This window comes from Streptomyces sp. TRD_SC_5 (assembly GCF_056836825.1).
In genome coordinates, this window is the sequence record NZ_JBWZZS010000001.1 from 565,721 (window position 1) to 620,896 (window position 55,176).

Genomic DNA, 55,176 nt, shown 5'->3' on the forward strand with positions numbered 1-55,176 from the left:
TGCGAACCGGGGCCCCGCCCAGGACCCCGCTCCTCGACGCCGGAGGGGCTGGATGGGCCGCTGAGCGGGGCCCGCCGTCGGCGCCGCCTCGCTCCCCACCGCCGTAGGCGCCGTCCCGCCTACCCCAGCCCCTTCACCAGCAGCTCGAATTCCAAGTCGTCGCGCTGCGGCACGCCGAAGCGCTCGTCGCCGTACGGGAACGGAGTCATCCGCCCCGTACGACGGTAGCCGCGCCGCTCGTACCAGGCGATGAGATCCTCCCGCACCGAGATCACCGTCATGTGCATCTCACGCGCGCCCCACACCTCCCGCACCACACGCTCCGCCTCAGCGATGATCACCTTCCCGAGCCCCGCTCCCTGCATCTCCGGACGGACCGCGAACATTCCGAAGTACGCGGCCTCCCCCCGGTGTTCGAGCTGGCAGCAGGCGACCAGTACGCCGTCCCGCTCCACCGTGAGCAGCCGGCTGTCCGGCGACTTGATCACGTCGAGAACGCCCTCGGGATCGGTCCGCTGCCCTTCGAGGATGTCCGCCTCCGTGGTCCAGCCCGCACGGCTCGCGTCCCCCCGGTACGCCGACTCGATGAGCGCGACAAGCGCGTCCGCATCGGCCTGCGTCGCCTCGCGGAAGGTGAGCTCAGCGGCGGCCGGGCGTGGGGTGGTCTCCATGAGGGCGCTCTCCGGATCTGTACGTCGTGGGATCGGGCGCCCCGAGCCTAACGCGCGCTAAGGTCCGGATGCATGGTGCATGTACTGAGCAGCAGGACCCTTCTGCGCCCCACGGATCCCGAGCGTTCCCGCGCGTTCTACGGCGAGGCCCTGGGGCTCGCCGTGTACCGGGAGTTCGGCACGGGCCCGGAACGCGGGACGGTGTACTTCCTGGGCGGCGGCTTCCTTGAGGTCTCCGGCCGCTCCGACACCCCGCCCTCCCCCGGCCTCCAGCTGTGGCTCCAGGTCGCGGACGCGGCCGCGGCGTACGACGAACTGTCGGCCCACGGCGTCGAGGTGCTGCGTCCGCCCGTCAAGGAGCCGTGGGGGCTGATCGAGATGTGGATCGCCGATCCCGACGGCGTGCGCATCGCGGTCGTCGAGGTGCCCACGGACCATCCGCTGCGCTACCGCCCCTGACCCGGCCGTGCCCCCGTGCACCCCCGTGCACCCCCGTGCGCTCGCGTACGACGCCGCAGGAGCGGGCATCGACCGGGACGACACCGTCGATCGGGGAGGTACGCCGTGCACGGACAGACGATGTCCGGCTGGCTGCTCGTGGCGCTGTGCGCCGCGACCGGCGCGTACTGCCTGCTGCGGCTGCGCAGCGGCAGGGGGGAGCACCGCGAGGGGGCGGCGGGCGAGGCTCTGATGGGATTCGGGATGGCGGCGATGGCCGTGCCCGCAGCGGTGCTCGCGCCGCCGGCGTGGGGATGGATGCTGTACGCCGCCGTATTCGGCGGGGCCGCACTGCGGGCGCTGTGGCAAGCGCGTGAAAGCGCGGTTCACACCCACCACGCGCACCACGCGGTGGGATCTGTGGCCATGGTCTACATGGCCTTGGTCATGGCGCCGGGCGGCGCTGCTTCCGCATCGCACACGGGACATGCGGCCGGGTACGCGGCGGGCGGGATTCCGCTGCTGACCGGCGGGCTGCTGGTGTACTACGCCGCGTACGTACTGCGGTCGGGGACGAGGCTGATGCCGGTGGCCGCAGGGGCGGCGGGGGCCGCCGGTGGGGCGGTCGCCTGGGGCGCACGGCCCGAGCTGGCGCTCGCCTGCCGGGTCACCATGAGCATCGGCATGATCGCGATGCTGCTCACTTTGTGACACGACACTGCGAAACCGTGTCCTGCGTCACTTGAGCGCCTCGGCCATACCCGGGAGTAGGGTCGCGCTCATAGGCTGGCCGCATGACGGTCTCCTTCGCACTTCTGCTGCTCGGTGTCGTCGCCGCCGTCGCGGCCCCGCGACTGATGTCGCGCGCCGACTGGCGGGAGCGCGAACCCGTGGTGGCGCTGTGGGTGTGGCAGTGCGTGGTGGCCGGCGTGCTGCTGTGCTTCGGTCTTTCGATGACGTTCAGCGCGGCCGCCGCCTGGCAGGCCGTACGGGGCCACGTTTTCGCGTCCGCCCCGCACGGCGTGATGGAGGCGTACGCCCTTGCCGCGTACGGGCCTTGGTCCGCGGTCATCGCGGTGCTGCTGGCGTGCGGCGGTGCGTGGACGGCGGCGATGCTGACCCGCGAGATCCGCAGGACGTACGTACGTCGCGGGCAGCGGCGCGCGGAACTGCTCGTACGCGCGCCGCTGCTGCCCGGAGAGGAGCCCGGCAGCGACCGGCTCGTCGTACTCGAGGGCGAGCGCCTCGACGCGTGGTGGCTTCCGGGCGCCACGCCCCGACTGGTCATCACCACGGCCGCGTTGCGACGGCTGAAGGGGCACCAGCTCGACGCGGTGCTCGCCCATGAGCAGGGACACGTACGGGCCAGGCACGACTGGCTGCTGCACTGCGCGTCCGCTCTCGCGATCGGCTTCCCGCAGATTCCGGTGTTCGCGGCGTTCCGTGACGAGATGCACCGGCTGGTGGAGCTGGCCGCCGACGATGTGGCCTCACGGCGCTTCGGCCGGCTGACGATCGCTCTCGCGCTGGTCGAACTCAACGAGGACCGCGGCGTGTTCGGCCCCTGCCCCACACCGCACGCCGAACTGCCCCGGCGCGTCGACCGGTTGCTGGCGGCGGCGCCACGGCTCACCGCGGGCCGCCGGCTGCGGCTGACGGCCGCGGCCTCGCTCGTTCCCGCCGTGCCGCTGCTCGTCGCGTTCGTGCCGGGGCTCAGGGCGCTGGGGTAGTTCCGTGCGGTAACCAAGGGGGGATGGCCCCGGGCGCCTGCCGTGGGCGAGGATCTTTCCATGCGCTCTTCCCAGCTCGCTCCCCCGTCCCGCCCCGCACTTCCCGCGCCCGTACTCGCGGCAATCGTCTTCACGGCTCTGTCCGCGGTCCTTCTGCTGCTCGTCGTGGCCGAGTGGCGCCCCCTGATGTCGTTCGACCGTTCGGTCGGGGACGCGCTGCACGACTCGGCGGTCGGCCACCCCACCATTACCCACACCAACCGGATCCTGTCCGACTGGGTGTGGGACCCGTGGACGATGCGTGCGCTGGTGGCCGTTGTCTTCGTATGGCTGCTCCGTCAGGGGGAACGGCTGCTGGCGCTGTGGATCGCCGCCACCAGTGCGCTCTCGACCCTCGTACAGCAGATCCTCAAGGGAGCGGTCGGCCGTGAACGTCCCGAGTGGCCGGATCCGGTCGACTCCGCGCACTTCTCGGCCTGGCCGTCCGGCCATGCGATGACGGCGATGGTCACCTGCGGACTGCTGGTGTGGCTGCTCCGGCTGCGCTGCGCGGACCCCCGGCTGCGGGCCGCCGTACTGGTCGTCGGGACCGTGTCCTGGATCGGCGTCGGCGTCACGCGCCTGTATCTCGGGGTGCACTGGGTGTCCGACGTGGTGGGCGGCTGGCTGCTGGGAGCGGCCGTAGTGGCGCTTTCGGCGGTGGCGTACGGTCGCCTGGTCGCTTCCCGGGAAGGATCATCCGCATGACGGTCAAGGGCGCGCTCTTCGACTTCTCCGGCACACTGCTCAGGATCGAACCGACCGAGGTGTGGCTGCGCGCCGTTCTCGACGACCAGGGACTGTCCGTACCGCCGGACGACTTCGCACGGTACGCAAGGGAGTTGGAGGAGGCGGGCGCGCTGCCCGGCACCCGCCGCTCCGCGGCGGGTGCCGCGGGAGCTGGCCGAGCTGTGGGCGACTCGCGACGTGAGCGCGGAGCGGCACCGCGCCGCGTACACGGGTCTCGCCCGTCAGGTCGCACTCCCCGACGCGCGCCTGTACGACGCTCTGTACGACCGCCATATGACGCCGGCCGCCTGGCGCCCGTACGCCGATGCCGCCGAGGTGCTCGGTGAACTGCGGCGGCGGGGCGTCGGCGTCGCCGTGGTCAGCAACATCGGGTGGGACCTGCGGCCGGTCTTGCGGGCTCACGGCCTCGACACGTGGGTGGACGCATACGTCCTGTCGTACGAGCACGGCATCCAGAAGCCGGATCCGAGGCTCTTCCGGGCCGCCTGTGAGGCGCTCGGGCACGATCCGCGCGACATCCTGATGGTCGGCGACGACCGGCGTGCGGACGGCGGCGCGGCGGAACTGGGGTGCGCGGTGCACTTTGTGGAGCATCTGCCGGCCGACGAGCGGCCCGCCGGGCTGCGCCCGGTGCTGGGGCTCCTGGGCTGAGAAAACGGCAGCCGACCGGCATGCGAAAACGTCCGTATCCGGCGGTCCCCCGCGCCGCCGGATACGGACGGCAAGCACCACAGGGCAGGCCCGCCAAGGCGCCTGACGTGGGACCACTGAGTATATTGGCTACGGGCCAGTCAACGCAGGAGTTACAGCATGTCCCCGCGCAGCGCATCGGTCAACGAAGAATTGCGTCGCCGTTCCCGGGAACGGCTGTTGCAGGCCACCGTGGACCTCGTCGGGGAGCGCGGCTACGAGGCGACGACACTCGGCGACATCGCTGACCGGGCCGGATCGGCTCGCGGGCTGGTCTCGTACTACTTCCCCGGCAAAAGGCAGTTGCTGCAGTCGGCCGTTCACCGGTTGATGCACCGGACGCTCGAATCGGCCCTGGAGCGCGAGCCGCGCACCGACGACGGCAGGGAACTGCTGGCCCGCGCGATCGACGCCGTACTGGGTCTCGCCTGCGAGCACCCGGTGCTCATGCGCACCCATATGGCGGGCATCCTCCAGGCGGAGGGCTTCGTGCAGTGTCCCGAACAGCAGCGGCTGGCTGAGCTGCTGCGGGGCGCCGTCGTGCGCTACGGATCGCCGGATGTGGACGCCGACTATCCGCTGCTGCGCGCGCTGCTGATGGGCGCGGTGTTCGCCCTAGTGCTGCCGGGAGCGCCGATGCCGCTCCCCAGCCTGCGGGCCGAGTTGTTCCAGCGCTACGGGCTGGCCTGGGAGCTCGGCGTACCGCCGGACGGAGAACCGCCCGGCGGCACACGCGCGCGTGCCGTGGATCAGCGGCGGTAGTCGGGCTGGGTCTGCACGTTGAGCTCGTGCATCCTGACCTTCTTGGCGCCGTCGGTGCGCTTGTCGTTGAGCTTCAGTACGTCGAAGCCCTTCGCCATGTCGTTCGAGTAGATGTAGCCGTTGTAGTAGTACGCCGACCAGGAGCCGGCGGTGACCGAGGTGGTCGCGCTGACGGGACCGCGCTCGAAGAAGGCGATCTCCTTCGGCTTCGCCGAGTCGGTGAAGTCCCAGACGGAGACGCCGCCCTGGTACCAGGCCTGGACCATGATGTCCTTGCCCTTGACCGGGATCAGCGAGCCGTTGTGGGCGACACAGTTCTCGGTGGCGGCCTGGTGGCGGTCGATCTTGAAGTAGCTCCGGAAGACCAGCTTGCGCTTGTCGCCCTTGCCCTTGATGTCGTAGATGCCGTCGGCGCCGCGGTTCGGGCCGGTGGCCTCGTTGCAGGTGGCGCCGACGCCGCCGCCGAGCTCGTCGGTGAAGACGACCTTGTCGGCCTTCTGGTTGAAGGTCGCCGAGTGCCAGAACGCGAAGTTGACGTTGTCCTGGACGCGGTCGATGACCCGCGGCTTCTCCGGGTCCTCGATGTCGAAGATGATGCCGTCACCCATGCAGGCACCGGCGGCCAGGTCCTTCGAGGGCAGCACGGTGATGTCGTGGCAGCCGGTCGTCTTGGAGACGCCCGGGTTGGTGGGCGCGCCCGGGTTTCCGCCGTCCGGGAAGAGCACCGGGAAGTCGACGATCGCGGACTTCTCCGGGGCGCCGCGCGGCACCTTGATGATGGAGATGCCGTCGTGCGGCGGCTTGCAGTCCGGGAACGTGTCGCTCGGCGAGTACGACGAGACGTAGACGTAGATGTTGCGGCGCTCGGGCACCAGGGTGTGCGTGTGCGAGCCGCACGCGGTCTCGACAGCGGCGACGTACTGCGGGTTGCTCTTGTCGCTGATGTCGAAGATCTTCATGCCCTCCCACGAGGACTTCTCCGTCGCGGGCTGCGAGGTGCTCGTGCACGAGTTGTCGTTGCGCGAGGAGTCCGTGGAGAGGAAGAGCAGGTCTCCGGAGACGGAAATGTCGTTCTGCGCACCGGGACACAGCACCTGGGAGACCGTCTTCGGGGCCTTCGGGTTGCTGATGTCGAAGATCCGGAAGCCGTCGTAGTTGCCGGAGAAGGCGTACTTGCCCTGGAAGGCCAGGTCCGAGTTGGTGCCCGTGATGGCGTCCTTGGGGACGTTCACGAGGTGCTCGATGTTCTTGCTGTGGACGATCTCGTCCACGCCGGGTATCTCGCCGCTCTCAATGGCGGCCCTGGCTTCGGCCTGCTGCGATGTGGTCAGGCTCTTCTTCTTCGCGGGCGCGTCCCCTGGATCAGGGGTCGCCGCCGCGGGGCCGGCCGTCAGCAGCGTGGCGATGAGCCCTGCCGCGGCGGTTGCCACGCCCAGGCGTCTGCGCCGCACGCGGGTGATGTGCAACGAGGTCACTGCGTCCTCCCTTGTATCCGTTCACAGTTGAACGGTTCATACACCCCGGCAGTATCGTCGTTTGCATGCACATCTCAACAGATGGCAACGAAGACGTAATGAAAGTTTCTGATCACCGGTGTGCGGAAGCATGCTAAGAACAGACACCAATCACCCCATGTGCCCCAGGAGGTCGCCGTGTTGATCCGCCTCAAGCCCACGTGCGCCCGCAGACCCGACATCGCGCGCACGGCCGCCGCGCTCGCGGTGGCCACGGCGGCCGTACTGGGTCTCGGCGCGTGCGACGCGGGCGGCGGGGACGCGCCGAAGTCGAAGGCGGCCGCGGGGCCTTCGGTGGTCGCGCCGGGCCGGCCCGGTGAGCCCGCCAAGACCATGTCGGCCGAGGAGGCGGCGAAGGCGCTGCCCGACGGCTCTCCCAACGGGGCGGACTTCGGCTACGCGCGCATGATGATCGAGCATCACGCCCAGGCGCTGGAGATGACGGAACTCGCCCCGAAGCGGGCCCGGTCGACGCAGGTCAAGCGCCTCGCCGAGCGGATCACCGCGGCCCAGCGCCCCGAGATCGACGCGATGCGGGGCTGGCTGGACACCAACGGCGGCAAGAAGCACAAGGGCGGCCACGACCACGCCGCGATGCCCGGGATGGCCACCGAACAGCAGCTCGCGAAGTTGCGCGAGGCCGAGGGCAAGGGCTTCGACGAGCTCTTCCTGAAGCTGATGATCATTCACCACGAGGGCGCGGTCGACATGGCGACCGAGGTGCTCGCGCAGGGGAACAACGTCCAGGTCGAGGAGATGGCGACCGACGTACTCGCGCAGCAGAGCGCCGAGATCGGCAGGATGCGCGACATGTGACGGCTGCGGCGGGGCGTCTAACGGCGGTTGTGGCGGGGGGACAGATGGCCCTCGTCGCGCGCGCTCGCGATCAGCCTCAGCGATCTGCGCCGGCTGCGGCCCGTCGCGCTCATCACCGCGAGCACCGGGTCCTGCCCCGCCTGCTGGGCGGCCCGGTACGCCTGTGCCGCGATCCGCCGCCCCGACCTGCCGCCGGGCCAGGACGGGCGGGCGCGCCCGACGGGCGGCGGCTTCGGCCCGGACTCCCGCTCGGTCTTCGGCTCCGGCATCGGCTCGGGCTTCGCGTCGACGGTCGTACGCGGAGGCGCGGCGACCACCCGGCAACCACCCCCCAGCGGCCCTTCGACCCATTCGGCGGCCGCCGTGAAACCGTCGAGCGGCAGATCCGCGCGCACCTCCTCGACGGTGATCCGCTCCGCGGACATCGCGGCCAGTACGTCGATCCTGGCGCCGTCGGCGAAGGTGAGCCGGACATTGAACCAGGAGGGGCGTACCGGCACCGCCCCATTCGGTTCATAATGGTTGTTAACGTTAAAAAAGGTACTTTCCAGCACGGTGGAAACGTAACCCCGCCCCGCGCGGGGCCCGCCACGGCGCGCACGCGTGTATGCCGTAAGGCACTCCCTCAGCGCATCTCCCCCGGGCCGCCGATCGGTGCCATGCTGGAGGCCCTTGCGGGAAGGAGCCCCCGCCGTGCTTCGAGTCGCAGTCATCGGTTCAGGCCCGAGCGGGGTCTACGCCGCGCAGGCCCTGGTGCAGCAGGAGGCGGTGCCCGACGTGCACGTGCACGTACTGGACCGGCTGCCCTGTCCGTACGGACTGGTGCGCTACGGCGTCGCACCGGACCACGAGAAGATCAAATCCCTCCAGGGCAGTCTGCGCGCCGTTCTCGAGCACGAGCGGATCACCTTCGTCGGCCATGCCGAGGTGGGCGCGGCCGGGCTCACCCCAGAACGGCTGCTGGAGCTCTACCACGCGGTGGTGTACTGCGTCGGGGCCGCGACCGACCGCAGGCTCGGCATTTCCGGCGAGGACCTGCCCGGAAGCTGCTCGGCCACCGACTTCGTCTCCTGGTACAGCGCGCATCCGGACGCGTCCGCCAACGGCTTCGCGCTCGGCGCGCGTTCTGCCGTCGTCATCGGCGTGGGCAATGTGGCGGTGGACGTGGCCCGCATCCTGGCGCGCGGCGCGCATGAGCTGCTGGCCACCGATGTGCCGCAGCCGGCGCTCGACGTGCTGGCGGACAGCCGGGTGCGCGACGTGCACATGGTGGGCCGGCGCGGCCCTTCACAGGCGAAGTTCACGACCAAGGAGCTGCGGGAGCTGGGCACACTGACGGACGCGGGGGTGGTCGTACGGCCCGAGGAGCTCGGCCTGGATCCGGCGTACGCCGGTCCCGAGTCGGCCGCCGCCGTGGCCCTGCCCGCCGTGAACCGGCGCAATGTGGAAGTGCTGCGGGCCTGGGCGGCCGGTGGCGGCGGGGAGCGGGCGCGCCGCATCCACCTGCGGTTCTTCCTGCGGCCGGTGGAAGTGCTGGAGGAGAACGGGCGGGCGGCCGGGGTGCGCTTCGAGCGCACGGTGCCCGACGGCAGCGGCGGCGTACGCGGCACGGGAACGTACGAGGACATCGAAGCCCAGCTGGTGCTGCGGTCGGTCGGCTACCGGGGGGCGCCGTTGCCCGGGCTGCCGTTCGACCCGGGGAACGGGACGGTGCCGCACGCCGCAGGACGTGTGCTGCGGGACGGAGCGCCGTCGCCGGGCGAGTACGTGGCGGGCTGGATCAAGCGGGGTCCGACCGGCGTCATCGGCACCAACCGGCCGTGCGCCAAGGAGACGGTGGCCTCGCTCCTCGCGGACGCGCCGGCGCTCGCCGAGCGCCCGCTCGTGGACGACCCGCTCGCCGCGCTGCGGGAGTCGGGCGTCCGCCCGGTGGTGTGGAACGACTGGCGCGCGATCGAGGCGGCGGAGGCGGCACTGGGCGTCTCGCTGGGCCGTCGGTCGGTGAAGCTCCACGACTGGGCGGGACTGCTGGGCGCGGCGCACAGCAGCGACTGACGGGCGGCGGGCGAGCCGGGGAGTTCTCCCGCGGCTCGTCAGCCGTCGGTGCCGAGCCGGTCCGCCTCCAGGGCCGCCGCTTCCAGTACGCGCTCGATGAGGCCGGGGAAGAGCGCGTCCAGGTCCTCGCGGCGCAGCCCGTTGAGCTTGGCCGTACCCCGGTAGGCCTGGCGGATGACACCGCTCTCGCGCAGCACCCGGAAGTGGTGGGTGGTCGTGGACTTGGTGATGGGAAGAGTGAAGTACGAGCAGGCCAGCTCGGAGTCGGCCACCGCCATCTCTCGGACGATCAGCAGGCGCATCGGGTCGGAGAGCGCGTGAAGCACCCCTTCGAGTCGGATTTCGTCGCGCGTGGGATGCGCGAGTTCACGCGTGCTCGTGGCGGTGGTCACGGCGGGGCTCCAGTTCGTATGGGAGACCTCATTGTACGACGCTCTTCGTAGTTTCGGGGAGCCGGTTTCGCGGTCCCGGGCGGGCTCAGCCGTCGGGGTCCCTCAGGAGGGACTCCATGAGTTCGATCTCCGCCTGCTGCCCGTCGGCCATGGCCCGGGCCAGCCGTTCGACGGCGACCGGGGCACCCTTGCCCAGTACGCCGCGAGCCATGTGCACGCCCCCGCGGTGGTGCTCGGTCATCAGCCTCAGGAACAGCACGTCGGCCCGCTTCCCCTCGGCCTCGCCCAGCGCCGCCATGTCGCCGCGGCCGGCCATCCCCGGCATCAGGACGCCCTGCCGGCGCTCCCGCGCACTGGGCGGCGGCATGTTCATCCAGGCCATGGGGGGACGGCCGGAGGTGGCCGTGCGGCCCCAGAGGGAGAGCCAGCCGAGCATCATGCCGCGCTGGCCGGCCTGGGTGTTGGCGATGTCGTACGCCAGGGTCCGTACCGACGGCGAAGTACCGCTCCTGAGGACCAGGAACGACATCTCGACGGCCTGTTGATGATGTATCGACATGTCACGGGAGAAGCCGACCGCGGCCGAGCCGTCGGCTGGGGCGGCGGCGGCAGTAGTGCCGGCGGCGGACCTGCCGGAGCCGAGCAGCGCGGCGGCGAGCAGGGCGAGCACGACAGCGGCCGCGACGGCAAGGAGCACCCTGGTGCGCCGGGACGGCGTGGCGCTCACGGTTCGGCCCTGCCCCCGGTGACCGGGGCTCCCGGCTCCGGCGCCTGAGGTCCTTGCACGTACGCGTCGAAGAAGGCGTCCACGCGGGGGTCGGCCGGGGATTCGACGGAGAGCTGATGGCCCCAGGCCGTCAGCTTGACGGGGCTGTCCTGGCCGGCCACCGGGCTCATCATCCGGTACGGAACGCCCTCTACCTTCGACCGCAGCGCCGCCACGTCCTTCGCCGGTGCGCTCCCCGAGTACGTCACCCAGACCGCGCCGTGCTCGAGAGCGTGCACCGCGTGCTCGTTCTTCAGCGGCTCGGTGTAGACGTCGCCGTTGGCGTTCTGCCAGGTGGGGTCGTGGCGTCCGCCCACCGGGGGCGTCGGTCCTGCGGAATAGTCGACGCCGCCCGTGACGTGCCCACGGTCCAGGTCCTCGTAGAGCTTCTCGCCCCGTACGTTGACCTTGTCCGGGTCGATGCCCGAGGTCCGGGTGCCGTCGTCCGGGGAGCCGCCGGAAGCCGTGGAGACCAGGGCGGCGCCGGCTCCGCCGACCACGACGACGGCCGCCAACAGGGTGGCGGCGATCTTCAGGCGGCTCCTGAGCCGCGCCTTGCGGGCGTCCTCGCTGCGCAGCTCGGCGAGTCTGGCGCGCCGGGACTCGTCCTCACGTGCGGCCCGCGAGGCCGTGGACCGCCGTTGATCCTCAGACATGGGATACCCCCCGGATACCGGATACGGCGTACCGCGTCGGCCGACAGGCCCAGGCTAGAGCGGCCCGTGTCCCGGGTTCCCGGGTCCGTGGTCCCGGACCGTTCCCGGGACACGGTCGGGGCGGGTGTCACACGCAACCGGGACAGCGGGCGATCTAGGGTGCGAGCGCTGTGCCTGTCCGCCAACGGTGGGGAATACGAGTGGAATTCGGCATACTTGGCCCGCTGCGCGTCTGTTCCGCCGGCCGGGAGATCGTCATCGAGGGGCGCAAGCAGCGAACCCTGCTGGCCGCGCTGCTGCTGGCCCGGGGAGACGTCCTGCCGGACGACCGGCTCACCTCACTGATGTGGGGTCAACGGCCCCCTGCCACGGTGAGCGCACAGATCCACACCTATGTCTCGCGGCTTCGCAAGCGGCTCGGGCCCTCGGCCGCGGTGGTCCGCGAACCGGCCGGTTACCGCCTGCGGATCGGCGACGGGCGCTTGGACGCCGACGAGTTCGAACGGCTGTCGCGCGCCGGCCACAGCGAGCTGCGCGAGGGGCGGCCCGACAAGGCCGCGGGCCTGCTGGCCTCGGCCCTCGCCCTGTGGCGCGGGCCCACGCTCGGCGGCGTGACCGAGTATCTGCACGCCGCCGAGACGCCGCAGCTGGACGAGGCGCGCATGGCCGCCCTGGAGAGCCGCATCGAGGCCGAACTGGCCCTGGGCGAACACCTTCAGCTGGTCGCGGAGCTCACCGGCCTGGTGGCGCGCTACCCGTTGCGCGAACGGCTGCGCGCCCAGTGGATGACCGCGCTGTACCGCTGCGAACGGCAGGCGGAGGCCCTCGCCGTGTACCAGGAGGGCCGTCGGATGCTCGCCGACGAGCTGGGACTCGACCCCGGTCCGGTACTGGCCGCTACGCACCGGGCCGTCCTCAGCGGCGGCCTCGCGCTCACGCCGTCGTCCCGCGCAGCCGGTCCGTCCAGGCCACCAGCTGCTCGAACTGCCGGTCCAGGGCGTGCTCGTCGGAGCCCACCGGGTCCTTGAAGAAGAAGCCCAGCTCCGGTACGGGCCCGCTGACGCCGGCGTGGTGCGCGAGCGCCATGAACCGGGCGAGGTCCAGCACGAGCGGCGCGGCCAGTGCGGAGTCGCAGCCCTGCCAGACGAACTGCATCGTCATGCGCGCCCCGAGGAAGCCCTCGAAGGTGATGTGGTCCCAAGCGGTCTTCCACTCCCCCAGCTCGGGAACGTCGTGGATGTGCACGCCTCCCTGGACCGGGTGACCGAGGTGCTCCTGGAGGATCCGGTCCTTGGAGCGGATCTTCGCGTCGGCCCGGTGCGGGTCGGCGAGCGTCGCGCCGTCACCGCCGCCCAGCAGGTTCGTACCGGACCAGCTGTGCACCTTCAGTGCCCGCCTCGCGAACATCGGCGCGAGTACGGACTTGACCAGGGTCTCGCCGGTCTTGCCGTCGCTGCCCGCGTACGGGAGGCCGCTCGCGCGGGCCAGCTCGTCCAGGGCGGGCAGCCGGGCGCCGGCCGAGGGGGTGAAATCCACGAACGGGCAGCCCGCGCGGAACGCGGCACACGCGTACAGCGAACTGTCCGGCAGTACGGACTCCCCGTCCGCGCGGCGCAGTTCGCGGCTGAGCAGCTCCCAGGAATCGTGCGCGGGAAGCGGCCGCGTGGGTGCCTCGGTGGAAGCGACGTTCACGACCACCACGCCGGCCACGCCCGTCCGCCGCCTGAACCCGGCGATGTCGGCGGCGAGGGCGTCGACCACCGCGTCCAGGGAGGAGCCGGGCGGCCAACCGCCGGCGCCGGTCCGTACACCGGGTCTGATCTCGGCATCGGCGGCGCGCAGGTCTTCGCGGACCAGCTCCGGCAGGCCGCGCGGCACGACCCCGTCGGCCGCGAGCTGTTCGGCGCGCTTGACGAGACCGATGGGCGCCGGATCGTGCCCGCCGAAGACCAGCTCGTCGAAGGCGGGCAGCGGCAGCCCCGCGAAGGGGGCGAGTTCGCTGACGACGCCGACCGGCGCGACGGCGCCGGCCCGTAGACCCGCCGCGCCCACGACGACGCTCGCCGCCACCGAACCGCGGCCGCCCACCAGCCATATTCCCGTACGCATGGATACTGCCTCTCTCCTCGGCGGTCCTGGGGGCGTCAGCTCTGCTGGGGCGGCTCTTCGGGGTACGGGAAGGACTGGAAGTCGATGTCGAGCCTGCGCGGGCCGCGCGGCAGCCAGTGGGCCGCCAGCTTCCGCACGGTCTTGTCCGGCAGGGGCGGGTTGACGTGTACCAGATCGGGGTCCGCCCGCATCTGGACGGCGCAGCCGAACGCGTTGAGCGGGGCGAAGCGCGCCCAGCGCCGGGCGTCGATGTCCAGGAACATCATCGCCCGCATGACGACGTGCCAGACCGGGTAACCGCCGGGCGGGCGGCCCGTCATGATGTGCAGTGCCTTGGTGCGCGGGTCGTACAGCATGCCCTGCGCGAACCAGGCGAAGGCGTCCACGAGCCGGGGATCGCTCCGCCGGTAGACGGCGTCGAACACCTCCAGCTGGACACGCGACATGACCTCGAGAGGCTGCCGGCCCGGGGCGACGAACCCGGTGAAGTTCCGGCGGTAGCCGTCCGGCGACTTCACCATCTCGCGCCATGTGTTGAGCCACGTCCTGTCCCAGCCCTTGCCGAAGGCGGAGACGAGCGCGAGATAGGCGTCGGTGAATTCCTTGGAGGGGTGGTAGAGGGTCGCCTGGTCGAGCAGATACCACAGTTCGTTGGCCCGGCGGTCCCCCTGCATGCCCGGAATGGCGGGGAGCTGGGGGTCCCGGGCCCCGCCTCCGTGGAGGCCGGCCGCGGCGGCCGGGTGCGCGCCCGCCGTCGCCAGCAGGGTCGCGGCCGTCGCGCCCAGCGACGCCCGCAGGACTGTTCGCCGCCCCGGCCCGGCCATCAGCTCATCCCCTCGGGGAGCGGGAAGGACTGGAAGTCCCGGTCGAGCCGGTCGATGTCCTTGACCAGCCAGGTGGCGGCGAGCTTGCGCACGGTCCGGCGCGGCAGCGGCGGGTTGATCCTGTCCTGGGCGGGCTTCGCGGCACTCTGCATCGCCCAGGCGAAGCCGAGTGCCGGCGCGACGCGTTCCCAGCGCCGGGTGTCGATTCCCAGCATCATCATGGCGCGCATGTAGACGTACCAGGTGTGATAGCCGGGCGGCGGCTGGTTGTTGACGGTGTTCATGGTGTGCACGAGGTACGGCGGGCGGCTGCGCGGGTCGTACAGCACGCCCTCGCCGAACCAGCCGAACGCCTCGACGAGCCGGTGGTGGCGGCGCCCGTAGTAACGGTCGAAGACGCCCAGCTGGGTTCGCGACAGCACTTCGAGCGGCTGCTTCACGGGTGTCACGAACTCCGTGAAGTCGCGGGGGTAGTCGGGCGACTTGACGAGCGCGAACCACTTCTGGCGCAGGTCGCGCTCGAGGTTTCCGAGGTAGGCGTTGAGGGCCTTGTACGCGTCCTTGACCTCCTGGGCCGAGTTGAACAGGGTCGCGTCGTCCAGCCGGTACCAGAACTCGTTCGCTCTCCGGTCGCCGCTCATCCCCGGTACGTCGGGGAACTCGGTGCCGTGGTGCCCGGCTGCCGTCGCCGCCGGGGCGCCCGCTGTCGCCACCGCTGTCGCGGCCGCCGCTCCCAGCGAGACCCTCAGGAGCTGTCGTCGGTTGACCTGTGAAGACACGTGGGGCCGTCCTTCCTCCTGCTTCCGCTTCCTTCGTGTCGGAGGCTAGGACCGGCCCCTATACGTATTCCGGTAGGTCGCCTATACGTTCGCGCGTACGCCTTCCAGGGCCGCCAGGGCCGCTTCGACGTCATAGCGGTGGACCCAGGAAACGTCCTCGACGAGCTGCGCGAGTCCTCCGCCGCCGGCCGGAGCGCCCCCGGACCGCGTGGCCTTCAGGCGCAGCGATCCGCCACCACGGGAGCCGAGCTGTACACGGGTGACGTGCGGCCGGCGGAAGTCCTCGTACCGCCGCAGACCCTGCGGGGTTCCGTCGAGGAAGTGAGCCAGGGCCACAGCGTCCTCGATGGCCTGCCCGGCGCCCTGCCCGTGGTGCGGCAGCATCGGATGTGCGGCGTCGCCGAGCAGGGCGAAGCGGCCCCGGCCCCAGCTCCGCAGCGGTTCGCGGTCGTACAGGGACCAGCGGCCGGTCTCACCCGCCGCGTTCACGATCGCCCGCACCTGGTCGCTCCAGCCGGCGAACGCCCGGGCCAGTTCCCTGCGTTCGCCGGACGCGCTCCAGGACTCCTGGCGCCCGTGCCGTTCGGGGACGACCGCTACGAAGGTGAAGCGCAGGCCGCCGTCGACCGGGTAGCACAGCATGCGCGCGTCCTGGCCGACCCAGATGTACATCGTGTCGGTGGCCAGCCCCGGCAGCCGCTCGGCGGGCACCGTGCCGCGCAACGCACTCGACCCGGAGAAGACGGGCCGCTCGTCGCCCGCCACAGCGCGCCGGACGACGGAGTGGACACCGTCGGCCGCCACGAGGAGCCCGGCTTCGGCGGTGCGTCCGTCGGCGAACCGCAGCCTCACCCTGTCGGGCCTCTCGTCGAAGGAGACCAGCTTCGCACCGAGGTTGATCCGGTCCCGGGGTATTCGCGCGGCGAGTACCGCCTGCAGACGGGCGCGCTCCACGGTGAGATGCGGTGCGCCGTACTCGTCCTCCCAGGCGTCGCCCATCGGCTGCCGGGTGAGGACACGGCCGTCCTGTCCGCCGCGTACTTCCAGCGCCTCGGGCCGGACCGCCGTGCGGGCCAGCTGTGGCCCGAGGCCCCAGCGGCGCAGTATCCGGGCTCCGTTGGGGCCCAGGTGCATGCCCACTCCGGTTTCACGGAGCTCGGGGGCCTGTTCGTACACCTCGACGGCCACGCCCTTGCGCAGCAGTGCGGTGGCGGCGGCCAGCCCGCCTGTTCCGGCGCCGACGACGGCGACGGCGACGCGGGTGGTCCGTGGCGCGTTGAGCATGATTCCCCTTCGGCGTAAGGATCGTGTCACTGCGGCCGCGGCTCACGGATCAGCGCGATCCGGCGGAAACCAGCCCCGTCTCGTAGGCGACGATGACGAGTTGGGCCCTGTCACGGCTGTCGAGCTTGGTCAGCAGATGGCTCACATGGGTCTTGACCGTCGGCAGGCCCAGATACAGCCGGTCGGCGATCTCGTTGTTGGACAGCCCCCGGGCGACGAGCGTCAGGACCTGGCGCTCGCGGTCCGTGATTGCGGCCAGTTCACGGGCGGACGGCTGCGCGGGTCCGGGGCCGCGGGCGAACTCCGCGATGAGCCGGCGGGTCACCGACGGGGCCAGCAGGCCGTCTCCGGAGGCCACGACCCGGATAGCGGAGAGGAGATCACCGGGCAGCGTGTCCTTGAGCAGGAAGCCGCTGGCTCCCGCGCGCAGCGCCGCGTACACATAGGAGTCAAGGTCGAACATGGTCAGCATGAGGACCCGGACCCCGGACATGGCCGGGGAGGAGCAGATCTGCCGGGTGGCCTCGATGCCGTCCAGGTCCGGCATCCGGACGTCCATGAGTACGACGTCGGGCTGGTGGAGCCCGGCCGCGCGTACCGCCTCCAGACCGGTGCCCGCCTCGCCCACCACGGTGAGGCCCGGCTCGGCCTCGATCAGTACGCGGAAGCTGCCGCGCAGCAGTGCCTGGTCATCGGCGACCAGTACGCGCACGTCCTCGCTCATGCGGTGGCCCCCCGGTCGTCGAGGGCGGGGACGAAGGGCAGCCTGGCGGCCACCGTGAAGCCGCCCCCGGGGCGCGGGCCGGCGGCGAAGTCGCCGTCGTACACCGCGATGCGCTCCCGCATGCCGATCAGTCCGTGCCCGCCGGCGGGCCCCGGTGGCGCGGCCCTGTCCCGGGCGCCGGTTCCGTCGTCGGTCACGTCGATCCTCACCTCGTGGGCGTCTCTTCTGATCACGACCCGGCAGTCCGCCGGTGCCGCGTGCTTGACGGCGTTCGTCAGCGCCTCCTGAACGATGCGGTAGACCGTCAGGCCGACTGCCTCGGGCAGCTCGTCCAGACCGTGGACATCCAGATCCACCCGCAGGCCCGCCGCGGTCGCGTTCCGCGCGAGGGTGTCGAGGCCGCCGGGGCCGGGCACCGGGCTGAGATCACCGCCCGGCGGGCCCTCGGGCTCCGACGAGCGCAGTACGCCGAGCAGTTGGCGCATCTCGCGCAGCGCGCCGCGGCTGGTGGTCTCGATCACGCGCAGGGCCTCACTCGCCTCCTCGGGCCGGGTGCTGACGACATGGTTGGCGACCGCGGCCTTGACGGCGATCACACCGACGCTGTGGGCGACGATGTCGTGCAGCTCCCGTGCGATCCGCAGCCGCTCTTCCGCGACCGCCCGTTCGGCGAGCTGCTCGGCGGCGCGCGCCGCGTAGGCACGGCGCTCCCGTACAGCGGTGCCCAGCGCCCAGCTTCCGCCGATCAGTGCCCAGCCGGACAGAATCAGCCCCGGCCCCTCCAGCCACCAGTACGAGTACGTCGTACGGGGCTCCGTCGCGATCATCCCGGCGAAGCCGGGCAGCGCGGCCGCGACGGCCGGCACCCAGCGCCGGCCCGGACCGGCCAGCGCGACCGGGTAGAGGGCGAAGGCGACGGCCAGGAACGGGTCCTTCGCCGCGTCGAGCACGACCGACGCCACCGACGTCACGAGGACGACCGCGAGCACCGGCAGGGGCCACAGCCGTCGTACGGCGAGCGGCGTCCCGGTCGCGAGGACGAGTGCGTCGGCCAGGGCGTCGGGGAGGTCCGCGCGCAAGGGCCCCGGCTCGGCCTGGGTGTGCCGCAGCGCCAGGAGCAGCGCCATGTACGCCACGGCGGCCAGGCAGTCCAGGGCGATCAGCTGGGGCGCGGTCAGGCGCCGTCCGAAGAGCGGTCGTGCTTCCGGATGATCCATTCTCCGACCCTAACCGCGCGGGTTGTCCCGGTACTTCCATCTCCGGGATGACAGTCCCGGGTACGAGTCCTCGCAGGTGAACGCCGTGCGGTGCGGTGATCACTCGACCCGCGAGAACCTGCGGGTGGCGGCCGTGAGCGCCAGCACGGCCAGCGCCGCGACCAGTCCCACCTCCAGGAGCACCGGTGGCGTCCATCCCCACCACTCGGGGCTCGCCGACCGGCTCCCCATGGCCGCGCCGTCCCCGGGCATGGTGCGGCGCAGCGCGTCCACCGCGTACGTGAGCGGATTGACGTTCACCGCCGTGCCCAGCCAGCCGGGCAGCCCGTTGGCCGGGAACATCGCTCCGGAGAGGAAGAAGAGCGGCATCATGCAGAGACTGACCGCGACCTGGAACGTCTCGGGCCTGGTGATGCAGACAGCGGCCGCCACCCCCAGCGCGGTGAAGGCGAACGACACCAGGGCCAGCTCCAGGAGGACCACCAGCAGCCCCAGGTCGTACGGGACCTCCGCGACGGGCGCGAGGATCAGCACCAGCAGTCCGTACACGGCGCCGGAGGTCGCGCCGCCGAGGCAGGTGCCGAACAGGATCGCGCTGCGCCGCACCGGGGCGACGAGCATCTGACGCAGGAAGCCCGAGCGCCGGTCCCAGACGATGGACGCGCCCACGGCGATGGCGGGTGCCTGCACCGACATGAGCAGTACGCCGGGGTAGAGGAACGTCCGGAAGTTGCGCAGGCTGTCGCCCGACATGGTGGAGTTCAGGCCCGTACCGAGCACCAGCAGGAACATCAGGGGCGTCAGCATGCCCATACCGATGCGCAGTTTGTTGCGGCTGAACCGGATCGTCTCGCGGCGCCACAGCACCACGACGGTGCGTACGTCGCGGGCGGCGCGGCCGCCGGACGTCCCGGGCGGCCGGCCGCTCGGGGCCTTGGCGGCCGCCGCGTCGCCGGCTTCGGCCGTTTCCACGCTGCCCACCTCGGTGCGCGCCATGTGCTACCTCCTCGGTCCGAAGCCGGCCGGGCCGGCCGGGTCGCCGTCGGCTTCCCGGATGGTGCGGCCGGTGTAGTGCAGGAACACGTCGTCGAGGGTGGGCGGGGTCACGGTCACCGAGTGGACGGGGACGGTGAGTTCGGCGCAGAGGCGGGGTACGAATCCGGCGCCGTCCTTGGCGCGCAGCCGCACTCCGTCCGGGCCGGCCTCCGCCTCCAGGCCGAACCGGTCCCGTACGGCCCGGGCAGCCGCCCCGTCGTCGCCGGTGCGCAGCCGCACCAAGTCGGCCCCGACCACCGCCTTGAGCTCCGCGGGGGTGCCCTCCACGACCAGTTCGCCGTCGTCCATGATGGCCATCCGGTCGCAGTGCTCGGCCTCCTCCAGGTGGTGGGTGGTGAGGAAGAGCGTGATCTCCTGCTCGGCGCGCAGCCGGTGCAGGTGCTCCCAGATGGCCACCCTGGTCTGGGGGTCGAGACCGGTGGTGGGCTCGTCGAGGAAGAGCACGCGCGGTGTGTGCAGCAGGCCGCGGGCGATTTCCAGCCGTCGCCGCATGCCGCCCGAGAATGTGCGTACGGGCGAGTCCCGGCGGTGCGTCAGCTCCACCAGTCCGAGCAGTTCGGCGATGGAGGCGCGGGCCCGCTGCCGTGGTATGCCGAACAGCTCCGCCTGGAAGCGGAGATTCTCCTCTGCGGTGAGTTCGCCGTCCAGCGTGGACTCCTGGAAGACCAGGCCGATGCTGCGCCGCACCTCGTCCGGCTCGCGCCGGATGTCGTGCCCGGCGACCTCGGCGTGTCCGGCCGAGGGACGCAGCAGGGTGCAGAGCATGCCGATGGTGGTGCTCTTGCCCGCGCCGTTGGGGCCGAGGAAGCCGTAGGTCTGGCCCGCGCCGACGGCGAGGTCCAGGTCGACCACGGCCTCATGGGTCCCGTACGTCTTGCGCAGCCCTTCCGCGAGGACGGCGTGCCCGGCGCTCACCGCTTGTCCCCGAGGGGCGCGGAACCGGCCGTCGCTCCCGGACCTGCCGGGTGGCGGACGCTCATCACCGTGTGGAACAGGGTCGTGTCGCCGGGCTCACCGACCGACCGGCCTTCGGCCTCCACCCAGGCGTGGGCCCGGAACGGCTGGGTGCGCACGCCTGTGCACCAGTCCGGCCAGCCGCCGTGCAGCCGGGCCAGGAGCACGGTGGCGACCGAGCGCTCCAGGCATCCCTGCCCGGCGCACCAGGCGCTCACCGACACCACGGACGTACGGGCGTCCAGCGTCAGCGCCGCCGTGGCCGGCCGGGCGCCGCGCGAGACGGCGCGCAGCACACGGCGCAGCCGCCGCGGGGGCAGCTTCGTCAGCAACCGGGCCGTACCGACCGCGCAGCGGGCCGTGATGTGCCGGTGCCAGCTGAGCCGGGCGGTCCGCTCCGAGACCACGGGCATCGTCATGAGCGCACCACCAGAGAGGCCTTGACCAGGGAGGCCAGCAGCGCCTTCACGTCGGCGCGGGCGCGCTCGCCGGCCTCGGGGCGGCCTCGGGTCAGGGTCACCGCGGCCTCGTCGGGCGACCGGCCGTCCAGCAGCAGCCGCAGGGTGGCAGCGCCGGTCCGGTTGAGCTGCCAGTAGCGGCCGTTGCGCTGGTCGAGCAGTACCAGGCCGTCCTCGACGTCGGTCGCGACCACTTCCGGTCCGATGGTGTACGTCATCGCGTTCCTCCCGCGGGGGAAACGGCATGCGGAGCGACGGCGCTGGGGGAACGCAGCCAGGTCTCGCAGGCCAGGGTGTTCTCGAACGGGCCGAGTTGACGGGTGTCGGGCATGGGCCGGTACAGCGCGGCGCGCAGGGCCGCCGCGTCCACCAGGCCGAGTTCGGCCAGCCGCAGATCCGTGCACAGCTCGGAGAGCCGCTCCCGGTTGCGGTACAGGCCCTCGTACGCCTCCTGGCCGAAGGACCCCTTGTCGTGGCGGTCGAGTACGGAATCGGGGACGGCGCCGCGCAGCGCTGTGGTCAGGACCGGCTTGTAGCGCCCTCGCGCCACGCGGTCGAGAACCCGCACGGACAGCGCTGCCTCGATGACGCGGTCGTCCATGAACGGTGTCTCGAACTCGACGCCGAGCGGACGGAGCGCGCGATTGAGCTGGCGGGCGGCTTGCCCGCTCAGCACGGTGACTTCCAGCGTCTGGTGCTGGAGCCGGTCGGGGTGCAGCGGCCGTGGCCGGCTCCCGGCGGCCTCGCGCATCAGCCGTCGTACGGTCGCAACCGCGTCACCGGTGGCCCAGGTGGGCATTCTCGGGTCGCCGCGTCCCCAGCCCAGCGGCGGCGTGAAGCGGGGTTGCGGCGGGGCGTCGATCCGCGCGGCGGCTTCGGCCAGCATCCGGCCGAAGCCGCCGCGGTCGGCGACGGACCGCACGGTCGCGCCCAGCGGCCAGCGGTTGACCGACCGGAAACGGCGCACGGTCCGCAGCCCCCGAACGGGGTTGCTGCGGATCAGGGACCAGGGGAACTGCGGGGCGACGCCGAAGAGTTCGTCCCCGCCGACGCCGAGAAGGTGCCGGGAGGATCCGTCCGCCGCGACGGTCCGCGCGAGGCTTTCGGTGTGCGCCCGGTTGCGGGTCCACACCAGAGGGCCCTCGGCGTCGTCCCGGGCACCGTCCCGGTGCGGGGTGGCCTCGTACCATTCGGGGCTTTCCAGCGGGTCCGCGAAACGGTGGTGGGCGGACGGCATCAGGGTGGCGGCCCGGCGCGCCCAGGAGGTGTCCTCGTTGGCCCGGTCCTTCGGCTGCCAGTGATGGGTGATCAGCCGGGGGCCGGCGGTGGTCGCGTTGGCGTAGGCGTTGGCGTTCGCGTCGGCGAGAAAGCACAGACTCGTGGAGTCCAGGCCGCCGGAGAGGTCGGCGCTGATGACGTCCTGCCCGGCCGCCCGTACCGCCACGGAGTCGGTGAGTGCCTCACGTATCGCGTCCGCGGCCTTGGTCAGCGGCGTGGCGGCCTCCGGCGGGAGCCACCACCGCACGGTGCGCGCCTGGCCATCGGCTCGCACGTCCAGCCAGCAGCCCACGTCCAGGGTCTCGATGCCGGCCCATATCGATGCCCTGGCCAGCGGCCAGGGGACGGGGAGCAGCAACTGCAGCGCGAGGACGTCCTCGTCGAGTCGTGGATGGTCCATCAGCGGCGTGAGGCCGCCGGGGCTGTCGGCGGCGACAGAGACTGTGCCGATGCGGGTGTGGAAGACCTGGCGGGCGGTGGACACCGAGCCCTGGGTGCGGGTCCGGCCGTCGAACGACGCGGCGAGGTGGAAGCTGCCGGGGAGGCGGCGGGCGACGGCGTCCAGAGCATGCGGCGAGCCCGCGTTCGCCAGTGCGCGGGTGAGCGGACCCTGCTCCGCGCGGGTCCTGCCGAGCAGCGCGAGGCTGCGCGGTCCGCTGCGTACGAGTACGCATTCGTCGTCGGCCCACTGCCCGATCAGCCAGGGCCGGCCGGAGGCGTGCGGGACCGTCCGCGCACCGGGGCGGGTCGCCGCCCGCGCGACGGGGCCCGCCGACGGGCAGTCGGGAAGAACCAGAAACTCCATGTCCCCTTCTTTGCTAGCGGGTCACGTGGACAGCGCGCCAAGTGGCCTGTGCCGAGCGGACTGCACGCCGAAGACGACGCGCACCAAGCAGAGGTGCGGCGGCCGAAACCGCCGCGCGTCCGGTCCTCAGCAGACCCAGGAGCCCCAGCCGACCCAGTCGGCGCAGTCGTTGCCGACGCCCAGCGTCACGTCGGCGAAGTCACCGGCCTCGACGAGCTGCGGCGGCCCGTACCCTTCCTCGAACACGGGCAGGAGCATGCTCCCCCTTCCTCGCTCCGGCGATCAGGAAGTGGCGGCGAAGGGCGTCGGCGTGCGCCGCCGCTGCCACTCCGCCGCCGCATGCGTGGCGGGTCTCACCGCCCCGCGTCAGGGCCTCAGCAGATCCAGGCGTCCCCGTTGAACCAGTCGACCTGGTCGCAGGGGCCCCCGCCGAGCGTGAGCTCGGAGAAGTCGCCGACCTCGACGAGCACGGGCGGCTCGTAGATCTCCTCGAACGTGGCCATGTTCCACCATCCTTTTCTCAGGCGGTCGGGAGCCCGGCTTTCCTCGGCAGCGATGCCGTCGCACTCCGTACTCCCTGGTCACGCACAACGTAGGCCGCCTGACGTCCCGGGCTCTTGGGCACACTGTCCCGTCCCGGTCCCGCGTACGGGCCTTCTCGCCCTCAGGCGTCCCTGCGCCGCAGCGCGAGGTATCCGGCGAGCAGGGAAACCGCGACCCAGGCGGCGAGCACGGCCATGCCGCTCCACGCGGTGAGGATCGTGCCGTCCTGCGGCTCCCTGCGCATGATGATCCCGCCGGCCGCGTCGGGCAGGAACTGGGCGGCCTTCCGCACCCCGGGGAGGTTGTTGAGGATCTCCGAGACCATGAAGAACAGGGGCACCAGGATGCCCAGGGTGAGTGCCGGGCTGCGCAGTACGGTCGCGAGGCCCATGGAGAACGCGCAGATCAGGGTCATGTAGAGGATCGAGCCGACCATCGCGCGCATCACCCCGTCGTCGGAGACCGACGCGTTGTGCGGGCCGCCGATGGCTGCCTGGGCGGTGAAGAAGGTGACGACCACGACCACCGTCGAGACGACGAGGGCGATCGCGGTTCCGGTGAGCACCTTGGCCGCGTAGAAGACGCCACGCCGGGGCACGGCGCTGAGCGAACTGCGGATCGTGCCTGTCGAGTACTCGGCGCACACCGTGAGCACACCGAAGACGACCAGGGAGATCATGCCGAGCCGCAGCCCGTTGAAGCCGGAGCCGACCGGGTCGAAGTTCGCCTTGCTCTCCGCGCTCATGTCGTCGTACGCGCCCCGCAGGACGTATCCGAAGAGCAGCGCGATGATCACGCTCACGAGGAAGCACAGGACCAGGCTCCACAGGGTGGAGCGCAGCGTCCGGATCTTGGTCCATTCGAAGGCCACGGCCGCGCTGGTGTCCGCCATCGTCAACGCACCTCCTCGTCCGCGCGGTAGTCGGCCTCGTTCGCGGTCAGTTGCATGAAGGCCTCTTCCAGGGAGGCTGTACGAGGACTGATCTCATGCACCGTCACCCGGTTTCTGGCGGCGAGCTCGCCCACCGTCCGCAGGCTCGCGCCGACTGCCTCAAGCACCCCGTCGGGCCCGTTGCCGGTCTCGATGCCGGCCTTCGTCAGTGCGTCACGCATCCGCTCCGGTTCGGGCGTGCGGATCAGGATGTACGAACGGGAGTTGCGCGCGATGAACTCGTCCACGGAGGTGTCCGCGAGGAGCCGCCCCCTGCCGATGACGATCAGGTGGTCGGCGGTCAGCGCCATCTCGCTCATCAGATGGCTGGAGACGAAGACCGTACGTCCCTCGCCGGCGAGCCTCTTCATCAGCCCGCGGATCCACAGGATGCCTTCCGGGTCGAGGCCGTTGACCGGCTCGTCCAGCAGCAGTACGCCCGGGTCCCCGAGGAGCGCCGCGGCGACACCGAGGCGCTGGGCCATGCCGAGCGAGAACTCCTGGGTGCGCTTGTGTGCCGCGCTGCTCAGCCCGACGGCCTCCAGGGCCTCGTCGACGCGCCGGGCGGGGATACGGTTGCTGCGGGCGAGGCCCGTCAAATGGGCGTGGGCCGTACGGCCGCCGTGCAGCGCCTTGGCCTCCAGCAGCGCACCGACCTTCCGCAGCGGCTGCGACAGCTGCCGGTAGTGCCGGCCGTCGATGAGAACCTGGCCGGACGTCGGACGGTCGAGGCCGAGCATGGCCCGCATCGTCGTGGACTTCCCGGCGCCGTTGGGTCCGAGGAAGCCGGTCACCCGGCCCGGCTCCACGCGGAAGGAGAGCCTGTCGACCGCCAGGGTCGCCCCGTAGCGTTTGGTCAGTTGCTGTACCTCAATCATGTCCCTCACCCTTGTTCAGGCCGGTGCCTCCTCACATCGGGCTGGAGAATGTCATCCCCGGGACCGAGGCCACGGCGGCGGAACGGGCCGGCGGCGGTGGAGGGGGTCACCCTCCACCGCCGCCGGGTGGTGCGGGCCGTCGCCGGCCCTGCATGCGTTTCAGCGAGGGTCTCAGCAGACCCAGGCACCGCCGCCGTACCAGTCCACGCACTGGTTGTCCCAGCCGAGGGTCAGGTCGGAGAACTCGCCGATCTCGACGAGCTCGGGGGTCTCGTACTCCTCGTACGCAGCCATGCGATCACCATCCTTCGTATGCAAGATGGGCAAGGACGGGCCGCCGGATCGAAGCCGGCGACCCGCCCCGCGCTGTCGTTCACAACGTAGGACTCCCGTCGTCCCGGGCTCTTGGGGCCATGAGCCCTTCCGGGTCCCGGACTTGGCGGCCGGTCCGCCGCGCCACGCGTCGTCACGCGCCCAGGCCGGCGTCGCGGGCGCGTACGACGGCCGACGCCCGGTCGGTGATCTGGAGCTTGGAGAACACGTGAGACACGTGGTTGCGCACGGTCTTCTCGGCGAGCACCAGTTCGCGCGCGATCTGCCGGTTGGTGTTGCCCCGGGCGATCAGGTCGAGTATCTGCCGCTCCCGTTCGGTGAGCTGCGGGAAGGCCGCCCGGCTCGGCAGCTCGTGAACGGCGGAGAAGTACGTGCTCAGCCGCCCGGCCACGGTCGGGCTGAACACGGCTCCGCCACCCGCCACGGTACGTACGGCCCTGAGCAGCTCGTCCCGCGGAGATCCCTTGACCAGGTAGCCGTGGGCTCCCGCGCGCAGTGCCGCCACGACCGCGTCGTCGTCCTCGCTCACCGACATCATCAGCACCCGGGGGGCTTCCTTGTCCGGCCGGGCGGCGGCGATGGCGGCGGCAACCACGATGCCCGAGCCGCCGGCAGGCAGCTGAAAGTCCATCAGGACGACGTCTGTGTCGACCTGTTCGTCCACCAGAGCCCGGATCGCGCCCTCCTGCGTGTCGGCCTCGCCGACCACCTCCATGTCCTGCGCGTCCTCCACGGCCAGGCGCACCCCGGCCCGGAACAGCGGATGGTCGTCCACGAGGAACAGCCGGGTGCGCGCACGTCCGTCCTTCATGCGGCCGCCATTCATACGGCCGCCTTGGGCAGCACTGCCCGGACGAGCGTCCCCGCCCCGACGTCCGTACGCGGCAGCACTTCGCAGTGTCCGCCGATCTCCGCGGCGCGCCGGGCCATCGAGGTCAGCCCGACCCCCTGGTCCCGGGCGCCGCTGCCGGGTGGCCCGACACCGTCGTCGATCACTTCCAGGACCAGCCAGCCGCTGTCGGCCGTCAGACGTACGGTCGCCGTGTGCGCGTTGGCGTGCCGCATGACGTTGGTCAGCCCTTCCGAGGCGATGCGGTACGCCGCGAGCTCGGTGGCGAAGGAGACCTCGGGATCGGGCAGCGAGTCGGGCAGCTCCGTCCGGAACGTGAGTGAGGTGTCGGCGTCGATGCGGCTCACCAGCCGCCGCAGCGCCTCCGGCAGGCCCGCTCCGTCCAGGTCCGGGGGGCGCAGATCATCGATGATGCGGCGGATGTCGTCGACCGTGCGGGAGGTCTCGGCGGCCGCGTCGAGGATCAGCCTCCGGGCGGACGGCTGGGCGACCCGCGTGGCGGCGACGTCGAGCCGGAGCCTGATGCCGGCGAGCGCGGGGCCGAGGCTGTCGTGCAGGTCGACCCGGAGCCTGCTGCGCTCGTCCTCACGGGCGGCCACCACCCGGTCATGCAGCTGGGGGACCCACACCTGGGCCTGCCGGGGGCGCCACCGGTACCGGAGATGGTCGACGCCCTGCCAAAGGAGGCCCAGCAGCGGCAGGACGGTGAGCAGAGCGAAAGCGACGTTGAACTGGCCGGGTCTCGGCATGACGGTGAACGACGCGAGAAGGGCCAGGAAAATTCCGACGGACACGCCCCTCATGCAGGCCCGCAACAAGTGGAGAGGAAGTGAGGGTGCGTCGTCCGTTTTATCGTCGAATTCCGTTCCCCTGCAACCGCATAGCCCCGTTGATTTCTCATGCGCCTGAAACTAACGCCCGGAACCGACCCGAAGGGAGATAGTAATCGGACTATCGTGGAGGCGGGCGCGGTGGCCGGGCCGTCGCATTCCCCTTGCGGACGGCGGCAGTTCGGGCGGCGGGCCCGGTGCGGAGTGGTCCAGGTCGCGCGGACGACGTTCCCGGCCGGCCCATGGGCGGCGGATACGACACGGCCGAAAAGCGTCCGTTCACCGAAATCCGGTCGGACGCATAACCGGCTTCCTCGGGGGCTTCCGTCGACCGGTTCATCCAGTCGGTTTGTTAATACCGACCAGTACCCTCAAGAGAATCTCCGCGCGGACGTCCCCGAGAATCCTCTTTCCCGGCTGGAGCGCTTGCTCACCGCTTCCCGGGGCGGGCACGGCGGTCACCGCGCCCGCCCCGGGGGGATTCTCAGATCGCCCAGCCGTACTGGTCGGGCGTGTGCACCTCACCGCCGAGTTCGCGTGCGGCGTGGCGGGCGAACGAAGGGTCGCGCAGCAGTTCCCGGCCGAGCAGTACGGCGTCCGCCTGACCGTCGGCGAGGATCTTGTCGGCCTGCACCGGGTCGGTGATCAGGCCGACCGCGGCGACCGGCAGTCCGGTCTCGGTACGGACCCGCTCGGCGAACGGCACCTGGTAGCCGGGGCCGACGGGGATCCGCGCGCGGGGCGCGAGTCCGCCCGTCGAGACGTCGAGCAGGTCCACCCCGTGCGCCCGCAGCTCACGGGCGAAGCGGACGGTGTCGTCGGCGGTCCAGCCGCTGCGCTCGTCCTCGGCGTTCTCGGTCAGCCAGTCGGTGGCCGAGATCCGGAAGAACAGCGGCAGCTCCTCGGGCCACACCGCGCGCACGGCGTCCACGACCTCCAGGGCGAACCGCGTGCGGTTCTCGAAGGAACCGCCGTACTCGTCGGTGCGGTGGTTGCTGTGCGGGGAGAGGAATTCTCCGATCAGGTAGCCGTGCGCCCCGTGTATCTCGGCGACCTTGAAACCGGCCGCGAGGGCCCGCCGCGCGGCGGCCGCGAACTGTCCGACGATCTCGCGGATCTGACCGGTGGTGAGCTCGGTGGGTACGGGATGCCCTTCTCCGTACGGCGACGGGCTCGGCGCGACGGCCTGCCAGGCCTCGGGGTCGTCCGCGACGATCGGGGCACCGCCGCGCCAGGGGCGGTCGGTGGACGCCTTGCGTCCGGCGTGCGCCAGCTGGATGCCCGGGACGGTGCCCTGGCTCTCGAGGAACGCCGTGATGCGGCGGAACGCCTCGACCTGCGCGTCGTTCCAGATGCCCAGGTCGGCCGGGCTGATCCGGCCCTCCGGGGTGACCGCCGTGGCCTCCACCAGAATCAGGCCGGTACCGCCGGCGGCGCGGGCGGCGTAGTGGGCGAAGTGCCAGTCGTTCGCGACTCCGGCGTTCGGGCCGAACACCTCCGCGCTGTACTGGCACATGGGTGCCATCCAGATGCGGTTGGGAATGGTCAGCGATCGCAGGGTGTAGGGCTCGAAGAGGGCGCTCACGAGAAGGACTCCGTTTCAGCTGGTGCAGCTGGATCGACTTCGCTTAGTACGAGACACACCGTACTACGACGACCGTGAAATTACGAAGCCTTTCGTACAACGGGTCCGGTCAGCCACCGAAGGGCGTGCCCGGCAGGCCCCGGCCCGCGTCCGGGAGCGCCAGCAGTGAGCCGGCCAACGGGTGCGGGAGGGTGAGCCCGGTCCGGGCGGTCGTGACGTACAGATCACGCAGGCCGGCGCCACCGAAGGCGCAGGCCGTAGGGCGGCGTACGGGAAGTTCGACGATCTTGTCGAGCCGCCCGTCCGGCGCGTAACGGCGGATCGCCGCACCGTCCCAGAGCGCCACCCAGACACAGCCGTCGGCGTCGACGGTCAGGCCGTCCGGGTAGCCTGCCCCCTCCTCGATGCGCACCCACGCGCGCCGGTTGGTGACGCGCTCCCCCTCGCCGGCCACGTCGAAGACGTCGATACGCCGGGTGGGCGAGTCGGCGTAGTACATGAGGCGCCCGTCCGGGCTCCAGCCCGTGCCGTTGCTGACAGCGGCGTCCACCGCCCGCGCCGCCGTGCCGTCCGGGGCGATCCGCGTGAGACTTCCGCCGCCCGGCGCCTCGTCGTACCGCATCGTCCCCGCCCACAGCGCCCCGTCCGGGGCGACCGCCGCGTCATTGCCGCGCCGGCCGGCCACGGGGTCGCGCACCAGCCAGGAGAAGGCGAGGCCGGCGTCGTACAGGCCGATTCCGTCGCGGAGGTTGACCACCAGGCCGCCGCCCGCCCGCGGCTTGGCCGCGCCGACATGCTGTTCGGTGGTCATGACCGTACGACGGCCGCTCACCGGGTCGTAGGTGTGGACGCGCGCGGACAGGATGTCCACCCAGATCAACCGCCCTGCGGCCGCGTCCCAGGTGGGCCCCTCGCCGAGCCACGCCCGTTCCCGTACCGCGACCTCCACGCCCCCTGCGTTCACGACCGGACCCGGTGACCGAGGCGGACCGACAGGTCACCCGCGCCCTTGGCCGCCAGCTCGGCCAGCTCCGCCTCCCGAGCCTCGCTCCACCGGATCATGGGTACGGAGATGGACAGCGCGGCGACCACCCGGCCCGCGCTGTCGCGAACCGGCGCGGCCACGCAGCTCACGTCCGGGTTCGACTCCCGGTGCTCGAAGGCGAGACCGCGCTCCCGGATCTCGGTCAGCGCGGTGCGCAGATCGTCCGGATCAGTGATGCTGTTGGGCGTCATGGCGGCGAGGTCCCGCCCTTCGACGCGCGCGTCGAGCTCCCCCTCCGGCAGCGAGGCGAGCAGCATCTTGCCGACGGAGGTGCAATGGGCGGGCAGCCTGCGGCCGGCGGCGGACACCATCCGGACGGCGTGCGTGGAGTCCACCTTGGCGATGTAAATGACGTCGGCGTCCTCCAGGATGGCGACATGGACGGTCTCGTCGCAGGTCTCGGCCACTTCCCGGGCCACCTGCTGCCCCTCCGCGGCGAGATCGAGCTGTTCCGCGTACCGGCTGCCGAGCTGGTACGTGCGCACACCGAGCCGGTAGCGGCCGGGCTGATCGGGAACGGGCACCACGTAGGAGCGGGCGGCGAGCGTGGTGAGCAGCTCGTGCACCGTGGTGCGCGGCAGCTGGAGCTTGCGGGTGACGTCGGGCGCCGAGAGCGTGCCGTCCCCTTCCAGGAACAGCTCCAGTATGTCCAGCGACCTCGTCACCGCCGGGACCAGTCGTCCCATGATCGGCCACCCACCCCATCCGTTCGAAACTCCGACCATTGGCCGGTATGACGAACACAGGCTAACCACAGGTTCGTTCGCACGGCAATGGTCAACGCTTCACGGTGCGCAAGCCATTGACACCCCCTGGAGCTCCTGATTACGGTCACGCCAGCATTTCGAACGTGTGACGAAATCTCGAACACACCCCAAGGGACAACTGCCTTGCGTATTACGGGAATCAGCACCCATGTCGTCGGGACACCCTGGCGCAATCTCACCTATGTCGTCGTCCATACGGACGAAGGCCTCACCGGTGTCGGTGAGACCCGGATGCTCGGCCACACCGACGCGCTGCTCGGCTACCTCCGCGAGGCCGAGGCCAACCACATCGCGGGATCGGACCCGTTCGCCGTCGAGGACCTGGTCCGCCGGATGAAGTACGGCGACTACGGACGGGCCGGCGAGATCGTCATGTCGGGCATCGCCGTCGTGGAGATGGCCTGCTGGGACATCAAGGGCAAGGCGCTCGGGGTGCCGGTCTGGCAGCTGCTCGGCGGAAAGGTCACCGACAAGGTCAAGGCGTATGCCAACGGCTGGTACACCACCGAGCGCACCCCCGAGGCGTACCACAAGGCCGCTCAGGCGGTCGTCGACCGGGGCTACCGCGCGCTGAAGATCGACCCGTTCGGCACCGGTCACTACGAGCTCGACCACGCCGGGACGCTCTACGCGGTGTCGCTGATCGAGGCCGTACGGGACGCGATCGGCCCGGAGACCGAGCTGATGCTGGAGATGCACGGACGCTTCTCCCCCGCCACGGCGGTGCGCCTCGCCCGCGAGCTGGCGCCCTTCGGGCCCGCCTGGCTGGAGGAACCGGTCCCGCCGGAGAACCTCAAGGCGCTGGAGAAGGTCGCCACGAAGGTGGACATGCCGATCGCCACCGGGGAGCGCATCCATGACCGGATCGAGTTCCGCGAGCTGTTCGAGTCGCAGGCCGCCGACATCATCCAGCCGGACCTCGGCCATGTCGGCGGCATCCTGGAGGCCAGGAAGCTCGCCGCGACCGCCGAGACGCACTACGTGCAGATCGCCCCGCACAACGTGGGCGGCTCGGTGCTGACCGCCGCCAGCCTCCAACTGGCCGCCTGCACCCCGAACTTCAAGATCCTTGAGCACTTCAACGACTTCGCCGACGCGGAGATCAAGAAGGTGGTGCGCGGAGCGCCCGAGGTGGTCGACGGCTACTTCGAGGTGTCCCACGCCCCTGGTCTCGGCGTAGAGCTCGATGTCGCGGCGGCGGCCGAATTCCCCCAGCAGCAGGCCAGGTTCGACCTGTGGGCCGAGGGCTGGGAGCAGAGGAAGCCGAAGTGAGCAGCCGTTCTGTCGTGATCGAGCGGCCCGGCGAACACCGGTTGGTGACGGGTCCACGTCCCGAACCCGGACCCGGCGAGGTCCTGGTACGGGTGGCCGCGGCCGGGATCTGCATGAGCGACCGTGAGGTGTACGACGGCCATCGCGACGCGGCGTACGTGCGCTATCCGGTGGTTCCCGGGCACGAGTGGTCCGGGACCGTCGAGGCGGTGGGCGAGGGTGTCGACGCGGGGCTGGTCGGGCGCAAGACCGTGGCCGAGGGATTCCGGGCGTGCGGCACCTGTGAGCGGTGCCGCTGCGGCGATACGTCGCTGTGCACGGCCGGGTACGACGAGACGGGCTTCACCCGGCCGGGCGCCTTCGCCGACCATGTGGCCCTTCCCGCCCGGCTGCTGCATCCGCTCGCCGACGACGCCGACCTGCGGGCCGCGGCGCTGCTGGAGCCGGCCGCGGTGGTGGCTGCCGCCGTGCGGGCGGGACGGGCGGAGGCGGGCGAGCGGGTGGCGGTGGTGGGCGCGGGGACGCTGGGGCTGCTGGCCGTGCAGCTGCTGGCGGCGTCGAACCCCGGTGAGCTGGCGGTTTTCGACCCGCGTGCGGAACGGGCGGCTCAGGCGCTGGAGTTCGGGGCGACCGATGCGCGTACGCCGGAGGAGGGGGGTGACCTCGCGGGACGGTACGACCTGGTCGTCGAGACCGCCGGAGCGCCTTCCACTGCCGCTTCGTCGTGTCTGCTGGCCCGGCGGGGCGGCCGGGTGGTCCTGACCGGAATGTTCGCGCCGGGAGCGACGGGCATCGACCCGGTGCACCTGTCGCTGAGCCAGCTCAGCGTGCGGTCCGTCTTCGGGGCGCCGTCGTCGGCGTGGTCGTTCGCCGTACGGGCGTTCGGCGCGGGACTGATCGACCCGGGGCCGCTGATCACGCACGAGTTTCCACTGGAGGAATTCGGCGATGCGGTGGCGCTTGTGGGGGGCGGCGACCCGAAGGTGGGCAAGGTCCTGCTGCGGCCGTAGGGGTGGCCGGGGGCGTTTCTTTCCCCTACCCGCCCCTTCCCACAACCGGGGCTCCGCCCCAGGCCCCGGTCCTCAAATGCCGGACGGGCTGAAGGGTTCCCGGACGGCGAAGGACTGCGACGTCGGAAGGGGGTGGCCGTACCCGAAGTTGGCGGAGTACGCCGAAGGACTTTCCGCACCGAGCGGTCCCCGAAAGCCGCCGCGCACCGGAGAGGCTCCGGCAAGTACCGACAAGTCGCCGTACCCACCGAACGGCTGCGGTTACCACCGCCAGGTGTCGTACGCCGAATCCTCAGCGCCACGCGGCAGTTGCCGCACCCGAAATGGCCTGGGGGCTTGCGCCCAGTTGCGGGGAGGGGCGGGCAGGGGAAATGCCCACCGTCCCCACCCCACCGTCCCTTACTCACCGAATCGAACCTCGTCCGAAATACCGAACCAAGGAGCCTCGTGACCGCCCCGTCAGCCCCAGCCCCCCGGCACCCCGGCGCCGACGCCCTCGCCCGCATCGGCCATCCCACACCCGACGACAACCCCGCCGACACCTCTCCCCACGCTTTCCCCGACGGCGGCACCTGGCGCACCGAGGTCCCGTCCGTCGAAGGCCCCGAGGCGCTCGCCGTCGTACTCAAGGAGAGTGCGCGCCTCGACCTCCCCATCCACCGCATCAGCCAGGGCAGCGGCGTCTGGATGCTCACCGACGCCGACATCACCGAAATGGTGGAGTCCTGCGCCGAACGCGACATCGAGCTCTGCCTGTTCACCGGACCGCGCGGCACCTGGGACATCGGCGCCGCCACCCGCAGCGACTCGGGCGGAGCCGGCCTGCGGGCCCGGGGGCACGACGCACTCGCCGGATGCGTCGAGGACGCCCTGCGCGCGACCGCGCTGGGGGTGAAGTGCCTGCTCGTCGCCGACGAGGGCGTGCTGTGGACACTGCACCGGCTGCGCGCCGACGGACTGCTGCCCGCCGACACCACACTCAAGGTGTCCGCGCTGATCGGCCCCGTCAATCCCGCTTCGTACGCCGTGTACGAGCGGCTCGGCGCCGACTCCGTCAACATCCCCTCCGACCTCACGCTCACCCACTTCACCGAGATCCGCCGGGTCAGCCGCGCCCCCATGGACCTTTACGTGGAGGCGCCAGACGACCTCGGCGGCTACATCCGGATGTACGAGGTCGCGGAGCTGATCCGACGCGGCGCGCCGCTGTATCTCAAGTTCGGACTGTCCAAGTCGCCCGGCATCTATCCGTACGGCGCCCAACTCCGCGACACCGCACTGGCCGGTGCCCGCGAGCGCGTACGCCGCGGGCGCCTCGTACTCGATCTGCTCGCCCGGCACGGCGCGGCCGGCGGCATGTCCCCGCTCGGCTCCCGCCTCCCCGGCCCCCTCCACCGCTTCCCCACCACCGCCACGACCGCCACCACCACCACCCCCACGAAGGACTGATCCGTCATGACGCGACGCATATCCCGGGCCGCAACCGCCCTCACCACCACCGCGCTCGCCCTCTCCCTCGCCGCCTGCGGCCAGAACGCCGAGGGCGGCAGCAACGAGAAGAAGTCCGCGGGGGACGGCACCGTCGGCATCGCGATGCCGACGAAGTCCTCGGAACGGTGGATCGCCGACGGCAACAACATGGTCGAGCAGTTCAAGAAGCTCGGCTACAAGACCGATCTGCAGTACGGCGAGGACGACGTAGACCAGCAGGTCTCGCAGATCGAGAACATGATCACCAAGGGCGTGGACGTGCTGGTGGTGGCCGCCATCGACGGCCGCGCGCTGGGCGATGTACTGCGCCAGGCAGCCGACCAGGGCGTCAGGGTGATCAGTTACGACCGCCTCATCCTCGGCACCCCGAACGTCGACTACTACGCGTCCTTCGACAACGAGAAGGTCGGCGTCCTCCAGGCGACGTACATCATCGACAAGCTCGGCCTGAAGGACGGCAAGAAGAAAGAGACCTTCAATGTCGAACTGTTCGCCGGCTCCCCCGACGACAACAACACCGGCTACTTCTTCCAGGGCGCCTGGAAGACCCTGAAGCCGTACATCGACAGCAAGCAGGTCGTCGTCCGCAGCGGCCAGACCAAGCTCGACCAGGTCACAACGCTGCGCTGGGACGGCGGGACCGCGCAGAAGCGCATGGACGACCTGCTGACCAAGGCGTACGGCTCCGAGAAGGTGGACGCCGTCCTTTCCCCCTACGACGGCATCTCCATCGGCATCCTGTCCGCGCTCAAGTCGGACGGTTACGGTACGGCGGCCAAGCCGTACCCCGTGGTCACCGGCCAGGACGCCGAGGTCGCCTCGGTGAAGTCGATCATCGCCGGGCAGCAGACGCAGACCGTCTACAAGGACACCAGGGCGCTCGCCAAGCAGGCCGTGCAGATGGCCGACGCCGTAATGAACGACAAGAAGCCCGAGGTCAACGACACCAAGACGTACAACAACGAGAAGAAGGTCGTGCCGTCCTTCCTTCTCGACCCGGTCAGTGTCGACAAGACCAACTACCGTCCCGTACTGGTCGATTCCGGCTACATCAAGGCGAGCGACCTCTGATGGCGGGGCCGCCGGTCCTGGAGATGCGCTCGATCGTCAAGACCTTCCCCGGTGTCAAGGCGCTCTCCGACGTGACGCTGACCGTCGCGCGCGGCGAGGTCCATGCCGTCTGCGGGGAGAACGGCGCCGGCAAGTCGACGCTGATGAAGGTCCTCAGCGGCGTACACCCGCACGGCAGTTACGAAGGGGACATCCTCTTCGACGGCGAGCACTGCGCCTTCAAGGACATCCGCGCCAGCGAGGCGCACGGCATCGTGATCATCCACCAGGAGCTCGCCCTGGTGCCGTACCTCTCCCTCGCCGAGAACATCTTCCTCGGCAACGAACACGCCCGGCGCGGGGTCATCAGCTGGAACGAGACCCTCAAGCACGCGGCGGCGCTGCTCAAGCGCGTCGGCCTGCGCGAGCATCCGCAGACCCGTGTCGCGGACATCGGGGTCGGCAAGCAGCAGCTCGTGGAGATCGCCAAGGCGCTGGCCAAGGAGGTGAAGCTGCTGATCCTCGACGAGCCGACCGCCGCGCTCAACGACGAGGACTCGGCCCAGCTTCTCCAGCTGATCCTGGAGTTGAAGGAACAGGGCATCACCTCGATCATCATCTCGCACAAGCTCAACGAGATCGCCGAGGTCGCCGACTCGGTCACCATCATCCGCGACGGCCGGACCATCGAGACCCTGGACGTCAAGGCGGCAAAGACCACCGAGGAACGGATCATCCGCGGCATGGTCGGCCGCGATCTCGACCACCGCTTTCCCGAACGGACGGCGTACACCGGCGAGCCCGGTGCCCACCCTGCCCTCGAAGTCCGCGACTGGACCGTGCACCACCCCATCGACCAGCAGCGCAAGGTGGTCGACGGCGTTTCCCTCCAGGTCCGGCGGGGCGAGATCGTCGGCATCGCGGGGTTGATGGGAGCCGGGCGTACGGAGCTCGCGATGAGCGTCTTCGGGCGGTCGTACGGCAGGAACATCAGCGGCACCGTCCTCAAGGACGGCAAGCAGATCCGCACCAGGACCGTCCCCGAGGCGATCGGTCACGGCATCGCGTACGTCACCGAGGACCGCAAGCAGTACGGCCTCAACCTCATCGACACCATCGGCCGCAACATCACCCTCAGCGCCCTGCCCAAGGTCGCCAGACGCGGCATCGTCGACGGGCACGAGGAGACCAGGGTCGCCGAGTCGTACCGCCGCAGCATGAACATCAAGGCGCCGACGGTCTTCGAGCAGGTAGGACGGCTCTCCGGCGGCAACCAGCAGAAGGTCGTCCTCAGCAAGTGGATCTTCGCGGGGCCCGATGTGCTGATCCTCGACGAGCCGACGCGCGGGATCGACGTCGGCGCCAAGTTCGAGATCTACAGCGTGATCGACCGCCTCGCCGCCGAAGGCAAGGCCGTCGTCTTCATCTCCTCCGAACTCCCCGAACTGCTCGGCATGTGCGACCGCGTCTACACGATGTCCGCCGGCCGGCTGACCGGCGAGATCGCGCGCGCGGACGCGACACAGGAAGTACTGATGCGCCACATGACCATGGACAAGAGGTAAGTGAGATGGGCAGCCCGGTCACCACCGAGAAGCCGGGGCGGCAAGCCGCTCCGCCCGGACCGCGCGGTTCCGCGGTCAGCACGCTGCTGCTGGAAACCATGCGCCGCAACATGCGCCAGTACGGCATGCTCATCGCGCTCGCGCTGATCGTCGTGCTCTTCGCGATCTGGACCGACGGCGTACTCCTCCAGCCGAACAACGTCACCAACCTGGTCCTCCAGAACAGCTACATCCTGGTCCTCGGCATCGGCATGATGATCGTCATCATCTCGGGCCACATCGACCTGTCGGTCGGCTCACTGGCCGCGTTCGTGTCCGCCGCGTGCGCGGTGATGATGGTCGAGCACGACATCCCGTGGGTGCTCGCCACCGTGATCGCGCTCGTCATCGGAGCCGTCGCCGGAGCGTGGCAGGGCTTCTGGATCGCGTACGTCGGCATCCCGTCGTTCATCGTCACGCTCGCGGGCATGCTGCTCTTCCGCGGCGGTACGCAGATCTTCCTCGGCTCGCGCTCCATCGGCCCGTTCCCCGAGGGCTTCCAGAAGATCTCCACGGGATACCTGCCGTCCCTCGGCCCGGACACCAACTACCACAACCTGACTCTGCTGCTGGGTCTGGTCCTGCTCGTCTGCGCGCTGGCGCAGGAGGTGCGCGACCGGCGCAGGCAGCTCAGTTACGAACTCGACGTGCTGCCGCGGTCGTTGTTCCTGACCAAGTGCGTGGCGATGGCGGCTGCCGTGCTCGCCTTCACCCTGACGCTGGCCAGCTACCGGGGCGTACCCGTGGTGCTCCTGCTGCTCGCGGTGCTGCTGATCGGCTTCGGCTTCGTGATGCGCAACGCGGTCGTCGGCCGGCATGTCTACGCGCTGGGCGGCAACCAGGCGGCGGCGAAGCTGTCGGGCGTCAAGGACAAGCGCGTCACGTTCCTGGTCTTCGTGAACATGGGCGTGCTCGCCGCCCTGGCCGGTGTCGTGTACGCGGCCCGGCTGAACGCGGGCGTACCGCAGGCCGGGGTCAACTTCGAACTGGAGGCGATCGCCGCCGCGTTCATCGGCGGCGCGTCGATGAGCGGCGGCGTCGGCACGGTCTTCGGCGCGATCATCGGCGGCCTGGTGCTGGGCGTACTCAACAACGGTATGTCGCTCGTCGGCATCGGCACCGACTACCAGCAGGTCATCAAGGGTCTGGTGCTGCTGGCGGCGGTCGGGTTCGACGTATGGAACAAGCGCAAGGTCGGTTCATAACTCCGTTCACAACTTCCTGAAGGAGTCACAGAGATGAGCACGAGCAGACGCACGGTACTGGCGGGCGCGGCGGCGGGAGCGGGTGCGGCGGCCGTCGGCCTGGCCGGCGCGGGGACGGCGTACGCCTCCACCGGCCGCTCCCCTTCGCGGGAGCTCTTCGGCCGGCTGGCCGACGGCACGAAGGTGTACCGCTGGACCGTCGCCAACGGCGGGACCCGGCTGAAGGTCCTCTCGTACGGCGGGATCGTCCAGTCCCTGGAGGTGCCGGACCGGCACGGAGCGATGGCGAACGTCTCGCTGGGCTTCGACAGCCTCGACGACTACGTCGCCGGGTCGCCGTACTTCGGCGCGCTGATCGGGCGTTACGGCAACCGCATCGCCAAGGGCCGGTTCACGCTCGACGGGCGTACGTACCAGCTTCCCGTGAACGACGGTCCGAACAGCCTGCACGGCGGCGACAAGGGCTTCGACAAGCAGGTGTGGGACGTGGAGCCCTTCAGCCGGGGTTCCGACCGGGGGCTCGTGCTCCGGCGGATCAGTCCGGACGGCGAGATGGGCTACCCCGGCACGCTCAAGGTGAAGGTCACGTACACGCTCACGGCGCGCGGCGACTGGCGGATCGACTACGAGGCCACGACGGACCGGGCGACGGTCGCCAACCTCACCAGTCACACGTACTTCAACCTGGCGGGCGAGGGCAGCGGCTCGATCGACGGTCACACCCTGGAGATGGCCGCCGCCCGCTACACGCCCGTCGACGCCACCCTCATACCGACCGGCGAGCTCGCGCGCGTCGCGGGAACGCCCTTCGACTTCCGGCGGGCGAAGACGATCGGTGAGCAGGCCCGTGTCCCGCATCAGCAGGTGCTGTACGGGCAGGGGCTCGACCACAACTGGGCGCTGGACAAGGGCATCACGTCCGCTCCCGGGTACGCGCTGACCCTCGCCGACCCGGGTTCGGGACGGGTGATGAAGATGTACACGACCGAGCCCGGCATGCAGTTCTACTGTGGCAACTTCCTCGACGGCACGCTCGCCGGAACCTCTGGGCGGCTCTACCGCCAGGGCGACGGACTGTGCCTGGAGTCGCAGCACTTCCCGGACTCCCCCAACCAGCCGTCGTTCCCGTCGACGGTGCTGCGTCCGGGAACGACGTACCGCTCGACCACGGTGCACGCCTTCTCGCACCGCTGACAGGCATCGCTGAAGCCCCCTGCCGGACATGGGTCCGGCAGGGGGCTTCGGTCTGTGGCCGGGCTCAGTCCGTCTTGATGCGCATGAAGGTGACGGAGTGCGCGGGGAAGGTGTACGTGAAGGTGCTGTCGATCCCGTCCAGGGTGGAGCGGCGGGGCGTGATCGGCCGGTCGGCCGGGGTGTTGACCGCGTCCGGGGCGCCCTGGAGCGTCGTCAGGCGTGCCTTGGGCGACGCGATGCCGGTGTGCCGGCCGAGGTCGATTCGCGTACGGGCGGGCGCGTCCTGGGCGTTGACCACCTTGACGATGAGTTCGCCGCTCGCCTTGTCGCGGGTGACGACCTGGCGGAAGGGCTCGGCGGCCTTGTCGTCGGTGAAGCTGCCCCACTCCTTGCCGTCGAGGAAGAGCGTCACCTGCCGGCCGCGTACCCGGACCTCGACGTCGTACGTACGGCCCGTCTCGATCGTCGTACCGCGCTCGATGAGGGTCTGCTTGGCGCCGCCCGCTGCCTTCTCGACGACGGAACGGGTGTTGCCCCAGCCGCCGAGGTTCCACCAGTAGTAGTTGCCGGTGTCCTTGACGCCGAAGGCGATCAGGAAGCCTTCCTTGCCGGACTGCTTCGTGGCTTTGAGCTTCAGGTCGTAGTCGTGCCAGGCCGGGTCGCCCGCCGTGACCAGGGTGTTCTCGGCCGCCGCGTCGGACTGGACGTACGCGCCGTCCTTGACGGACCAGGAGCCGGTGCCCGCCGCCCTGGTCCAGCGGCTGTCGTCGCCGGAGAAGTCGTCGGCGAAGAGGCTCGCGCCGTCCGCCGACGTGACGCGCACGTCGTCGTACGCCGCCGCCGTCGCCCAGGTGGAGAGGCCCACGGCGCCGGTGATCGGGCCGCTGACGGCCGGGGTGCCGGAAGCGCGGCTGCGTACGACCTCGTCACCGACGTTGTTCATGAAGAGCTTCTGTGTCTCGTAGCTGGCGCTGCCCCACGAGGTGGCGTTGTCGAACCAGATCATGTTGGGCCGCCACTGCGCGTCGTTGGTGTCGGCGAGGAGGGGGGCGTACGAGGCGAGCTTGACGATGTCCGCGTTGCGTTCGAGGCCGGTCATGTAGGCGGCTTCGGCGAGGGCGTTGGAGAAGCGGTTGTCGAGCGACGCGTACTCGCCGAGGAAGATCTTGGGGCCCTGGCGGTCGTACGTGTCGTAGCGCTCGTTGTTCTCCAGGAACCACTGCGGGCTGTTGTAGTAGTGCTCGTCGACCATGGCGACCTTGGCGTCGCGGTTCAGCTGCCAGGCGCGGTCGAAGGTGGCGCCGCTGTCGTCGGGACCGGAGTTGCTGATGACGGTGATGGCGGGGTACTCGGCCTCGATGGCCTTGCGGAATTCGGTGAAGCGCGCGAAGAACTGGTCGGGGAGGTTCTCCTCGTTGCCGACCTCCAGGTGGGTCAGGCCGAAGGGCCTGGGGTGACCCATCTGTGCCCGCTTCCTGCCCCACGGTGAGGTCACGGGCCCGTTGGCGAACTCGATGAGGTCCAGGGTGTCCTGGATGTGGCGGCGGAGCAGGGCGGGGTCGTCGGTCGCCTTGTTCTGGCCGCAGCCGGTGACGAGGGCGGGGACGACGGGCAGGGCCATCGCGCCGATGTCCTCGGCGTACTGGAAGTACTCGTAGTAGCCGAGTCCGTACGTCTGGTTGTAGCCCCAGAAGTTGGCGTTCACCGGCCGCTGCTCGACCGGGCCGACGGTGTCCTTCCACTGGTAGGAACGCTCACGCTCGAAGTCCGGGGCCTCGTACGCCTCATGGCTGCCGGTGTTGACCAGGCAGCCGCCGGGGAAGCGCAGGAAGCCGGGCTTCAGGGCGGCGATCTTCTGGGCGAGGTCCTTGCGCAGGCCGTTCGGTCGGCCCTTGTAGGTGTCGCGGGGGAAGAGCGAGACCATGTCGAGCCGTACGGTGCCGCTGCCGCCCGCGGTGACGGCGAGGCGGCCGGCCTCGCCGGTCGTGCGGGCGGTGAGGGTGCCGGTGTACTTCGTCCAGCGGTCGCCGCGTGCTGTGATGCGCAGCGGCTTCGCCAACTGAGTCGCTCCGTCGCGCAGTTCGATGCCGAGTGGTGTTCCGTCCGGACGGTCGGTGCGTGCCCAGACGGAGAAGTCGTACTTCTTTCCGGCGCGGACCGCGATCCCCGCGTTGTAACCGGAGTTCGCGACGCCGAAGCGGGCGCTGTCGCCCTCGCCGTCGCCGCCGAGGTCCAGCCGCAGGTAGCGGCGGTTGCGCTCGTTCAGCCGTCCGCCGTCGTCCACGACGCGTGCTGTGCCGGTGGCTCCCCCGCTCGCGGTTTCCTTCCAGGCGGTCAGTGGGGTGTACGCGCGGTTGTCGGCGGGGTCGTACTCGAAGGAACGATTCTGCACGAGCTCGGCGTACAGCCCGCCGTCAGCCGCGTGGTTGATGTCCTCGTAGAACACGCCGTACATCGAGTCGTCGATCGCGGGGCCGGTACTGGCCGCGTCGACGCTGATCGAGTAGTCGGCGGTCTTTGGCTCGGCCGCGGCCGGGACCTCGGTGGGCGTGACGACCAGTGCGGCCGTCAGACCGGCGAGGACCACCGACGCGACGGCGAGACGGCGTCTGGGCTTTCTCTGACTGTGCATACGGGCTCCTGGTGTTCGTTCGAAATATCGGACATTGACCACAATCCCGAACGAGAACATAGGCAGGCGCCCATGGCAGGTCAACTCCCCTGCACCAGAAGGATTTTTCGCCGACGGATTACGCGCGTCGCCGCAGGGCGATCTCCGCGTCCGTCGCGTAGCTCTGCGTCCAGTGGCGCCCGACGTCCGACGCCCATGTGACGTGGACGGTGTCACCGTCGACCCGGACGCGTTCCACGGTGATCACACGCTCCCCCGTGCGTACGTCCCCGCGGCGCAGCTCGCCCGCTGTGACGGTGGGGTACGTGTCCTTGACCTGCGCCTCGACCGCGTCGGCCGCCCGCACGAGCGCCGCCGCCAGCTCCCGGGCCTGCTCGGGCGTGGCCACCAGGGGGACGTACTGGCTGCCCCGCGCGCCGATGTGGATCTGCCCCGTCTCCGCGTTCCCTGCCGGTCCGGGGGCGACCTCCACGAGGGCGGCCGAATCGTCCGGGGCGTACAGGCGGATGTCGGGCATGGTTTTTCTCCTCAGGCGTGCGCGCCCACCGTGATCGTGCCGATGGACGCTTCGGGAACGGCCTCCATGATCTCCCCGACGCGGCTCACCTCGATGTCGAGGGCGCCTCGCTGCGTGGCGGTGAGGGTGGCCAGAGGCTCGACGGTGATGTGGAGCCTGCGCCCGGCGCGGCGCTGGTGCCAGACTCCGGCGGCGACGCCGTCGACGAGCAGTACGGGGAAATTGCCCGCCTGGCCGCCGGACAGGGCACGCTCGGCGGCGCGTCCCGGGAACAGCCGTTCGCGCGGCTGACACGCGATGACGTACGCGTCGAAGTACGGCAGCAGCCGCAGGCCCCGCGGCTCCGTTGTGGGCATCGCGGTGTCCCCGGCGGCCACCCAGGCCGGCTCGCCCTCCAGCTCCACCTGCTGGAGTCGTGCCGAGAGCGAGGCGAAGAGTTCGGCGGCCCAGCGCGGCGGCGCGGCGAGCCAGCGCGCGAACTGCTGGGAGGTGGCGGGCCCGTAGGCGTACAGATAACGCTCGACGAGCCACGCGAGGGCGACAGGCGGATCGGCGGGCCGGAAGTCCGGCAGCCAGCGCCTGGGGCTGGTGTAGGTGACCTTGCGGCCCTTGTTGGGGCCGAAGCACAGCGCGCCGCGGTTCGCCGCCGTGTCGACGGCCTGGAACCAGCGGGGCCACAAGCCCTGGAACGCCTCCATGACGGGGTCCGCGGCCCACGGGCCGGCCTCCTCGGCGAGCGCCTCGGTCAGTTCGTCGACGGTCAGCTCCGCGTCCGCGAGTACGACCTCTATCGCTTCGACGACGGCTTCCGTCTGGTCGGGCGTCAGCAGGGACGCCTGTCCCTGGGTGCTCCGGCCGCCGGGCATCGCGGACAGCGCACCGGTCCACATCGGCAGATCCTGGGTGCTCAGCAGATGTACGGTCCCGCGCGGGCCCCGGGTCTTGACCAGGGTGCGCTCGGTCCACAGGGCGTGGCGTACGTCGGCCCGGGTCCCCTTGGCCGTACGCATCGCGAGGGACAGCTCGGCCGCGGACAGCACCTGGGCATGGGCGCCGCACATGACGGATGCGGCGGAGGCCACGGAAGCCACAGGCGCGGACAACGCGTTGCGCTCCAGCCGCCTGGCCGAGACCTCGGCCCAGGAGAAGCTCGGGGTCTCGGCCTTACCGGTCATGGAACGGCTCCTCGGGGGTCACGGCACACGCACGGTGCGGTCCGGTGCGGTCGGCGCGGTCGGTGCGGAAAATGCGGTCGGTGCGGACAGTACGGGCAGTACGAAGAGTGCGGCTGGAGCCGCTGGTGCGGGCAGCGGTCCGGCTCTTCGGCCCCTACCAGCCGCCGTCCGCCACCGGTTTCCCCGGTGCGTCGCCGAGCGGTTTCACCTGATGCGGTGAAGGCTGCTGCCACGGTGTGTGGTCGTCGCCCAGCCACTCTCCGACCGGCTTGACACCGCCCAGCGTGTCCGTGGGCGCCAGGTCCTCGCCGTCGGCGTCGTAGTAGTCGAACCAGGGCAGGCCCGCTCGCGTGTACGCGGCCCGGTCGACGGGGGACGGCGGGGGCTCTTCACCGGTGATACGCCGCCACTCCGGCGGGGTCACCAGGTGCACGAAGACGCGGCCCGAGGGCCCCGCGGCCCAGTCGGAGGCGGGCCGGTCGTCCTTGTAGACCTCCTGGCGCATGGAACCGCCCACTCCCAGTCCCATCGCCGCACCCGGGGCCCGCGGCGCGGGCGCACCGCCCCGGCCGGCTCCCGAAGCGGACATCATGGCCGGAGCGGCGGGCGCCCCTGGGGCGGGCGCGCCGTACGCGGCAGCCGGCGGCGGCATCGCGGCCCGCCGCTCCGCCGCTCGCCGCTGCTCCTGCCGCCACGCTTCCAGCGGTCCGTCCGCGAGCGGCCACGACTGCAGTTGCAGTCCGCCCCACTTCTCCTCGCCGGTGACCTGGCCCTCCACCGTCGCGCCCATCCCGAGCGGCACCGCGACGAACTGCCGCACCGTGCCCGTACCGGAGTTGATCCCGTCGAGCCACGGCTGGCGCGGCAGGACCAGGTAGTTCTGCGGGCCCCGTGAAAGCCGGCTGTTCCACGGCTTCCCCGACACCGCGCACACCTTCCCGACGCCCACCTGAAGGGCGCCCGGTTCCACGGTCCCGGCGAAGCTCAGCCACATCGCCTCACGCAGATACACAGGCAGCATGACGCCGCCTCTGGCCAGCCACTCCTGCGGCACCGTGGCCGCGAAGTCCTCGACCCTGCGCAGCGGGAAGTTGCCCAGGCCCGGCGGCAGGGAGTGCGTCCCCTTCTCGGGCAGGCGCAGCGTACGTACGAAACGCACCCGCACCCCGCCCGGCAGCAGCAGACTGTCCCCGTCGATCCGTACGGCACCGTTGGTCACCGGCGCACTCCCCTCGCATCGGTACTACTGATCGCTCCCGGTGTTATAACGATCGTTCCGTACGGTCCGGTTCCACTCGAAGGATTCCGTCGTTCCCGTGAACGGACCCCCGGCGGTGTCTCCGAAGTAACGGATCCGGTACACACCGGAAGGCGTGTCCGCAGGGACGTCCCAGGTGACGGTCACTGTGGAGGCCTCGTGTCCGGCTGACACGCCCGCTCCTGCCCAGCGGAATGTCGTGGACCAGTCGCCGTCGCCGGCGATCCTCGTCCACTCCCCGGCGTCCCGGCGTTCCACCGCCAGATAAGTGCCTCCCCTGCGCAGGTCGTTGCCCGGGTGCGCGCCGACGAAGCGGGCCGTGACGCGGGTGTCCGTGGTGGCGAGCGAGAGGACGTCACCGAAGTCCCGTCCCGGGTGGGGGGCGTCGCTCCTCCGCCGCCGGTACCGCCCGCGTGGCGGCCGTATGCGTTCCGGCGTGCCCCGGGCGACGGGCCTGCCGTCCCGCATGGCTTGCGCGAGGCCGGCCGCGCTCTGGCACAGGGCGGGCAATTCCCAGCGGCCGAAGAGCGTGCTGCCGCCCTCGTACTCCTGGGCGTCGTACTCCTCGGGTGTCGTCACGTAGTGCGCGTACGCGTTGCTGTAGCCCGCCACCAGTACGTCTGCGAGTTCCGCTCCGACGATCGCGGCGACGGTACGCCGCAGCCGCAGCCCCGCCACGATCGTGACCTCGGCGGGAAGGCCGATCAGGTACAGCGGACCGATGCGCAGCAACTGCACCGGGAGCCGCTCCTGGACCATGGGGCGGAGGCGGTTGACGGGCCCTGCGGGCAGGCACAGGCCCTTGGGCGCCTGGGCGTCGCGCAGACGGGGCGCGAGGGGGTAGACGATCTGGTGCGACAGGGTGTCCCAGAGCAGGTTCCGGCCCGGTCTGAAGCCCTTGAAGCCCGGCCCGTCCACCCAGGCCCCCGCGAAGGCCGCCGCGCCCGCGACGGGGCCCGAGGTGCGGTGCGTACGTCCGTCTCCGGTGAATTCGGGCCGTACGGTCACGCGGGAGAGGTTCACGTGGGTCAGGCGGGCGTCCAGGACCATGGGTGTCTCGTCGCCGTTCAGCGCGGCGGCCGCCTCGTACTGGCGGGTGCCGATGATGCGGGTGTTCTCCGACTCGTCCTCCGTGGGGCCGCTGCCCGGCGCGAGGTTGAGGTTGGGCGACATGTCTCCGGCGTTGGTCTGCGCGAAGGCGGCGACGACGCCCGGGTCCCCCGCCTCCCAGCGGGAGGCGGCGTAACCCTTGTTGTCGGCGCTGATGAGCGTGTTCCTGTTGCTCATGCTGGTGTTGTGCGTGGCGAACCAATTGACCGTTCCCGCGAGCCGTCCGTTTCGCTCGATGCGCAACACCGTGGTCTGCGGGTCCACGGCGTGCGGGAAGTGCGCCCTGTCCGCTGCCGGGTTGCGGTCGAAGGCGCGCTTCGACCGGTTGACGCTGGCCGTCAGGAGCTCGCCGTGGGCCAGCCGGAGTACGGCGGGAGCGAGGTCCGCGTGCGCGGCTTCGGCGGCTTCCACGATGCCGTCGACGATCGCACCGTACGTACGCTCCCGGAAGCCACCCGTGTTGCTGTTGTAGAGCGCGTGATGGAAGTAGCCGCCGGGCCCGCAGTGGGTGTGCGTGGCGGTGATCATGACGTTCGACTCGGTGTAGCCGTCGGGCAGCCGACAGAGTACTTCTCGTACGACCCCTGCCGACATGAGCGGCAGTTCGCACACCACGAGCAGCAGTCGTCGCTCACCGTCCGCGAAGGCGTACGCGCGCGCGTGCAACCGGGTGTGGATCCCGGACGTCTGCTGATCGGCCTTGCCGTACCCGAGCATCCCGCACTCGGCGGCCTCCCCCGTGATGTCGGCGATGCCGCACCCGGCCAGGTGGCTCATCAGTCGAAGAGGTCGGGATCGGAGGCGGTGATCTGGTCCCACAGGGGCTGCGCCTGGAACCAGCCCGCGAAGTGGCCGCCGACCTGGGAGCGGGTGTGCAGCGCCGTGTCCCGGTCGATGAGCCTGGGCGTACCGGCGGCCATCGCCAGCAGCTGGGCCTGGCAGGACCGTTCCATGGTGATGAACCACCACACGGCCTCGGCGACGGACTTGCCCACCGTCAGGAGGCCGTGGTTCTGGAGGATCACGGCCTTGTACGAGGCGAGGGTGGCGCCGATGCGCTTGCCCTCCTCGGCGTCGCTGACCACGCCCTGGTAGTCGCTGTAGACGCCGTGGTCCTCGAAGAAGGCACAGGCGTCCTGGGTTATCGGGTCGAGGGGTATGCCGAGGCTCGAGAAGGCCTTGCCGTGCAGGGAGTGGGAGTGCGCGGCGGCCAGGGCGTCGGGGCGCGCCTTGTGCACCTCGGAGTGGATGACGAACGCGGCCCGGTTCACGGGGCGGTTGCCGTGCAGGAGGTTGCCCTCGTGGTCGACGAGGATCAGGTCGGAGGCCTTGATCTGGCCGAAGCTCATGCCGAAGGGGTTGACCCAGAACGCGTCGGGGTGCTCCGGGTCGCGGACGGTGATGTGTCCCGCGACGCCCTCGGAGAAGCCGAACTTGCCGAACAGCCTGAACCCGGCGGCCAGTTGTCCCTTGCGGTAGCGCCGTTCGTCGTCGGCCGAATCGAAGGAGGGCGGTGTCGGGAGCGACACCCCCTCGGGCATGGGGCCGACGGCTGCCGTGATGACCTGGGACATGGTGGGGGGCGTCGCTTCTGGCATGGTGTGCCTCCTCGTCCATCGGATACATTCGCGTATCCGATACGGGTCGGGATGCTTTCCGAGGCCGTACGCGCTGTCAAGGGTCCGGGCCGAAGGGTTCGGAACTGCCGGGAGTGAGGTGGCCGATGCCGAAGGGAACGACCAAGCGGCGGCCGCAGACGCTGGCGCGGCTGCTGGACGCCGCGCGGGAGGTGTTCGCCGAATCGGGCTTCCAGGGGGCGAAGATCGAGGACATCTGCCGGCGGGCCGGTTACACGCGGGGCGCCTTCTACTCCAACTTCCGGACCAAGGACGAGCTGTTCTTCGCACTTTTCGACGCGCATGCCGACCGGGAGCTGGGGCGCATCGCCCGGACGGCGGCGGAGATCGGCGACGACGAGCTGACCGTCGGCCGGATCGCCGAGCTGCTGGCTTACGTCGATCCGGACGAGCGCACCTGGTTCCTGGTGACCACGGAGTTCACCCTGTACGCCATCCGCGACCCGAGAGCGGCGCGGATGCTCGCCGATCACGACGCCCGGCTGCGCGCGGAGGCGGTCCGGCTGCTGCGCGACCTCTTCGAGCGGGCCGGACTGCGGCCCACCGTCGACCTCGACGATCTGGTCCGGGTCCTCATCGCGCTGCGGGAGGGGGCACTCGGTCAGAGTTACGTCGAACCGGAGCGGCTCGCGCCGGGCGCGCTCGCCCGCCGGTTCCTGCCGCCGCTGCTGTCCGCCGCGACGACGGCCGCAGACGTGATCTAGGCGGTCCGCAGGGGCGGCTCTGCGTGGCACGGTGCGCCCGGCATGCCGTCTGAGCTGCGGCAACGCCCGCTCTGGGGGCCACTGTCAGTGGTCGGGTGCACACTGGCCCGTATCTGAGACAACGGCGTCCTGGAGGTACCGGCCATGTCCGACGTACTGCTCACTGTAGGAACACGAAAAGGGCTTTTCATCGGCCGCAGGCGCGGTGGCGAGTGGGAGATCGACGGACCCCACTTCAACGCGCAGGCGGTGTATTCGATCGCCATCGACGCCCGTGGCCCTTCGCCCAGGCTGCTCGTCGGCGGCGACAGCTTGCACTGGGGCCCCTCGGTCTTCCACTCCGACGACCTGGGCGCGACCTGGGTCGAGCCGAAGGAGCCTGCCGTGAAGTTCCCCGAGTTCACGGACGCGTCGCTGGAGCGGGTCTGGCAGCTGCGTCCGGCCGGGGCCGAGGCGCCCGGCGTGGTGTACGCGGGGACCGAGCCGGCCGCACTGTTCCGGTCCGAGGACCGCGGCGAGTCCTTCGCGCTCGTACGACCGCTGTGGGAACACCCGACGCGCTCGCAGTGGGTGCCGGGCGGTGGCGGCGAGGGGCTGCACACGATCATCACCGATCCGCGGGACGCCCGGGCCCTGACGGTCGCGGTGTCCACGGCCGGGGTGTTCCGCTCGCTCGACGGCGGGGCGAGCTGGGCGCCGTCCAACAAGGGGGTGTCGGCGGTCTTCCTGCCCGATCCCGACCCGGAGTTCGGCCAGTGCGTACACAAGATCGCCCAGGACGCGGCCGATCCCGACCGGCTGTATCTGCAGAACCACTGGGGCGTGTTCCGCAGCGACGACGCCGGAGCGAACTGGTCCGACATCGGAACGGGGCTGCCCTCGACCTTCGGTTTCGCGGCCGCCGCGCATCCGCACCGCGCGGACACGGCGTATGTCTTCCCCATCACGGCGGACTCCGACCGGGTGCCCGCCGACAACAAATGCCGGGTCTACCGCACCGGGGACGCGGGCAAGAGCTGGGAGCCGCTGACAGCCGGACTGCCCCAGGAGGCGCATTACGGAACGGTGTTGCGCGACGCGCTCTGTACGGACGACTCCGACCCGGCGGGGGTGTACTTCGGCAATCGCAACGGCGAGCTCTTCGCGAGCGCGGACGACGGGGACAGCTGGCGGATGCTCGCCTCTCATCTGCCAGATGTGCTGTGCGTGCGGGCGGCGGTGATCGGTTGATCGGAGTGGGCGGGCCGCCAGTAGAGTGACGCCCGTGGCAGCAAGACCGTTGAAAGAGATCGTCGAGCCCGGGTGGGCGGACGCTCTGGAACCCGTGGCCGAACGGGTCGCCGCTATGGGCGACTTCCTGCGCGCGGAGATCGCCGGCGGGCGCACCTACCTGCCGTCCGGGGCGAACGTCCTGCGGGCGTTCCAGCAGCCGTTCGACGAGGTACGGGTCCTGATCGTCGGCCAGGACCCCTACCCCACCCCGGGGCACGCCGTGGGGCTCAGCTTCTCGGTGGCGCCCGAGGTGCGGCCGCTGCCCGGCAGCCTGGAGAACATCTACCGGGAGCTGCACACCGACCTCGGGCTGTCCCGGCCGTCCAACGGTGACTTGACGCCGTGGACCCGGCAGGGCGTACTGCTGCTCAACAGGGCGCTCACCACGGCTCCCCGCAAGCCTGCGGCGCACCGCGGCAAGGGCTGGGAAGAGGTGACCGAGCAGGCGATCCGGGCGCTCGTCGCGCGCGGAAAGCCGCTGGTGTCCGTGCTGTGGGGGCGTGACGCCCGCAACCTGCGGCCGCTGCTCGGCGACCTCCCGGCCGTCGAGTCCGCGCACCCGTCACCGATGTCGGCGGACCGCGGCTTCTTCGGCTCACGGCCGTTCAGCCGGACCAATGAACTCCTGGCCCGCCAGGGCGCGCAGCCGGTGGACTGGCGGCTGCCGTGACGTCGTGGGTGCTGGGGGTCGACTCGGGCGGGTCGGGGCTGCGGGTGGCGCTCGCGGAGGTCACGGACACCGGGCAGTTGGGCACCGGGCGCACCGAGACCACCGTGTCGCGTGAGCCCGTACGCACCGGGCCCGCCGGCATCGACGCGACGCATCTGCTGGACCAGCTGCTGCCCATGGCACGGGCCTTGCTCGAGGACGCCGAAGACCGGGACGGCGCCGCGCGCCCCGTCAGGGTCGGCGCGGTGGCGATCGGCGCCGCCGGTATGGCGACCCTCGGCGACGACCTGCGCGCCCGGCTGCCCGGGGCACTGGAGAACGCCCTGGGCGTACGGCGGCTGGCGCTGGCCGCCGACGCCGTCACGGCGTACGCGGGAGCGCTCGGCATGCGGCCGGGAGCGGTGGTCGCGGCCGGCACCGGGATGATCGCGCTCGGTACGGACCTGTCCCACTGGCGCAGGGCCGACGGCTGGGGGCATTTGCTCGGCGACTGCGGCGGCGGTGCCTGGATCGGCCGCGCCGGGCTCGAAGCGGCGATGCGCGCCCACGACGGGCGCAAGGGCGGCTCTCCGGCCCTCCTGGCCCGCGTGGAGGCGGTGTTCGGTCCCGCGCCCGAACTGCCGGGACTGCTCTACCCGCGCGCCGACCGCCCAGCCCTGCTCGCCTCCTTCGCGCCGGAAGTGGCCCGCTGCGCGACGGCCGGACCCGCCGATCCCGTCGCGTCGGGAATCCTGCGGGATGCGGCCGGGCACATCGCCGAGGCGGCCGCTGCCGTCTGCCCACCGTCCGGGGAGTGCGAGGTCGCCCTCACCGGTGGCCTGTTCAACATGGGCGAGGCATTGCTCGTACCTCTGCGGGCCGCACTCGCCGAGCGGCTGCCGCACGCGCGCAGCGTCCCGGCTGGGGGAGATCCGCTGGCCGGAGCGGTGCGCGTCGCCGCGTCGCTCGCCGCCGACGGCCTGCGGCTGCCGGTCGACGGGCTCCTCTTGCATGTACCGACAGAGCAGGGCAGTTGAACTCATAGCGACTCACGGGATAAAAGGGGACAGACACCGCTTCAATGCCCCCTCCCCGAACAGCCGAGCACACAAACCCAGTAGCATGCGGCGCCATGAGCTCCCCCACTGGGCCCGCATCCGGCCTGCCTGTACGAATGCCGCGACCACGACAGTCCGGACGGCACCGCCGGCCGGAACCCGCGGTGGCTCCCGAGGGCGCGCCCGCGTTTGTCCTCGCCGTCCCCGGCACCCCGGGCAGCGCGTCGCGCAGCCTGGCGGAGGAAGTCGTCAGTATCGCCCGTTCCGAGCTGCCCGGCCTCGACGCCCGGATCGGCTACCTCGACGGCGACAACGGCGAGTACCCCACGCTCGAGAGCGTTCTCGCGCACACCGCCGCCGAGCGCGCCGCCCGCTACGAGCAGGCGCTCGCCGCGGGCCGCGAGGTCGCTGAGCCGCAGGGCCCGGCCGCCGTCGTCGTGCCGCTGCTCGCCGGCCCCGAGAACGCCCTGATGCGCCGGATACGGCAGGCCGTCATGGACAGCCGCGCCGCCGTCGAGCTGACCGACGTCCTCGGCCCGCACCCGCTGCTCGCCGAGGCCCTGCACGTGCGCCTCTCCGAGGCGGGCCTGTCCCGCGCCGACCGCGCCAGGCTGTTCACGGTCGCCACCGCGGCCGACGGCATCATCCTGGCCACCGTGGGCGGCGACGAGGCCGTGCAGGCCGCCGGCATCACCGGCATGCTGCTGGCCGCGCGGCTCGCCGTACCGGTGATAGCGGCCGCGCTCGACGAGGAAGGCTCGGTCGGCGCCGTCGCGGAGCAGCTGCGCGGTTCCGGCTCGACGCAGCTGGCCCTGGCGCCGTACGTGATCGGCCCCGAGGTGCCCGACAGCCTGCTGGACGCGGCCGTCAAGGAGGCGGACTGCGCCACCGCCGAGCCGCTGGGCGCCTACCCGGCGATCGGCAAGCTCGCGCTGTCGCACTACACGACAGCGCTGGGCATCGCGCCGCAGCAGCAGGCACAGGGCATGCCGGCCCACTGAGCGAGGCCCTCCCACCGCACGCCGACTGCGGTACGGAGGCCGGAGCGTAAAGGCACGCAGGCATGCAGGAACGACCGAGGGCCCGCACCCGAGTGACGGTGTGCGGGCCCTCAGGCGTTCCTCCAGCGTTCTGAGGCGCGCCTCAGGCTGCTTGGTCAGGCGAACACGACGCAGGACGCCGCCGGCGCCTCCACGGAGCCCGCGCGGCGCGGGATGCCCGTCTCCTGGTCGATGTCGAACCAGGTGACGTCCCCGGAGCGTTCGTTGGCGGCGTAGAGCCTGCGCCCCGAGGGATCCAGGGCGAGGTCGCGCGGCCAGTGACCGCCGCACTCCACCGTCGTGACGAACTCCGCATGGGCGCCGGTCGGGTCGAGCGCGAGTACGGCGATGCTGTCGTGCCCCCGGTTCGCGGCCCACAGGAAGCGCCCGTCGTGGGCGACGACGACCTCCGAGGGGTACGTCGGCCCCTCCGTCCCCGGCCCCACCACAGGCACCTCGCCGAGCGGTACGAGCACTCCGGACTCGGCGTCCCAGCGGCAGACGGCGACGATCGGTTCCAGCTCGGCCAGGACGTACGCGTGACCGCCATCGGGGTGGAAGGCCAGGTGGCGCGGCCCGGTGCCCGGCCGCAGCGCGGTCTCGGTGTGCACGCGCAGCGTCCCGGTGGGCGCCGCGAGTTCGCAGACCCGCACGGAGTCGGTGCCGAGGTCGACGCTCAGCACCCAGCGTCCCGTCGGGTCCGGCAGTACCTGGTGGGCGTGCGGTCCGGTCTGACGGTCCTGGTCGGGGCCGTTGCCCCGGTGGTGGAGTACGCCGGTGGCCGCTTCCAGGGTGCCGTCCGCGCCGACGGGAAGCACCGTGACGCTCCCCGAACCATAGTTGGCCGTCACCAGGTGCCCGGCGGCGAGGGCGAGGTGGGTGGGCGAGGCGCCGCCCACGAGGACCGGCGCACCCGCCGGGAGCGGGGCGCCGTCGCCGGTCACGTCGAAGGCGGCGGCCGCCCCGTCCTCGCCCTCACTCACGGCGTACAGGACCTTTCCACCGGGGGCGAGCGCGAGGAACGACGGGTCCGCGACGGCGTCGGTCGACCCGAGCACGGTCAGTGCGCCCGTCTCCCCGTCCATCGCGGCGGCGGTGATCCCGCGCCCCCCTGCCGAGGTGAACGACCCGATGAATGCCCTCCCGGGCCTCCCGGACCGCCCAGCCCGCTCGGCCTCGTTGCTGCTGCTCACCGTGGAGCCCCTTTCCGCCAGTTGACCGCGTACAGCCGCAAGAGCTGTGACAGCTTCGATCACATTCTGCCGGGCCGACGGTAGCAGCCGGTCTAGACCATCCTGATGCAGCTCAGGCGCTCACGAGAGGGGCGCGCTCAGAGGTGCGCAGGGGTGTGGCGAGGTCGGCGAGCGCCCTCTCCAGCTCGTGGAGATGACGCAGGGCGGCCTCGGCCCCCGGGTGATGCCCGGTCGCCTGTACGGGCGCGAGCGGCGCCCTCTCGGCCGCCGGTCCCGTCGCCGGCGATACGAGCGCCTCCACAGCGGCCTCCACGCGCCAGCAGGCGGCCGCGAGGCGGGCGTCGTGGGAGGCGTCGGGGTCGGCGGCGACGGAGGCGAGGGCCCGTACCAGCCGGGCGCAGTCGTCGAGCAGGGCGATGACCCGCAGGGCGCGCGCCTTCCGGGCGCGCAGCGGGCTGAGCGGATGCACCAGCGGGGCGAGGGTGAGCCGTACCCGGCCGAGGAGGAGTTCCAGTTCGGCGACGCGGGGCGCCGGGTCGGCGGCGTCGTCCCCGGCCAGGCGGCGCGCGGCGTCCGCCGTACAGGCGCGTACGCAGTGCAGGGCGCGCTGGATCCAGGCGTCGGTGGCGCCGTGGGTGGTGACGGGCAGGACGAGGGCGACGGCGAGGGCCGCGCCGACGGCGCCGACGGCGGTCTCCTCGAAGCGCAGGAGGAGCAGGCCGGGGTGCAGGACGCCGAGGAGTCCGTACAGCAGACCGGCCATGACGGTCACGAAGAACATCATCCAGCTGTACGAGGGCGCGGCCGTGTAGAAGATCCCGAAGACGCATACGGCGACCAGCGCGGCGGTCGGCGCGGGGGCCCCGGCGACCGGGACCGCGATCAGCAGGCCGGCCCCGATGCCGGCGACCGTACCGAGCACGCGCCGGAAACCGCGTACCAGCGTCTCGCCGCGCGCGGTGGTGTTGACGAAGATCCACCACGCGGTGCCGACGGCCCAGTACCAGCGCTCCTGGGAGAGCAGCTGGCCCAGTGCGAGCGCGAACGCGCACGCCGCGGTGACCTGGAACGCCTGGCGGGTGGTGGGCCGTGCGAGGCGGCGCCCGGTCAGTGGCGCCGGGGCGGCGGGCGGCGGGGTGCGCCGCTCGATGCACCATGCCCCGAAGCGCACGGCCGCCGACACGGCGACGGCGAGCGCCACCGCGCCGTACAGCTCGGGCAGCTGCCCGGGTACGGCGTGCAGGAACTGGGTGGCGAAGAACTGCATGAACGCGAAGATGCCGAGCGCGTGCCCGCGCGGTCCCCACCGCCTGGCGTACGCCCCGCAGAAGACGACCAGCAGGAACGCCAGGTCGCGCAGGAGCGGCGCGCCGTGCAGGACCGTCGCGAGGGCGAGTACGGGGAAGCCCACGACCGGCAGCAGCGCGGTCGTGGCGGCCTGGCGGCGCGGTGTCGCGTCCTGGACGGTGAAGAGCGCGAGGAGTGCGGCGAGTCCCGCCGTGATGGAGGCGGTCAGGGACAGTCCGGCCAGTTCGGCGGCCGCCACCGACAGGCCCACGCCGATGACGGCGCGCGT

At 71.2% G+C, this 55,176-nt stretch carries 55 protein-coding genes and 1 pseudogene (1 of these 56 running past the window's edge); 21 read left to right on the top strand and 35 right to left on the bottom strand.

The window, feature by feature from the left end; all coding sequences use genetic code 11:
• Positions 1-119: 119 nt before the first annotated feature.
• On the bottom strand, positions 120-671 hold the full coding sequence (locus AC1P0E_RS02665) for a GNAT family N-acetyltransferase (protein WP_482740526.1): 552 nt from the start codon (positions 669-671) through the stop codon (positions 120-122).
• A gap of 72 nt (positions 672-743) precedes the next feature.
• Here AC1P0E_RS02665 and AC1P0E_RS02670 point away from each other — a divergent pair, with 72 nt between their 5' ends.
• The 6 genes and pseudogenes from AC1P0E_RS02670 (at position 744) to AC1P0E_RS02695 (ending at position 5,080) form a co-directional block, all read left to right on the top strand.
• Positions 744-1,130, top strand: a complete 387-nt coding sequence (locus AC1P0E_RS02670; protein WP_482740527.1) for a VOC family protein — start codon at positions 744-746, stop codon at positions 1,128-1,130.
• 105 nt (positions 1,131-1,235) lie between these two features.
• On the top strand, positions 1,236-1,820 hold the full coding sequence (locus AC1P0E_RS02675; RefSeq protein WP_482740528.1) for a DUF5134 domain-containing protein: 585 nt from the start codon (positions 1,236-1,238) through the stop codon (positions 1,818-1,820).
• An 83-nt stretch (positions 1,821-1,903) separates the two neighbouring features.
• On the top strand, positions 1,904-2,839 hold the full coding sequence (locus tag AC1P0E_RS02680) for a M56 family metallopeptidase (RefSeq protein ID WP_482740529.1): 936 nt from the start codon (positions 1,904-1,906) through the stop codon (positions 2,837-2,839).
• A 60-nt stretch (positions 2,840-2,899) separates the two neighbouring features.
• On the top strand, positions 2,900-3,586 hold the full coding sequence (locus AC1P0E_RS02685; protein ID WP_482740530.1) for a phosphatase PAP2 family protein: 687 nt from the start codon (positions 2,900-2,902) through the stop codon (positions 3,584-3,586).
• Positions 3,583-4,279, top strand: a pseudogene (locus AC1P0E_RS02690) (HAD family hydrolase). The gene AC1P0E_RS02685 and the pseudogene AC1P0E_RS02690 overlap by 4 nt, the downstream one beginning before the upstream one ends.
• A 159-nt stretch (positions 4,280-4,438) precedes the next feature.
• Complete coding sequence (locus AC1P0E_RS02695; protein ID WP_482740531.1) at positions 4,439-5,080, top strand: TetR/AcrR family transcriptional regulator; 642 nt, start codon at positions 4,439-4,441, stop codon at positions 5,078-5,080.
• On the opposite strand, the gene AC1P0E_RS02700 is transcribed toward AC1P0E_RS02695, so the two are convergent.
• On the bottom strand, positions 5,068-6,555 hold the full coding sequence (locus AC1P0E_RS02700) for an LVIVD repeat-containing protein (RefSeq protein WP_482740532.1): 1,488 nt from the start codon (positions 6,553-6,555) through the stop codon (positions 5,068-5,070). The genes AC1P0E_RS02695 and AC1P0E_RS02700 overlap by 13 nt on opposite strands.
• 183 nt (positions 6,556-6,738) lie before the next feature.
• Here AC1P0E_RS02700 and AC1P0E_RS02705 point away from each other — a divergent pair, with 183 nt between their 5' ends.
• Positions 6,739-7,410 (top strand): DUF305 domain-containing protein, encoded by a 672-nt coding sequence (locus AC1P0E_RS02705; protein WP_482745632.1) that lies wholly within the window; start codon positions 6,739-6,741, stop codon positions 7,408-7,410.
• A 17-nt stretch (positions 7,411-7,427) separates the two neighbouring features.
• Here AC1P0E_RS02705 and AC1P0E_RS02710 read toward each other — a convergent pair whose 3' ends face one another.
• Positions 7,428-7,910: a DUF6214 family protein gene (locus tag AC1P0E_RS02710; protein ID WP_482740533.1), complete on the bottom strand. Its 483-nt coding sequence runs from the start codon at positions 7,908-7,910 to the stop codon at positions 7,428-7,430.
• A 193-nt stretch (positions 7,911-8,103) separates the two neighbouring features.
• Here AC1P0E_RS02710 and AC1P0E_RS02715 point away from each other — a divergent pair, with 193 nt between their 5' ends.
• Positions 8,104-9,465: an FAD-dependent oxidoreductase gene (locus tag AC1P0E_RS02715; RefSeq protein ID WP_482740534.1), complete on the top strand. Its 1,362-nt coding sequence runs from the start codon at positions 8,104-8,106 to the stop codon at positions 9,463-9,465.
• Positions 9,466-9,503: 38 nt separating this feature from the next.
• On the opposite strand, the gene AC1P0E_RS02720 is transcribed toward AC1P0E_RS02715, so the two are convergent.
• The 3 genes from AC1P0E_RS02720 to AC1P0E_RS02730 all read right to left on the bottom strand — a co-directional run bounded on the left by AC1P0E_RS02720 (position 9,504) and on the right by AC1P0E_RS02730 (position 11,279).
• Positions 9,504-9,857 carry an ArsR/SmtB family transcription factor gene (locus tag AC1P0E_RS02720; RefSeq protein ID WP_482740535.1) on the bottom strand — a complete coding sequence of 118 codons (354 nt, stop codon included), beginning with the start codon at positions 9,855-9,857 and terminating at the stop codon, positions 9,504-9,506.
• Between the two features lie 85 nt (positions 9,858-9,942).
• On the bottom strand, positions 9,943-10,584 hold the full coding sequence (locus tag AC1P0E_RS02725; protein ID WP_482740536.1) for a DUF305 domain-containing protein: 642 nt from the start codon (positions 10,582-10,584) through the stop codon (positions 9,943-9,945).
• Positions 10,581-11,279, bottom strand: a complete 699-nt coding sequence (locus tag AC1P0E_RS02730) for a DUF3105 domain-containing protein (protein ID WP_482740537.1) — start codon at positions 11,277-11,279, stop codon at positions 10,581-10,583. Before AC1P0E_RS02730 ends, AC1P0E_RS02725 begins: the two co-directional genes overlap by 4 nt.
• 200 nt (positions 11,280-11,479) lie before the next feature.
• On the opposite strand from AC1P0E_RS02730, the gene AC1P0E_RS02735 reads away from it, so the two are divergent.
• A complete protein-coding gene (locus AC1P0E_RS02735) occupies positions 11,480-12,307 on the top strand; it encodes an AfsR/SARP family transcriptional regulator (RefSeq protein ID WP_482740538.1) in 828 nt (275 codons plus the stop codon).
• Here the strand turns inward: AC1P0E_RS02735 and AC1P0E_RS02740 are convergent.
• The 21 genes from AC1P0E_RS02740 to AC1P0E_RS02840 all read right to left on the bottom strand — a co-directional run bounded on the left by AC1P0E_RS02740 (position 12,213) and on the right by AC1P0E_RS02840 (position 30,448).
• Positions 12,213-13,388 carry an inositol-3-phosphate synthase gene (locus tag AC1P0E_RS02740; RefSeq protein ID WP_482740539.1) on the bottom strand — a complete coding sequence of 392 codons (1,176 nt, stop codon included), beginning with the start codon at positions 13,386-13,388 and terminating at the stop codon, positions 12,213-12,215. The genes AC1P0E_RS02735 and AC1P0E_RS02740 overlap by 95 nt on opposite strands.
• Positions 13,389-13,423: 35 nt before the next feature.
• Complete coding sequence (locus AC1P0E_RS02745) at positions 13,424-14,212, bottom strand: hypothetical protein (protein ID WP_482740540.1); 789 nt, start codon at positions 14,210-14,212, stop codon at positions 13,424-13,426.
• A complete protein-coding gene (locus AC1P0E_RS02750; RefSeq protein ID WP_482740541.1) occupies positions 14,212-14,991 on the bottom strand; it encodes a hypothetical protein in 780 nt (259 codons plus the stop codon). Before AC1P0E_RS02750 ends, AC1P0E_RS02745 begins: the two co-directional genes overlap by 1 nt.
• Positions 14,992-15,072: 81 nt before the next feature.
• Positions 15,073-16,275, bottom strand: a complete 1,203-nt coding sequence (locus AC1P0E_RS02755; protein WP_482740542.1) for an FAD-dependent monooxygenase — start codon at positions 16,273-16,275, stop codon at positions 15,073-15,075.
• Positions 16,276-16,324: 49 nt separating this feature from the next.
• A complete protein-coding gene (locus AC1P0E_RS02760) occupies positions 16,325-16,999 on the bottom strand; it encodes a response regulator (protein ID WP_482740543.1) in 675 nt (224 codons plus the stop codon).
• A complete protein-coding gene (locus AC1P0E_RS02765; protein ID WP_482740544.1) occupies positions 16,996-18,216 on the bottom strand; it encodes a sensor histidine kinase in 1,221 nt (406 codons plus the stop codon). The genes AC1P0E_RS02760 and AC1P0E_RS02765 overlap by 4 nt, the downstream gene beginning before the upstream one ends.
• A gap of 99 nt (positions 18,217-18,315) precedes the next feature.
• Positions 18,316-19,212 (bottom strand): ABC transporter permease, encoded by an 897-nt coding sequence (locus AC1P0E_RS02770; protein ID WP_482740545.1) that lies wholly within the window; start codon positions 19,210-19,212, stop codon positions 18,316-18,318.
• A gap of 3 nt (positions 19,213-19,215) precedes the next feature.
• The gene (locus tag AC1P0E_RS02775) at positions 19,216-20,187 is read right to left on the bottom strand and encodes an ATP-binding cassette domain-containing protein (protein WP_482740546.1); all 972 of its coding nucleotides are present in this window, start codon (positions 20,185-20,187) and stop codon (positions 19,216-19,218) included.
• Positions 20,184-20,645: a lasso peptide biosynthesis B2 protein gene (locus tag AC1P0E_RS02780; protein WP_482740547.1), complete on the bottom strand. Its 462-nt coding sequence runs from the start codon at positions 20,643-20,645 to the stop codon at positions 20,184-20,186. Before AC1P0E_RS02780 ends, AC1P0E_RS02775 begins: the two co-directional genes overlap by 4 nt.
• Positions 20,642-20,902 (bottom strand): lasso peptide biosynthesis PqqD family chaperone, encoded by a 261-nt coding sequence (locus AC1P0E_RS02785; RefSeq protein ID WP_482740548.1) that lies wholly within the window; start codon positions 20,900-20,902, stop codon positions 20,642-20,644. Before AC1P0E_RS02785 ends, AC1P0E_RS02780 begins: the two co-directional genes overlap by 4 nt.
• Positions 20,899-22,767: an asparagine synthase-related protein gene (locus AC1P0E_RS02790; protein ID WP_482740549.1), complete on the bottom strand. Its 1,869-nt coding sequence runs from the start codon at positions 22,765-22,767 to the stop codon at positions 20,899-20,901. Before AC1P0E_RS02790 ends, AC1P0E_RS02785 begins: the two co-directional genes overlap by 4 nt.
• A gap of 126 nt (positions 22,768-22,893) precedes the next feature.
• Positions 22,894-23,025, bottom strand: coding sequence for a lasso RiPP family leader peptide-containing protein (locus tag AC1P0E_RS02795; protein ID WP_482740550.1), 132 nt, complete (start codon positions 23,023-23,025; stop codon positions 22,894-22,896).
• A 116-nt stretch (positions 23,026-23,141) separates the two neighbouring features.
• Positions 23,142-23,270, bottom strand: coding sequence for a lasso RiPP family leader peptide-containing protein (locus AC1P0E_RS02800; protein ID WP_482740551.1), 129 nt, complete (start codon positions 23,268-23,270; stop codon positions 23,142-23,144).
• 161 nt (positions 23,271-23,431) lie between these two features.
• Positions 23,432-24,202, bottom strand: coding sequence for an ABC transporter permease (locus AC1P0E_RS02805; protein ID WP_482740552.1), 771 nt, complete (start codon positions 24,200-24,202; stop codon positions 23,432-23,434).
• Positions 24,203-24,204: 2 nt separating this feature from the next.
• Positions 24,205-25,119 (bottom strand): ATP-binding cassette domain-containing protein, encoded by a 915-nt coding sequence (locus AC1P0E_RS02810; protein ID WP_482740553.1) that lies wholly within the window; start codon positions 25,117-25,119, stop codon positions 24,205-24,207.
• A 171-nt stretch (positions 25,120-25,290) separates the two neighbouring features.
• Entirely contained in the window at positions 25,291-25,413 is a 123-nt protein-coding gene (locus tag AC1P0E_RS02815; RefSeq protein ID WP_482740554.1) for a lasso RiPP family leader peptide-containing protein, read from the bottom strand.
• A gap of 172 nt (positions 25,414-25,585) precedes the next feature.
• Positions 25,586-26,263: a response regulator gene (locus AC1P0E_RS02820; protein ID WP_482740555.1), complete on the bottom strand. Its 678-nt coding sequence runs from the start codon at positions 26,261-26,263 to the stop codon at positions 25,586-25,588.
• An 11-nt stretch (positions 26,264-26,274) separates the two neighbouring features.
• Positions 26,275-27,096 (bottom strand): sensor histidine kinase, encoded by an 822-nt coding sequence (locus AC1P0E_RS02825; protein WP_482740556.1) that lies wholly within the window; start codon positions 27,094-27,096, stop codon positions 26,275-26,277.
• A gap of 520 nt (positions 27,097-27,616) precedes the next feature.
• Positions 27,617-28,717, bottom strand: a complete 1,101-nt coding sequence (locus AC1P0E_RS02830) for an NADH:flavin oxidoreductase/NADH oxidase (RefSeq protein ID WP_482740557.1) — start codon at positions 28,715-28,717, stop codon at positions 27,617-27,619.
• 109 nt (positions 28,718-28,826) lie between these two features.
• Entirely contained in the window at positions 28,827-29,681 is an 855-nt protein-coding gene (locus tag AC1P0E_RS02835; protein ID WP_482740558.1) for an SMP-30/gluconolactonase/LRE family protein, read from the bottom strand.
• The gene (locus tag AC1P0E_RS02840) at positions 29,678-30,448 is read right to left on the bottom strand and encodes an IclR family transcriptional regulator (protein ID WP_482740559.1); all 771 of its coding nucleotides are present in this window, start codon (positions 30,446-30,448) and stop codon (positions 29,678-29,680) included. The genes AC1P0E_RS02835 and AC1P0E_RS02840 overlap by 4 nt, the downstream gene beginning before the upstream one ends.
• A gap of 204 nt (positions 30,449-30,652) precedes the next feature.
• Here AC1P0E_RS02840 and AC1P0E_RS02845 point away from each other — a divergent pair, with 204 nt between their 5' ends.
• The 7 genes from AC1P0E_RS02845 (at position 30,653) to AC1P0E_RS02875 (ending at position 39,355) form a co-directional block, all read left to right on the top strand.
• Complete coding sequence (locus AC1P0E_RS02845; RefSeq protein WP_482740560.1) at positions 30,653-31,801, top strand: mandelate racemase/muconate lactonizing enzyme family protein; 1,149 nt, start codon at positions 30,653-30,655, stop codon at positions 31,799-31,801.
• Positions 31,798-32,811 (top strand): zinc-dependent alcohol dehydrogenase, encoded by a 1,014-nt coding sequence (locus tag AC1P0E_RS02850; protein WP_482740561.1) that lies wholly within the window; start codon positions 31,798-31,800, stop codon positions 32,809-32,811. Before AC1P0E_RS02845 ends, AC1P0E_RS02850 begins: the two co-directional genes overlap by 4 nt.
• A 447-nt stretch (positions 32,812-33,258) precedes the next feature.
• Entirely contained in the window at positions 33,259-34,260 is a 1,002-nt protein-coding gene (locus AC1P0E_RS02855; protein WP_482740562.1) for a hypothetical protein, read from the top strand.
• 6 nt (positions 34,261-34,266) lie between these two features.
• Positions 34,267-35,373: a multiple monosaccharide ABC transporter substrate-binding protein gene (gene chvE / locus AC1P0E_RS02860; RefSeq protein WP_482740563.1), complete on the top strand. Its 1,107-nt coding sequence runs from the start codon at positions 34,267-34,269 to the stop codon at positions 35,371-35,373.
• Positions 35,373-36,917, top strand: a complete 1,545-nt coding sequence (mmsA, locus tag AC1P0E_RS02865) for a multiple monosaccharide ABC transporter ATP-binding protein (protein WP_482740564.1) — start codon at positions 35,373-35,375, stop codon at positions 36,915-36,917. Before chvE ends, mmsA begins: the two co-directional genes overlap by 1 nt.
• Before the next feature lie 5 nt (positions 36,918-36,922).
• Positions 36,923-38,161 (top strand): multiple monosaccharide ABC transporter permease, encoded by a 1,239-nt coding sequence (gene mmsB / locus AC1P0E_RS02870; RefSeq protein ID WP_482740565.1) that lies wholly within the window; start codon positions 36,923-36,925, stop codon positions 38,159-38,161.
• A 33-nt stretch (positions 38,162-38,194) separates the two neighbouring features.
• Positions 38,195-39,355: an aldose epimerase family protein gene (locus AC1P0E_RS02875; RefSeq protein ID WP_482740566.1), complete on the top strand. Its 1,161-nt coding sequence runs from the start codon at positions 38,195-38,197 to the stop codon at positions 39,353-39,355.
• 64 nt (positions 39,356-39,419) lie between these two features.
• On the opposite strand, the gene AC1P0E_RS02880 is transcribed toward AC1P0E_RS02875, so the two are convergent.
• From AC1P0E_RS02880 to AC1P0E_RS02905, 6 genes are all read right to left on the bottom strand, one after another.
• Positions 39,420-41,987: an alpha-L-arabinofuranosidase C-terminal domain-containing protein gene (locus AC1P0E_RS02880; protein WP_482740567.1), complete on the bottom strand. Its 2,568-nt coding sequence runs from the start codon at positions 41,985-41,987 to the stop codon at positions 39,420-39,422.
• 118 nt (positions 41,988-42,105) lie between these two features.
• Positions 42,106-42,504 carry a hypothetical protein gene (locus AC1P0E_RS02885; protein ID WP_482740568.1) on the bottom strand — a complete coding sequence of 133 codons (399 nt, stop codon included), beginning with the start codon at positions 42,502-42,504 and terminating at the stop codon, positions 42,106-42,108.
• An 11-nt stretch (positions 42,505-42,515) separates the two neighbouring features.
• Positions 42,516-43,679, bottom strand: a complete 1,164-nt coding sequence (locus AC1P0E_RS02890; RefSeq protein ID WP_482740569.1) for a winged helix DNA-binding domain-containing protein — start codon at positions 43,677-43,679, stop codon at positions 42,516-42,518.
• A 154-nt stretch (positions 43,680-43,833) separates the two neighbouring features.
• Positions 43,834-44,898, bottom strand: a complete 1,065-nt coding sequence (locus tag AC1P0E_RS02895) for a hypothetical protein (protein ID WP_482740570.1) — start codon at positions 44,896-44,898, stop codon at positions 43,834-43,836.
• Positions 44,899-44,922: 24 nt separating this feature from the next.
• Positions 44,923-46,824 (bottom strand): neutral/alkaline non-lysosomal ceramidase N-terminal domain-containing protein, encoded by a 1,902-nt coding sequence (locus tag AC1P0E_RS02900; RefSeq protein WP_482740571.1) that lies wholly within the window; start codon positions 46,822-46,824, stop codon positions 44,923-44,925.
• A complete protein-coding gene (locus tag AC1P0E_RS02905; protein WP_482740572.1) occupies positions 46,824-47,645 on the bottom strand; it encodes a class II aldolase/adducin family protein in 822 nt (273 codons plus the stop codon). Before AC1P0E_RS02905 ends, AC1P0E_RS02900 begins: the two co-directional genes overlap by 1 nt.
• 125 nt (positions 47,646-47,770) lie before the next feature.
• On the opposite strand from AC1P0E_RS02905, the gene AC1P0E_RS02910 reads away from it, so the two are divergent.
• From AC1P0E_RS02910 to AC1P0E_RS02930, 5 genes are all read left to right on the top strand, one after another.
• Positions 47,771-48,388 carry a TetR/AcrR family transcriptional regulator gene (locus tag AC1P0E_RS02910; RefSeq protein WP_482740573.1) on the top strand — a complete coding sequence of 206 codons (618 nt, stop codon included), beginning with the start codon at positions 47,771-47,773 and terminating at the stop codon, positions 48,386-48,388.
• Between the two features lie 144 nt (positions 48,389-48,532).
• Positions 48,533-49,618, top strand: coding sequence for a WD40/YVTN/BNR-like repeat-containing protein (locus tag AC1P0E_RS02915; RefSeq protein ID WP_482740574.1), 1,086 nt, complete (start codon positions 48,533-48,535; stop codon positions 49,616-49,618).
• A gap of 34 nt (positions 49,619-49,652) precedes the next feature.
• Entirely contained in the window at positions 49,653-50,330 is a 678-nt protein-coding gene (locus AC1P0E_RS02920) for a uracil-DNA glycosylase (RefSeq protein ID WP_482740575.1), read from the top strand.
• Positions 50,327-51,346 (top strand): N-acetylglucosamine kinase, encoded by a 1,020-nt coding sequence (locus AC1P0E_RS02925; protein WP_482740576.1) that lies wholly within the window; start codon positions 50,327-50,329, stop codon positions 51,344-51,346. The genes AC1P0E_RS02920 and AC1P0E_RS02925 overlap by 4 nt, the downstream gene beginning before the upstream one ends.
• 95 nt (positions 51,347-51,441) lie before the next feature.
• Positions 51,442-52,368, top strand: coding sequence for a sirohydrochlorin chelatase (locus AC1P0E_RS02930; protein WP_482740577.1), 927 nt, complete (start codon positions 51,442-51,444; stop codon positions 52,366-52,368).
• A 155-nt stretch (positions 52,369-52,523) separates the two neighbouring features.
• Here the strand turns inward: AC1P0E_RS02930 and AC1P0E_RS02935 are convergent, their stop codons facing one another.
• Together AC1P0E_RS02935 and AC1P0E_RS02940 are read right to left on the bottom strand one after the other, a co-directional pair.
• Entirely contained in the window at positions 52,524-53,600 is a 1,077-nt protein-coding gene (locus AC1P0E_RS02935; protein ID WP_482740578.1) for a lactonase family protein, read from the bottom strand.
• 112 nt (positions 53,601-53,712) lie between these two features.
• On the bottom strand, positions 53,713-55,176 hold the 3' portion of the coding sequence (locus AC1P0E_RS02940; RefSeq protein ID WP_482745633.1) for an FUSC family protein. Its footprint extends 45 nt past the window's final position; the window shows 1,464 of its 1,509 coding nt (coding positions 46-1,509); its start codon lies beyond the right edge, outside the window; it ends in the stop codon at positions 53,713-53,715.

Excerpts from the sequence above, each read along its gene's own strand:
- AC1P0E_RS02930 (WP_482740577.1), top strand. The coding sequence starts at position 51,442 with ATGAGCTCCCCCACTGGGCCCGCATCCGGCCTGCCTGTACGAATGCCG.
- AC1P0E_RS02760 (WP_482740543.1), bottom strand. The coding sequence starts at position 16,999 with ATGAGCGAGGACGTGCGCGTACTGGTCGCCGATGACCAGGCACTGCTG.
- AC1P0E_RS02740 (WP_482740539.1), bottom strand. The coding sequence starts at position 13,388 with ATGCGTACGGGAATATGGCTGGTGGGCGGCCGCGGTTCGGTGGCGGCG.
- mmsB (WP_482740565.1), top strand. The coding sequence starts at position 36,923 with ATGGGCAGCCCGGTCACCACCGAGAAGCCGGGGCGGCAAGCCGCTCCG.
- AC1P0E_RS02670 (WP_482740527.1), top strand. The coding sequence starts at position 744 with ATGGTGCATGTACTGAGCAGCAGGACCCTTCTGCGCCCCACGGATCCC.
- mmsA (WP_482740564.1), top strand. The coding sequence starts at position 35,373 with ATGGCGGGGCCGCCGGTCCTGGAGATGCGCTCGATCGTCAAGACCTTC.
- AC1P0E_RS02745 (WP_482740540.1), bottom strand. The coding sequence starts at position 14,212 with ATGGCCGGGCCGGGGCGGCGAACAGTCCTGCGGGCGTCGCTGGGCGCG.
- AC1P0E_RS02665 (WP_482740526.1), bottom strand. The coding sequence starts at position 671 with ATGGAGACCACCCCACGCCCGGCCGCCGCTGAGCTCACCTTCCGCGAG.
- AC1P0E_RS02785 (WP_482740548.1), bottom strand. The coding sequence starts at position 20,902 with ATGACGTACACCATCGGACCGGAAGTGGTCGCGACCGACGTCGAGGAC.
- AC1P0E_RS02880 (WP_482740567.1), bottom strand. The coding sequence starts at position 41,987 with ATGCACAGTCAGAGAAAGCCCAGACGCCGTCTCGCCGTCGCGTCGGTG.
- AC1P0E_RS02695 (WP_482740531.1), top strand. The coding sequence starts at position 4,439 with ATGTCCCCGCGCAGCGCATCGGTCAACGAAGAATTGCGTCGCCGTTCC.
- AC1P0E_RS02680 (WP_482740529.1), top strand. The coding sequence starts at position 1,904 with ATGACGGTCTCCTTCGCACTTCTGCTGCTCGGTGTCGTCGCCGCCGTC.
- AC1P0E_RS02795 (WP_482740550.1), bottom strand. The coding sequence starts at position 23,025 with ATGCTCCTGCCCGTGTTCGAGGAAGGGTACGGGCCGCCGCAGCTCGTC.
- AC1P0E_RS02885 (WP_482740568.1), bottom strand. The coding sequence starts at position 42,504 with ATGCCCGACATCCGCCTGTACGCCCCGGACGATTCGGCCGCCCTCGTG.
- AC1P0E_RS02810 (WP_482740553.1), bottom strand. The coding sequence starts at position 25,119 with ATGATTGAGGTACAGCAACTGACCAAACGCTACGGGGCGACCCTGGCG.
- AC1P0E_RS02765 (WP_482740544.1), bottom strand. The coding sequence starts at position 18,216 with ATGGATCATCCGGAAGCACGACCGCTCTTCGGACGGCGCCTGACCGCG.
- AC1P0E_RS02730 (WP_482740537.1), bottom strand. The coding sequence starts at position 11,279 with ATGTCTGAGGATCAACGGCGGTCCACGGCCTCGCGGGCCGCACGTGAG.
- AC1P0E_RS02805 (WP_482740552.1), bottom strand. The coding sequence starts at position 24,202 with ATGGCGGACACCAGCGCGGCCGTGGCCTTCGAATGGACCAAGATCCGG.
- AC1P0E_RS02910 (WP_482740573.1), top strand. The coding sequence starts at position 47,771 with ATGCCGAAGGGAACGACCAAGCGGCGGCCGCAGACGCTGGCGCGGCTG.
- AC1P0E_RS02790 (WP_482740549.1), bottom strand. The coding sequence starts at position 22,767 with ATGGAGTTTCTGGTTCTTCCCGACTGCCCGTCGGCGGGCCCCGTCGCG.
- AC1P0E_RS02755 (WP_482740542.1), bottom strand. The coding sequence starts at position 16,275 with ATGCTCAACGCGCCACGGACCACCCGCGTCGCCGTCGCCGTCGTCGGC.
- AC1P0E_RS02770 (WP_482740545.1), bottom strand. The coding sequence starts at position 19,212 with ATGGCGCGCACCGAGGTGGGCAGCGTGGAAACGGCCGAAGCCGGCGAC.
- AC1P0E_RS02875 (WP_482740566.1), top strand. The coding sequence starts at position 38,195 with ATGAGCACGAGCAGACGCACGGTACTGGCGGGCGCGGCGGCGGGAGCG.
- AC1P0E_RS02780 (WP_482740547.1), bottom strand. The coding sequence starts at position 20,645 with ATGACGATGCCCGTGGTCTCGGAGCGGACCGCCCGGCTCAGCTGGCAC.
- AC1P0E_RS02900 (WP_482740571.1), bottom strand. The coding sequence starts at position 46,824 with ATGAGCCACCTGGCCGGGTGCGGCATCGCCGACATCACGGGGGAGGCC.
- AC1P0E_RS02815 (WP_482740554.1), bottom strand. The coding sequence starts at position 25,413 with ATGGCTGCGTACGAGGAGTACGAGACCCCCGAGCTCGTCGAGATCGGC.
- AC1P0E_RS02905 (WP_482740572.1), bottom strand. The coding sequence starts at position 47,645 with ATGCCAGAAGCGACGCCCCCCACCATGTCCCAGGTCATCACGGCAGCC.
- AC1P0E_RS02840 (WP_482740559.1), bottom strand. The coding sequence starts at position 30,448 with ATGGGACGACTGGTCCCGGCGGTGACGAGGTCGCTGGACATACTGGAG.
- AC1P0E_RS02915 (WP_482740574.1), top strand. The coding sequence starts at position 48,533 with ATGTCCGACGTACTGCTCACTGTAGGAACACGAAAAGGGCTTTTCATC.
- AC1P0E_RS02685 (WP_482740530.1), top strand. The coding sequence starts at position 2,900 with ATGCGCTCTTCCCAGCTCGCTCCCCCGTCCCGCCCCGCACTTCCCGCG.
- chvE (WP_482740563.1), top strand. The coding sequence starts at position 34,267 with ATGACGCGACGCATATCCCGGGCCGCAACCGCCCTCACCACCACCGCG.
- AC1P0E_RS02820 (WP_482740555.1), bottom strand. The coding sequence starts at position 26,263 with ATGAAGGACGGACGTGCGCGCACCCGGCTGTTCCTCGTGGACGACCAT.
- AC1P0E_RS02800 (WP_482740551.1), bottom strand. The coding sequence starts at position 23,270 with ATGGCCACGTTCGAGGAGATCTACGAGCCGCCCGTGCTCGTCGAGGTC.
- AC1P0E_RS02890 (WP_482740569.1), bottom strand. The coding sequence starts at position 43,679 with ATGACCGGTAAGGCCGAGACCCCGAGCTTCTCCTGGGCCGAGGTCTCG.